Below are 55,215 nucleotides of genomic sequence, written 5' to 3' on the forward strand. Positions count from 1 at the left end.
TCCGTTATACGGTGGCGGCGGTGTGTCTGATGAGTCCGGGATTCGTATCCTCGGTGTTGGCGGTATTGCTGCTGCTGCCGTTTAAGGGAGGGGCAGTGTTGCAGGCAGGAGGTGCGGAAAATTTTTTCAACATGAACCAATCGGGCAGAAAAGAGGGATTTTTCCACGATGACGATATTATCGAGGGAGAATATACGGTTGAAGAGCCTTACGGCGGCAATCGTTCCCGAAACGCCATCGAACACAAAAAAGACGAATAAATATGAATGGAATGCCGTCTGAAGGTTCAGACGGCATTTTTCCGGTTTGAAAATATAGTGGATTAACAAAAACCAGTACGGCAAGGCGAGGCAACGCCGTACTGGTTTTTGTTAATCCACTATAAATTTAATCCACTATAAAATAGGGCTGTAACCTTCAATCGGAATTTGTTGCCTGCGGGATATACGGTATGAGTGTTTGGGATATATGGGACAGGATGGTGGAAATCTATCATAAGTATAAGAAGCCGTGCCTGGTTTTAGCAGTGGATTTTGTGATGGGTATGGTATTCATAGAGCCGAATGAGGAGCCGTGCATCGGCAGATGCTATGCGCCTATGCCGGAGTCCCCTGATTTTGCCAACGCTGTTGCGATGGCTGTTGCTATGATCTGTATCGTATTTATCTATGATTGATTGAAGCGTTGGGCGGAGGCTGTGTGAAACGGTATTGGGCGTTGGGTCGTCTGATTCCAATCAGGCTTGAGGAATGCGAAACGGTGTGCGCTTATGTTGCGGACGATTTGTTTCGCGGTTTTTCGCCCGAAACGGATGGAAAGGTGTGGGAAGCGGTCTGTCGGAGTAGAATACGCTTTTTGCGTTTGAATGCAGTAATAAGAAAAGAGAGAAACTTATGCCGTCTGAACATCAACACACATCATCATTACTTAATTTCGACCGTACCCATCTGCTCCATCCCTATACTTCCATGACCGATCCGCTTCCCGTTTATCCTGTCAAACGTGCAGAAGGGGTGTTTATCGAATTGGCGGACGGCACGCGGCTGATTGACGGGATGTCGTCTTGGTGGTGTGCGATACACGGTTACAATCATCCCGTTTTGAATCAGGCGGTTGAGAATCAGATGAAACAAATGGCGCACGTGATGTTCGGCGGCCTGACGCACGAGCCGGCGGTGGAGCTGGGCAAGTTGTTGGTCGGGATTTTGCCGCAGGGGCTGGACCGTATTTTTTATGCGGATTCGGGTTCGGTTTCGGTAGAAGTCGCGTTGAAAATGGCGGTGCAATACCAGCAGGCGCGGGGTCTGACGGCGAAGCAGAATATTGCGACGGTACGGCGCGGGTATCACGGCGATACTTGGAACGCGATGTCCGTTTGTGATCCGGAAACGGGGATGCACCATATTTTCGGCAGCGCGTTGCCGCAGCGTTATTTTGTCGATAATCCGAAAAACCGTTTCGACGATGAATGGGACGGGGCGGATTTGCAGCCTGTCCGCGCCTTGTTTGAAGCGCATCATGTGGATATTGCCGCCTTTATTTTAGAACCGGTCGTGCAAGGCGCGGGCGGCATGTATTTTTATCATCCGCAGTATCTTCGCGGCTTGCGCGATTTGTGCGACGAATTTGATATCGTGTTGATTTTTGACGAAATCGCCACCGGATTCGGGCGCACGGGCAAGATGTTTGCCTGCGAACACGCGGAGGTCGTGCCGGATATTATGTGTATCGGCAAGGGTTTGAGCGGCGGCTATATGACGCTGGCGGCGGCAATCACTTCGCAAAAAGTTACCGAAACGATTTCACGCGGCGAAGCGGGCGTGTTTATGCACGGCCCGACATTTATGGCGAACCCGCTGGCGTGTGCCGTTGCCTGTGCTTCGGTCAAGCTGCTTTTATCCCAAGACTGGCAGGCAAATATCCGCCGTATCGAAAGCATCTTAAAAGGCCGTCTGAAAGCCGCGTGGGACATTCGCGGCGTGAAAGACGTGCGCGTTTTGGGTGCTATCGGCGTGATAGAGTTGGAAAAAGGCGTGGATATGGCGCGTTTTCAAGCGGATTGTGTGGCGCAGGGCATTTGGGTACGCCCGTTCGGCAGGCTGGTGTATCTGATGCCGCCCTATATCATTTCAGACGGCATTTTGACCAAACTTGCCGATAAAACCGTGCAAATCTTGAAGGAACACAGCAAATGAAAGGCGTTTACTTCGTCAGCGGTATAGACACGGACATCGGCAAAACCGTCGCCACCGGTATGTTGGCAAAACAATTGTTGCAGCAGGGCAAAAGCGTGATTACGCAAAAGCCCGTGCAAACCGGTTGCCAAGACATCGCCGAAGACATCGCCGTCCACCGTAAAATCATGGGCATACCCATGCAGGAAGCTGATGAACAGCGTCTGACTATGCCTGAAATCTTCAGCCATCCCGCCTCGCCCCACCTTGCCGCCCGACTGGACGGCAGGGGTTTGGACTTGGACAAAATCCGCACCGCCACACAAGAATTGGCGGCGCAGTACGAAGTCGTTTTGGTCGAAGGCGCGGGCGGGTTGATGGTACCACTGACGGAAAAGCTGTTAACCATTGATCATATTCAGCAACAGGCTTATCCCGTCATCCTTGTTACCAGCGGACGGCTGGGAAGCATTAATCACACCCTGCTCAGTTTCGTCGTGCTCAAACAATACGGCATTCGCCTGCACAGCCTCGTGTTTAACCACATCCACGACAGCCGCGACGCACACGTCGCCCAAGACAGCCTGAACTATCTGCAATGCCGTCTGAAAGCCGATTTTCCCGAAGCGGAATGGATGGAGTTGGCAAAAACAGGCGCGGTATAAAGATTGGGAAAGATATGGAACACCTATTTGGGAAATGGCTGCCCGACTTGCCCGCCCCCGTTTCAGACGGCATCGACCTGCCGATGAGCCGGTTATTGAAAGCCCGGTCGCTGACCGCCGCATTGTGCGCCTTGCCGCATACATTTTCGGTGGAACTGCTGAAACTGGGCGAAGCGGAAACGGAATACGGACGGCGGAGGGTGCGCGATGTGCTTCTGAAACTGGACGGCACTGCTGTTGTGCAGGCACGAAGCGCGTGCAGCGTCGGTTCGGCGTTTTGGCAAAACATTTTGGACTGCGGCACACGCCCTTTGGGCGAGCGTCTGTTTCAAGCCGATTTGGAAGGGGCGCGTTCGGCGTTTGAGTTTGCCGTTTCCAGTGAAGGATGCGGACGGTACTTTGCCGCGCGGCGTTCTCGGTTTTCCCATCAAGGCGAGGAAATGCTGCTGACCGAGTATTTTCTGCCCGAACTGAAACGCTTTATCGGATAAAATACCGTTTTTTCAAGCTGTGCGGCAACCTGCATCTAAACCACATTTTAATATAAGAGACTCCAATTTAGATACAGGACATGTCGATGGTACTCACGGACACTATAATTTTTAGTAAGAAATATGAATATAATAGAAATAATAAGTAGGAATCGTTTTCTAAAACAAATATATCCTAGTGGCATAATGGATATTTCACTAGTCTCTTTTTCAACTGACTTGTCTAATTGTATTTTAACTATCCGAACAAGTACAAAGCCTTCTGTAGAAATCGAAAAATGGGGGCTGTGGCTAAAAGATTATGATACAGTTGAAATTGAATTAAGAAATAGCTTTATTAAAGGAATGAAATGTCAAAATTGGTCGCATAACAATAGAAATATATGCCAAGTAGAAATAAAGAACCAAGAAGATGGTCTAAAAATAATAAGATTTTACGACAATAATTCAAATTGGTTATTGGAACTAGAAGTTTATGGATTAGTTTTCCAAGGGTGTAAGACTTATATGAAAGAGGGTTATGAATCTTAAATCCCCTTTATTTTTACGACTGTCCGATCGTTTGGACGTTTATATCAGACTGATGAGGGCGGACAAGCCCATTGGGACGCTGCTTTTACTGTGGCCGACCTACTGGGCATTGTGGCTGGCTTCAGACGGCATTCCCGATTTGGCGGTATTGGCGGCGTTTACAATCGGCACGTTTTTAATGCGCAGTGCCGGCTGCGTCATCAACGACTTTGCCGACCGCGATTTTGACGGTGCTGTCGAGCGCACCAAAAACCGTCCGTTCGCACAGGGCAGGGTCAAGAAAAAAGAAGCCCTGCTGCTGACGGCATTTTTGTGTCTGCTTGCCGCATTGTGCCTGATTCCGCTGAATCATCTGACATGGCTGATGAGCCTGCCCGCGCTGTTCCTTGCGCTGACTTACCCGTTTACCAAACGCTTTTTTCCGATTCCCCAATTTTATCTGGGACTTGCCTTTTCCTTCGGCATCCCGATGGCGTTTGCCGCAGTGGGCAACAGCGTTCCCGTTGAAGCGTGGATACTCTTTGCCGCCAATGTTTTATGGACACTGGCTTACGATACCGTCTATGCAATGGCGGACAAAGAGGACGATTTGAAAATCGGCATCAAAACCTCCGCCGTCACGTTCGGGCGTTACGACATCGCCGCCGTTATGCTGTGTCATGGCGGCTTTACCCTGCTGATGGCAGTATTGGGTGCGGTTATCGGTGCGGCATGGGCATATTGGACGGCAATCCCCATCGTCCTGCTGCTGCAATACCGCCAATATGCCGCCATCAAAAGCCGCGTCCGGCAAATCTGTTTTGAAACGTTTTTGGCAAACAACAGAATCGGTTGGGTGTGGTTTGCCGCTATTTTTGCCCATACGTTTTTCGCGAAATAAGGCAGGGCAATGCCGTCTGAAGAACCGTAAACTGCTTTGGACGGCATTTCTATCTGTGCCGAAAAGCGTTAAAATATGTTTTTGAAACGCTGTGTTATGTCAGCCCGTGCCGTATGCGGGATTGAGGTTTGCCCCGGCAGTCGGTACAATCCTTCTGTTTTGCGATGTCTGAAAAGAGAAGCTTATGAGCCTTATCGGCGAAATTTTGCCTTTGTCCCATATTGTTTTGGATATGGAGGTGGGCAGTAAAAAAAGGCTGTTTGAGGAAGCGGGCCTGCTTTTGGAACGCGAATCCTCATTGTCCCATGCTGATGTTTTCGAATGTCTTTTTGCCCGTGAAAAACTCGGTTCGACCGGTTTGGGGCAGGGTGTCGCCATCCCCCACGGCCGCCACGCGAGCGTGAAGCAGGCGACGGGCGCGTTCATCCGTACGCGCGAACCCGTCGGATTCGACGCGCCTGACGGCAAACCGGTTTCACTGGTTTTTATCTTGCTGGTGCCGGAAAACGCAACGGGCGAGCATTTGGAAGTCTTATCCAAACTGGCCGGCAAGTTTTCCCAAAAAAGCATCAGAGAATCGCTGATGACGGTTGCTTCTGCGGAAGAAGCCCGCGCCATCCTGACCGAAGAATAAAATATGCCCAGTATCTCCGTCCGCCGCCTGTTTGACGACAACCAATACAAGTTGCAACTTGCCTGGGCCGCCGGCAATTCGGGTGCGGACAACCGTATCGGCGTAGAGGCGGACAAGCCCGTCCTCGCCCTGGTCGGACACCTGAATTTCATCCATCCCAACCAAATCCAAGTGGTCGGTTTGGCGGAGTCGGAATATCTGAACCGCCTCGAATCGGGGGAGACGGGTTATCAGTTCGGAGACCTGTTCGATATTTCCATGTCTTTGGTCATTGTGGCAAACGATTTGCCGGTTTCCCCGGGGCTGCGCGACTACTGCCACAAAAACGACATCCCCCTGTTGACTTCCAAACTCGAAAGCCCTTATCTGATGGATGTGTTGCGGATTTACCTGCAACGCACCTTGGCAGCATCGTCCGTCAAACACGGCGTATTTCTCGATGTGTTTGAAATCGGCGTGCTGATTACCGGACATTCTGGTTTGGGTAAGAGCGAATTGGCATTGGAACTGATTTCGCGCGGCCATAGCCTGATTGCCGACGATGCGGTCGAGCTGTTCCGCATCGGTCCGGAAACATTGGAAGGGCGTTGTTCGCCTATGCTGCGCGATTTTTTGGAAGTGCGCGGCTTGGGGATACTCAATATCCGCCATATTTTCGGCGAAACTTCCATCCGCCCCAAAAAAATCCTGCAACTCATTATCAATTTGGTCGAGGCGGACGACGAGTATATGAAGCAGCTCGACCGGTTGAGCATCCGCACCGAAACCGAATCCATCCTCAACGTCAACGTCCGTTCGGTTACGCTGCCCGTCGCCGTCGGACGCAACCTTGCCGTTTTGGTTGAGGCGGCGGTACGCAATTACATTTTGCAGTTGCGCGGCAAAGACAGTACGCGCGAATTTTTGGAACGCCATCAGACGCAACTTAAAGAAAACGAACAGAATCATGAAAATCGTCCTGATTAGCGGGCTTTCCGGCTCGGGCAAATCCGTTGCACTGCGCCAAATGGAAGATTTGGGCTATTTTTGCGTGGACAACCTGCCCTTGGAAATGCTGCCGTCGCTGGTGTCGTACCATATCGAACGTGCGGACGAAACCGAATTGGCGGTCAGCGTCGATGTGCGTTCCGGCATAGACATTGCCCAAGCGCGCGAGCAGATTGCCTATCTGCGCGGACTCGGACACAGGGTGGAAGTTTTGTTTGTCGAGGCGGAAGAGGCCGTGCTGGTCCGCCGCTTTTCCGAAACCCGGCGCGGACATCCTTTGAGCAATCAGGATATGACGCTGTTGGAAAGCCTGAAAAAAGAGCGCGAATGGCTGTTCCCGCTTAAGGAAATCGCCTACTGTATCGACACTTCCAAGATGAATGCCCAACAGCTCCGCCATGCAGTCCGGCAGTGGCTGAAGGTTGAGCGTACCGGACTGCTGGTGGTTTTGGAGTCCTTCGGGTTCAAATACGGTGTGCCGAACAACGCCGATTTTATGTTCGATATGCGCAGTCTGCCCAACCCGTATTACGATCCCGAGTTGAGGCCTTACACCGGTATGGACAAGCCCGTTTGGGATTATTTGGACGGACAGCCGTTGGCGCAGGAAATGGTTGACGGCATCGAAAGGTTTGTTACGCGTTGGTTGCCGCGTTTGGAGGATGAAAGCAGGAGCTACGTTACCGTCGCCATCGGCTGTACCGGCGGGCAGCATCGTTCGGTCTATATTGTCGAAAAACTCGCCCGAAGGTTGAAAGGGCGTTATGAATTGCTGATACGGCACAGGCAGGCGCAAAACCTGTCGGGCCGCTAATCCCGTCAAACCATTATGCCGTCTGAAACCCCGTCCGCCGTTTCAGACGGCATTTCAAATATTGAGAAGAAAGAACAGACATGGCAATCCAATGGTTTCCCGGCCATATGAACAAGGCAAGAAAAGCCATCGCCGAGCGTGCCAAAAGCGTTGATATGGTGATTGAAATGCTGGACGCGCGTATGCCCGCCTCCAGCGAAAATCCACTGTTGGCGCAGCTTTCCAAAGGTAAGCCCAAACTCAAAATTTTAAACAAGCAAGACCTTGCCGACCCTGAACGCACAAAGGTCTGGCTTGACCACTACAACAGCCGCCCCGACACCCGGGCCATCGCCCTCGATTCCTCCGAAACCGGCGCACACGGCAAAATCACCCAAGCCTGCCGCGCGATGATTCCCCACCGGCAAGGCATAGACAAACCCCTGCGCGTTTTGATTTGCGGCATTCCCAACGTCGGCAAATCCACCCTCATCAATGGAATGATAGGCAAAAAATCCGCCAAAACCGGCAACGAACCCGGCATTACCAAAGCCGAACAACGCCTTTTCCTTGCCGACGACTTCTGGCTGTACGACACCCCGGGAATGCTGTGGCCGAAAATCATCGTCGAAGAAAGCGGCTACAACCTCGCCGCCGGCGGCGCAGTCGGACGCAACGCATTGGACGAAGAAGAAGTCGCCCTCGAACTTTTAGACTACCTCCGCCGCCACTACCTCCCTATGCTGCAAGAACGCTACCAAGCCGACAAAGACCCCAGCAGCCACTGGGACGACAACTCGTGGCTCGAATGGATAGCCAAAAAACGCGGCGCAGTCCTCAGCGGCGGACGGGTCAACTACCAAAAAGCCGCCGAAAACATCCTCACGGACTTCCGCGAAGGCAAAATCGGCAGAATCACCCTTGAAACACCGAACCAATGGGAAACTTGGCTTAAAAAAGCACGTCAGAAAGAAGCCGAACTCAAAGCCATTCGCGAAGCCAGAAAAGCAGAGCGCAAAGGGCAGAAGCCTTCGGAAGCATAAAGAATGCCGTCTGAAAAATATTTTTCAGGCAGCTTCTCTCTACTCCAACCGATTTCAGACGGCATATCCAAACCCATGCCGTTTCAGCACGGATACCCGTATGACCGACAAAATTTCTCCCGACGCGCTGATTGAAGCCGCACTGCTGACCCAAACCGAACCGCTGACCGAAAAATCTATGCGCGAACTGTGTGTGCCGCCGTTGTCGCAAGACAAACTGATTGATGTGTTGGCGCAGTTGAAAACGCGTTGGCAGGATAGGGCGTTGCAACTGGTGCATACGCAGGAGGGCTGGCGTTTTCAGATTGTTCAGACGGCATTCGAGCGGCTGGGCAGCCTGCAAGAACAGCGTGCGCCGCGCTACTCCCGCGCCGTGATGGAAACACTGGCGATTATCGCCTACCAGCAGCCCGTAACGCGCGGCGACATCGAAGGTATACGCGGCGTGGCGGTGTCGCAGAACGTGATGCAGACCTTGCAGGATCGGGGGTGGATTGAAGTCATCGGACATCGGGACACATTGGGAAAACCCGCATTGTGGGCAACAACGGCAACTTTTCTCAGCGATTTGCGCTTGGACGGTTTGGAAGAACTGCCGCCGCTGACCGAACTGGGCGAACTGGTTTTGCCCGATTTGATAGAAATGCCGCCTACGGATGAAGAAGAGCCGGAAACCGTACCGTCCGATACCCTGCCCAACTGAAATTCCAAATGCCGTCTGAAACGCACATTGCTTCAGACGGCATTGCAACAAATAAGCAGATAAAAACAAACACTAAGCAAAATTAAGGAAAAACTTATTTTTAATTTAAAAAATCTTAGATATAATTCGTATATCTAAAGTTGATATTGCTTTTGTCGGTAGAATTGCTAAGGAATCCTCACAATGCTTCTAACACTTTCTTTGCGTGATTTTGTCATTGTCGAAAATCTGAATCTGGATTTTCAAAGCGGTTTTACCGTTTTGACCGGCGAGACCGGCGCGGGCAAGTCCATTACTTTGGATGCGATTGGTCTGCTGTTGGGCGATAAGGCCGATTACAGCCAAGTCCGCAGCGGCGCAAAAGAAGCGCAGTTGTCGGCATTGTTCGATATTTCCCATTTGCCTGCTTTAAAAGCAGAATTGCGTGAACAAGGGCTGTTGGATGAGGGCGGGGAAGAACTCAGTATCCGCCGCATTATCGATGCCAAAGGCAAAAGCCGCAGTTTTATCAACAATCAGGCGGCTACCTTGGCGCAACTCAAAGCCGTCGGCGGGCAGCTTATCGACATCCACGGGCAAAACGACCATCATTCGCTTAATCAGGAAGCTGCCCAGCGCGAATTGTTGGACGCATTTGTGGGCGGCAGGGTGCAGGCGGAAACCGTCAGGCAGCTTTATCAAAACTGGGCCAATGCGAAAAAAGCCCTCCAAGAGGCGCAGGAACACGCCGATGCCGTCATTATCGAGCGGGAGCGTCTGGAATGGCAGTTTAACGAACTGAATCAGTTGGACATTAAACAAGGCGAATGGGAAGCTCTCAGCCAAAGCCACGACAGCCTTGCCCATTCTGCCGAATTGTTGCAGGCCGCCGAAGAAGTCGGAAGCAAGATTGACGGCGACAACGGCATCCAACGCCATATCTATCAATGTCAAAAACTATTGGCCAATCTGCAAAACATCGAGCCGCGCTTTGCCGAGAGCCTGAATATGTTGGCAAGCATCGAGGCCGAATTGGGCGAAATCAGTGCCAATATGCGCGATGTGGCAGGACACAGTGACATCAACCCCAATGAATTGGCGGCACAGGAACAGCGTATGGGTGAACTGATGGGGATGGCGCGGAAATACCGGATTGAACCCGAAGAGTTGCCTGCCAAGTTGGCAGAAATCGAAGAACGCCTGCAAAGTCTTCAAGCTGCCGCTGATTTGGACGCGCTCGAGCATAATGTTGCCCACAATTTTGCCGAATATCAGGAAGCTGCCCACATCCTTTCTGCCATGCGCCATCAGGCGGCAGGGCGTTTGAGTAGCGAAACGACCGAGCATATGCAACACCTTGCCATGAAAGGCGCGCGTTTCGACATCGTCCTGTTGCCTTCGTCGCCGACGGCACACGGTTTGGAGCAGGTTCAATTTCAAGTTGCCGCTAACAAAGGCAATCCGCCCCGCCCGCTGAACAAAGTCGCCTCCGGCGGCGAATTGGCGCGTATCAGCCTTGCCTTACAGGTTGTTGCCAGCCAATATACCCAAGTTCCCACCCTGATTTTTGATGAGGTCGATACCGGTATTGGAGGGGGAGTGGCTGAAATGGTCGGCAAGGCATTACGTGCGTTGGGCAGAAAACATCAGGTGCTTGCCGTTACCCATCTTCCGCAAGTCGCATCCTGCGGAGAAAACCACTGGCGGGTGCGCAAGCACAGCGAGGGAGAGCAAACCGTCAGCGAAATCAGTATATTGGATGAAATACAACGGATCGAAGAGGTTGCCCGTATGTTGGGCGGAGAAGTTATTACCGATACGACGCGGCAACATGCGGCAGAATTGCTGCAACTTGCGTCGAAAAATAGTTTATTTTAAAATCAATCAGTTATAAAAATAACTGAAAATAGAAGTCTAAAATAATAGACAGGACTCAGATAAATCCGTATTATCACGCTTTCTTAATCACTTGAACAAGTGATTGTGCCGCACCCGTAGCTCAGTTGGATAGAGTATCTGGCTACGAACCAGAGGGTCGGGCGTTCGAATCGCTCCGGGTGCGCCAGTAAGAAAATACAATATGCGCCCATCGTCTAGCGGTTAGGACATCGCCCTTTCACGGCGGTAACCGGGGTTCGATTCCCCGTGGGCGTGCCAATTCAAAATGCCTCCGATTATATCGGAGGCATTTCTCATTTCTCATTTCTCATTTCTCATTTCTCATTTCTCATTTCTCATTTCTCATACTATTGAGTCCTCGAGAAGGGAAATAAAAATTAACATCCTTATATATTGAGTTCCTGAGAAGGGAAGATTAACAAAAATTAACGCCCTTTGCTTCATACAAGTAACAGGGCTTTTTCATCCCTTCCTTATCTAACAGGGGGTACAGAAACCGAAGCGGCTGGCAGGGTTAAGGAAGTCTTCGAATGTTACGGAAAATTCATCTTGGACAGCAAAGGCAATTTGTTAGGCATTCCTTACTCCTTATTTTGGGAAGAAAACGTTATGGGTGTTTTCGATATTTTACCGTGAGGATTGGTATGTTTATTTGAATATGATTTTTTGTGGTCGGGACGGCATGCGGCAAAGGCTTAAGGAATCAGGTTCTGCCTTCTGACGATGGCGCGGATGACGGTGCGGTTGGGGTGTAGGGCGTGGCGCAGGCGTTGTGAAAAGAGATGGGGCAAGCCTAGGATTTCGGCGGCAACGGCGGCGGCGCAGATGGGGGCGGTGGCAAGCCCGCGTGTGCCGTGGGCGGTATTGGTGTAGGCATTGGGCAGATATGGGCATGTGGTGTCGATGCGGTAGTTTTTGTCCAGTGCAAGTTTGGCGTAAGTCTGCCGCATGGCGGCAATGTCGCCGAGTGCGCCGACGACGGGGAGGTGGTCGGGGCTGTCGCAGCGTATGGCGGCGTGCCCTTGGTGTTTTTGGGGGTTTGGGTTGGCGGCAAACAATGATTCGGCAAGGGCGGGGTTAAGGTGTGCCAATGCTTGGCGGTTTGAGGCTTCTTCGGCTTCGTTCCATCCGGTATTGCTGCTGTTGGGAATAAAACTCGCGCCGTAGCAGTGCAGTCCGTGCCACGACGGGCTGATGTAGCTTTCGCCTGAAACGGCGCAACGCAGTTGTTCGGAAAACGGGGTGGACGGTGTGAGGCCGGTTTGTCCGCGTATTTGCCTGAGGGGTAGGGCGGCGAGGTTGGTTTCGGGCAGGCAGGGGCTGTGCGCGCCGGTGCAGTAGATGATGTGTGTGGCGGTAAATGTGCCGTTTGGCGTGCTTGCAATCCACTTTTCTCCGTCGTGGGAAATGCCGGTTAACGTTGTGTTTTCATATAGTTCGATCAGCGGATGGCTGAGGAGGGTGCGGACGAATGCGGGCGGATTGAGCCATACGCCGTGTTGCCAGTAGAGTCCGCATAATGGTTCGGCGTAGGGCGTGTTCAGCGGGATGCCGGCGATTTTTTCGGCTTCTGCAGACGTGATGCTGCGGTAGAGGTGGTTATGGTGTTTTTGCAAACCCAATTCGTGATTGCGTTGTTGTTCGGTGCGGCTGTAATTGAGGTGGATGATGCCGTTGCCGCCCCAAGTGTCGGAGTCGGGCAGGATGTGTCCGAGCAGGCGTTTGGTGTAGCCGTAGCCGGCAAGCAGCAGTTCGGTCTGTCCGGTGTCGTGCGGCGAGATTTTGGCGTAAAGCAGCCCTTGCCGGTTGCCGCTGGCGGCTTGAGCGGCTTTTCGGGCTTCCAATACGGTAACGGAAATGCCGTGTGATGCTAAGGCGTGGGCGGTCGATGCGCCGGCAATGCCTGCACCGATGACGAGGACGTGTTCCGGTTTTTTCCGTTCGGATGTTTGTGGAAGTGCAAACCAGGGTTTGTCGGACTTGCTTTCGGTTTGCGGGATGGCTTCGGTCTGCCAGGAAATGTGGTGGAAGTGTTCGTGCAGGCGGCGGGTGCGTGAAGGGGGAACCAGCCAGAAGCGGACATCGGGCAGGATGTGTTCGATGAGGTTGATGCTGTCGAACTGGAGGCACTGGGTTGCCTGATCCAAACGGTGCTTCAGACGGCATTCCGAGTCCGAAGCATCTTGTGCGGTTTGAAAATCGGGAATCTGATTATCGGGGAGGCAGACAATCAGGTTGAGCGGGTGTGCGTGTTTGCGGATGGTTTGGTCGAGTGTGCGGATGTCGGGAATGCCGTCCCATACGAGATTGTCCATATCAATGCCGTCTGAAGTGTGGGTTTGAATATCGGTATCGGGATAAAGCTGTTAAAATACGCGCCGTTTAAAGGCACGCGTACGCCTGCCGGATATTGTATGCCGAACCGAGGTGTTTTTTGAATAATATTCCTGTTGAAATCCGTTTGTTGAAAAACCGTGCCGTGTTGGTTTTGACTTATGGGGACGAACCTAAAAATCTGCCTGCCGAATTTTTACGCGTCTATTCGCCGAGTGCGGAAGTGCGCGGACACGGCGTGGGACAGGATGTTTTGCAGACCGGTAAGGCGGATGTGCAGATTACGGATTTGCAGCCTGTCGGACAGTATGCGCTGAAAATCAGTTTTTCGGACGGGCACGACAGCGGTCTTTACGATTGGGCGTATCTGCACAGACTGGCATACGGATACGATGCGATGTGGCAGGAATATTTGGACAAATTGGCGGCGGCGGGCGCGTCGCGTTTTGAAAAGCAATCAGATTGTTAAGTTTGGGATGCCGTAGGGCGGTATCAGGGAGGTGGTTAGAATATGGGCGGACAAAAAACGCATTTCGGGTTCAGCACGGTCAACGAAGATGAGAAAGCCGGAAAAGTGGCGGAAGTGTTTCACTCCGTCGCCAAAAACTACGACATTATGAATGATGTGATGTCGGCAGGGCTGCACCGCGTATGGAAGCATTTTACCATCCATACGGCGCACCTGAAAAAAGGAGATAAAGTGTTGGACATTGCGGGCGGTACGGGCGATTTGTCGCGCGGTTGGGCGAAACGGGTCGGCAAGGAAGGCGAGGTTTGGCTGACCGATATTAATTCTTCTATGCTGACCGTCGGGCGCGACCGTCTGTTGAACGAAGGCATGATTTTACCCGTGTCGCTTGCCGATGCGGAAAAACTGCCTTTCCCCGACAATTATTTCAACTTGGTCTCCGTGGCGTTCGGCTTGCGGAACATGACGTATAAAGATGCCGCGCTTAAGGAAATGTACCGTGTTTTGAAACCGGGCGGTACGTTGCTGGTGTTGGAGTTTTCCAAAATCTACAAGCCGCTCGAAGGCGCATACGATTTTTATTCTTTCAAGCTGTTGCCGGTGATGGGCAGGCTGATTGCCAAAGATGCGGACAGCTACCAGTATCTCGCCGAATCCATCCGTATGCACCCCGATCAGGAAACTTTGAAACAGATGATGCTGGATGCAGGCTTCGACAGCGTGGATTATCACAATATGAGTGCGGGCATCGTCGCGCTGCATAAGGGCGTGAAATTTTAAACGGACTGCCTGTGAAGCCAATGCCGTCTGAACACGTTTCAGACGGCATTTTTGTATTTTTTGAGACAAAGGTTTTAAATCTTAAAAATTAATTCATATATTTATCAATAATTTATAAACTTTTTAAAAAATAGGAACAATTATCATTTGTAAAATTGGGAGATGTCTGTATAATGCAGCCAATCCAGTAAACAACGCAGCAGACGAAAGGAGGGAAAAATGCCGGAAAGTATTTTCAAACAGATTTCCTCCGATATTTTGAGGCTGCACCGTGATTCTGTTTATTCCCTGCTCGCAACCTCGGGTTGCAACTGTCAGGTGCATGAAGCGGCATATGTCAATATTGACGGCAAATATTATATTGCGCTTTCGTGCGAACCCGAGGTGGGGGAAGTTGAAACAGGTATTTTGCTGATTGAAGATGAAAGCCGCAACCTTCGTTTGAGCTGGGTCGGTAGTGCGAGGGAGCTCGACCGCAAGGATAATGCCTACAAACGCGCCCTGTCCGCGTTGTCCAGAAAGCTGGGGCGGTGTAAGGACAAGCTGCATACGGCGGTTCAGCCGTTTTTGTTGGAGCTGGTGCCGGAGAAAGGCAGATTTTCTGTCGGTGATGAAGAAGTTTGGATTTCTCGAAACGATTTAGTGAGGGCCTTATATCCTGTCGGGTACAGTATGCGGCAGGCAGTGTTGCAGATTTAAAGTTTTGGTAGTGGTTTGTGTTCCTTTTGCGCCCCTTTCTCAAGGGGCGATTTTTTTTGCACGCGTGTTGGCGGCAAAGGAAAAATGCCGTCTGAAACCGGTGTTCGGACGGCATCCGCGTGCGGAATTACCTGTCCGGTAAAAGACGGATGCCTTGATTGCCCAGCCGTTTTGACAATTCGACAACCTTTCCGTATTTTCCCAAAATAAAATCAGGGAGGATTTCTGCCAAAGGGCGTATGACGAAACTGCGTTCGTGCGCGCGCGGATGCGGCAGGGTAAGGCGGGGGTCGTCGCTGGAGATGCCGTCAAAGTCGATAATGTCCAAATCCAATGTGCGCGGTGCATTGCGGAAACTGCGTTCGCGTCCGAAATCGGCTTCGATACGGTTGAGTTCGGCAAGCAGGGCAATGCCGTCCAAGGTGGTGGAAACGGTGCAGACGGCATTGATGAAATCGGGCTGATTGTCGTAACCGACGGGTGCGGTCATATACAGTGAGGAAGCCTGTTCAAGCCGGATGTCAGGATGGGACGAGAGCGCGTCTAATGCGCCGCGTATTTGTTGTGCGGGGTTGTCAAGGTTGCTGCCCAAGGCGATGACGGCAAAATGTCTGTTGTTCATGGCAGTGTTTCAGAATGGCAGGACTTTGGTTTTGGCAAGGTAAACGATGCAGGCGATGCAACACATAGCGAGCAGGTAAACGGTGTAGAACTTGGTCGAACGCGGACGGGCGCGCATCATTACCATGCCCAGTGCGATGTAGGCGAACAGGAGCAGGATTTTTGTGCCGAGCCAAGGCGCGTTGAACGGGGAGAAATGGGTAATCTTCATCAGCCACAATCCCGTAAACAGCAGCATCGTGTCGTTGAGGTGGGGCAGTGCTTTCCAAAAGCCGACCAAGGGCTTTTCTGGATTTTTCCAAAGTAGGAAAAAACGGATGTTGAATACCAAAATGGTGATGGTAACGAAGATTTGATGGCTGTATTTGACAATCAGATACTGCATGGTCGGCTCGTATCAAAATAAGGGTTAGAATCGGCTTATTTTACCGCAAACAGTTATTTTTGACGCAGTTTTTCAAATGCCAAAAGATAGGGTGGGCTATTCTTCCGGTTGGTAAAGCCGTAACGTAAAACGGCAAACTGTTCTTGAGGCAGGTTTTTTGCCCATTGTCCGACGGCTTCTGCCTCCTGTTTGCCGTTTTCGTGTCCCGGATAGAGGACGGCAATAAGCATACCGTCTTCTTTCAGCAGGGAGAGGGTTGCTCAAAGGGCGGGAATGCTGGTTTCCTTGTCGGTGGTCAGATTCTTGTCGCCTCCGGGCAACCAGCCGAAATTGAAAACGGCTGCATCCAGCGGCTCCGGAATATATTGCTTCAGGTTTTCATGTCCGTCCAAGATGAGCCGTACATTGCTGTAACCTGCTTCCTGCAGACGGCATCGGGTGTTGTTCAGGGCTTGCGGCTGGATGTCGAATGCCCACACTTTCCCCCTGTTGCCTGCGGTTTGTGCGAGGAAAAGGGTGTCGTGTCCGTTGCCGGCGGTGCCGTCCAGCGCATTGCCGCCTTCGGGAAGTGCCTCCCGCAAAAGGCAATGGGCGAATGGAAGGATGTTTTTCAATAATATTTTTAAATGCCGCCTGAAAATAAAAATACCTTACCGTTGTCCGGTAAGGTATTGAAAGATATGACACGTCATGCTTCGTGCGGATTATTCGGCAGGCTGCTGGACGGTTTCCACTTGGACAAGGGTCGAAGCCGGTGCGGCTTGGGGTTTGTTTTCATGTTGGAGGTTGACGGAGCGAGCCGGTACGATGGTGGAAATGGCGTGTTTGTAAACCATTTGGGTTACGGAAGTGTTTCTCAGAAGAACGACGTATTGGTCGAAAGATTCGACCTGACCTTGCAATTTGATACCGTTAACTAAGTAAATCGAAACCGGAACATGCTCTTTACGCAATGCGTTCAGGAAGGGATCTTGCAACATTTGTCCTTTAGCTGTCATATTTTTTAACTCCGCTATTATGATTGTGAAATCGGGCAGATGCCCTGTGCGTGTCGAATTGTAGCCTGGAATAGGAAAAATTACCAATTTTTTTGTGTTTGGGCGGTTTTCCGCCGGGCATTTGTATGTCAGGAGCGTTGCTGCAGCATCCACGATTCGATTTTGCGGGCGTCGTTGACGCGTGTGGCGGATGTGGGCGAGTTCAGCAATACGATGGTAACGGGTTGGTTTTGAATGTTGGCTTTGACAACCATAGACCTGCCTGCCTCGCGGATGTAGCCGGTTTTCTGCAATTCGATGTTCCACATGCCTTCCCTGACCAGGGCATTGGAGTTTTTATAGTTTTGCTGCCCGTTTTTGGTTTGTACCGAGGCGTAGTTGGAAGTCGAGTTGGTGCGGATTTGCGGATATTGGGCGGCGGCGTTGACCATGAGGCTCAGGTCTTTGGCGGTGGAAACGTTTTGGAAGTTGAGTCCGGTCGGTTCGTAAAAGCGGCTGCCGTACATGCCCAGGCTTTGGGCTTTGCGGTTCATGGCGGCGACAAATGCGCCCATGCCGCCGGGGTAGGTTCTGCCCAATGCATGGGTGGCGCGGTTTTCGCTGCTCATCAGGCTAAGGTGCAGCAGTTCTTTACGTGTAAGTGCCGTACCTATGGCAAGACGGCTGCCGGTCCCTTTGAGGCGGTCGATTTCGTCGGGTGTGATGGTAACGGTTTCGTTCATGTCCAAGTTTGCATCCAAAACGACCATCGCGCTCATGAGCTTGGAAATGGAGGCAATGGGCATAATCCTGTCGGCGTTTTTCTGATACAGTATTTGCCCTGTTTTGTTGTTGACGACCAGTGCGGATTGGGAGGACAGAATCAGCCCGCCCGTAATGGCCTGGGTATCGGCGGGATATATCGTGCTTTCGGCGAATATTTCTATCGGATCGGAGGAGGTAAGCATGTTCTGTTCTAAAAATTGCCCTAAAATGTCGTTGTCGGCAAAAAGGTGGGCTGACGGCAGGGAAAGGCAGAGGCCGAGCAGCAGCGATGAGGGCAGGCGTTTCAGGGTGCGGATGGACATTTTTGGTTCCGTATTTTTGAGTATTGGCGTTATTTTGTTGAAAAAACAGCCATCTGTAAAGTATGTCGTCTGACAGGAGACTGCCCGTAGGCGGGCGGTCTTGTTGTGTTTTTGGAGTTGGGTTTTATAACATTCTGTTTTTAAATCGGAACATATTTTGTGGTTTGACATGGATATTTTTCATGCCGTCGTGTGTCGGTTTGGATGTTTCCGGCGGTTGAATCCTTGTCCTTTGGGGCGGTAGAATCGGGGTTGGTTTGGCAATTGCGGCGGTGCGTCTGCGTGCCGTTTTGAATAATGGGAATATCGGGAGTAGGACTATGGATATGAAATATGAATTTACCCTGCCTTCGAGCAGCGGTGCGGATTTTCATTCGGCAGAACATCTGCCTTTGGTCGTGTATTTTTATCCGAAAGACAGTACGCCGGGCTGTACGACGGAAGGCTTGGATTTTAATGCGCGTTTGGAACAGTTTGAGGCATTGGGTTATACCGTGGTCGGTATTTCCCGCGACGGCGTAAAGGCGCATCAGAATTTTTGCGCCAAGCAGGGTTTCCGGTTCGAGCTGTTGAGCGACAAGGATGAAACGGTGTGCCGCCTGTTTGATGTCATCAAATTGAAAAAACTGTATGGGAAAGAGTCGTTAGGCATCGAGCGCAGTACGTTCGTTCTGAACAAGGACGGCGAAATTGTCCGGGAGTGGCGGAAAGTCAAAGTGGCGGGTCATGCACAGGAAGTGTTGGAAACGCTTTCCCGATGATGTGAACCATGCCGTCTGAAGAAGATTCAGACGGCATTGGTTTGGAACGCTATGGAAAACGGTTTGATTGACAGGCTGCTGGAAACTTTGTGGTTGGATCGGCGGCTCAGTCGGAATACTTTGGACAGCTACCGGCGGGATTTGGAAAAGATCGCCCGCCGGCTGTCTTTGTGCGGCAGAACGCTGAAGGATGCGGACGAAGCAGATTTGGCGGCGGCGGTTTATGTTGACGGGGAGCAACGGGGTTCGCAGGCACGCGCACTGTCGGCGTGCAAACGCCTGTATGTGTGGATGGAACGGGAAGGGATGAGGGCGGACAATCCCACCCGCCTGCTGAAACCGCCAAAAATCGACAGAAACATCCCGACACTGATTACAGAACAGCAGATTTCCCGACTGCTTGCCGCACCGGATACCGACACGCCGCACGGTTTGCGGGATAAGGCCCTGCTCGAATTGATGTACGCGACCGGCTTGCGCGTCAGCGAGGCGGTCGGGCTGAATTTCGGCAATGTGGATTTGGACAGGGGTTGTATTACCACGCTGGGCAAGGGCGACAAGCAGAGGATGGTCCCGATGGGACAGGAGTCAGCGTATTGGGTGGAACGCTATTATACGGAGGCACGCCCGCTTCTGCTGAAAGGCAGGAGTTGCGACGCATTGTTTGTCAGTCAGAAAAAAACGGGCATTTCCCGGCAGTTGGCGTGGATGATTGTCAAAGAATATGCCGGCAGGGCAGGCATCGGGCACATCAGCCCGCACAGCCTGCGCCACGCCTTTGCCACGCATCTGGTGCGGCACGGATTGGATTTGCGCGTAGTTCAGGATATGTTGGGACACGCCGATTTGAACACGACTCAGATTTATACCCATGTTGCCAATGTGCGGCTGCATAGCGTGGTTAAGGAACACCATTCCCGAAACTGAGGCTTCTGCTTCGGTTTAATAAGAAATCAATCGAAAATGCAAACTTGATAAAAAATTACCAAGACAAACCGTGTATGCCGACCTTGCAATGCGAACCGTTTTTATTTATATTTGCGTACGATAATAAAAGTCGCTATCGGTACGATAGTTTGAGAACACACGGAGCACAAAATGTTTGTCTGCATCTGCAATGCCGTTACCGACCATCAAATCAAGGAAACCATCGCTGCCGGCGCGACCACAATGGGCGATTTGCAGTCGCAATTGGGCGTGGCGAGCTGCTGCGGCTGCTGCGGGGAGTTTGCCGCTTCGTTTCTGACGGCGCACAACGCGCAACCGACGGTTACGGCGGGTATCAACGTTCAAGCGTAAAACGGTTTTGGAAATGCCGTCTGAACTGTTCAGACGGCATTTTTGCTGTTTTTGGCAGGACTTGAGTATCATCTTCCTCGAAGACATTGTTTTTTCCCAAATAGACCATGATTCTGCTGCGTCTAAGGCTTTGGCGTGTGCAAATTGACAGATAAGGAAACGCGGATGAAATTGACCTTGATGTTTCGTGAATATTGCAGCTTGTGCCACAAAATGCGCGATGCACTCAAACCTTTTCAGGATGAATACGGGTTCGGGCTGGAAGTGGTCGATGTGGATGAAAATCCTGTTTTGGAAGAAAAATACAATGAGCTGATTCCCGTTTTGTTGGCGGGAGATGAGGAAATTTGCCACTGGTTTTTGGATGAGGACAGGTTGAAACAGTTTCTCGAACGGTAAAAAATGCCGTCTGAAGCAGGACTTCAGACGGCATTTTTTTCAAATCAACGTTCTTTACGTTTTTGTGGGGCTGATGACCTGCCGGTAAAGGAAGCACGTTTGGATGCCTGGTAAATTGCCAATCTTCTACGGTGTTGCATATTGACCCTTTCTTTATTTTATTTGTCGGTTGGGAGAATTCTTAATTTATTGATTTTTTCAATAAAAATTAGAAAATTTATTGTGAGATGTCATTGTTGGCAATCATATCATGTTTTGCTGTTGATGGAAGCATGATTGTGTAAAGATGATATGTGTTTGTGTAATCAGTAGATTTTATAAGAAAACCGCCAAGGCGGTGCTTGGCGGAGGAAACGGAGGGGCGGGCGGCATCAGAGCAGCTTGGAAACGACCTGTGCAAGGGCTTTTTGCCAGTCTGACGGTTTGATGCCGAAGTCGTTTTCGATTTTGCGGCAGTCCAAAATGCTGTATGCGGGCCTGGGGGCGGCAGCCGCAGAGCCTTCATCCGAAACGGCTTTCAGTTCGGGAACGGGAAAAGAGGCATCCTGTTGCAATGCCGTCTGAAAGATGTGCCGGGCAAATTCGTACCAGGATACGGATTTGCCGCCGGCGTAGTGGTAAATGCCGCGAACGGGATTGGACTGCTGCAACAGGCGGATGATGGCGGCGGACAAGTCGCCGGCATAGGTCGGGCAGCCGATTTGGTTGTGGACGGCGGACAGCGGGGAACGTTCCCGCGCAAGGTTCAGCATCGTGCGGACAAAGTTGTCCCCGTATTCGCTAAACAGCCAAGAAGTCCGCAGGATAAGGCTGTCGGGATTGGCAGACAGTGCGAGCAGTTCGCCGGCGGTTTTGGATTGTCCGTATACATTGGAAGGGTTGGTAAAGTCGCTTTCCTGATAGGGTATTTTCCCTTTTCCGTCAAAGACATAGTCGGTTGAGATGTGGATGAATCGGGCATGGGCGCGATGTGCTGCCAAGGCAAGGTTGTAAACGGCGGAAGCATTGACGGCAAATGCCGCTGCCGCATCGCCTTCCGCTTTGTCGACGGCAGTATAGGCAGCCGTGTTGACAATAGCGTCGGGTTGGAAACTTTTGACCATGTTGCAGACGGCATCGGCATCGGTAATGTCTAGGGATGCGGAATCCGTCGCAATGGTTTCCCAGTCTTCAGGAAGACGGTCGCGCAGGCAGTGTGCCAGTTGGCTTTTCGAGCCTGTCAATAGGATTCTCATGAGGTATTTCCTTTGGTGAAAGTGTATTGTAGGACTTGCTGTCGGTATTATAGTGCCAAAACTTTGCCGACGGTTGACGGGTTGGCTTTTTGTGCCATGGGTATTGTTTTGCGCCGACTTCGGCTAGAATATCGGTTTGCGATTCAAACCTGTCGGGTCGGTATTTTCAAGATATTTTCAGGGGGGTGCGAAATGAGTGAGATTGGTTTGGTAAAGATTTATTCCGGAAAAGTGCGCGATTTATATGAAATCGACGATAAACGTATGCTGATGGTCGCTTCCGACCGCCTGTCCGCGTTTGATGTGATTTTGGACGCCCCGATTCCGGGTAAGGGCGAAATCCTGACGCAGATTTCCAATTTTTGGTTTAAAAAACTGGCGCATATTATGCCCAACCATTTCACCGGCGATACCGTGTACGATGTTTTGCCTGAAAACGAAGCCAAAGCTTTGGAAAAACGCGCCGTTGTAGCTAAAAAACTCACTCCGGTGAAAGTGGAGGCCATTGTGCGCGGTTATCTGGCAGGCAGCGGTTGGAAAGATTATCAAAAAACCGGCTCGGTTTGCGGTATTCGGCTGCCCGAAGGTATGCGGGAAGCGCAACAACTACCCGAAGTGATTTTTACGCCCTCAACTAAAGCCGCAGTCGGCGATCACGATGAAAACATCAGCTTTGAAGAATGCGGACGCATTATCGGTAAAGAATTGGCGGAAGAAGTGCGCGACAAAGCGGTTCGGCTTTACACCGAAGCGGCGGAATATGCCAAATCGCGCGGCATCATCATTTGCGATACCAAATTTGAATTCGGTTTGGATGAAGAAGGTACGCTGACGCTGATGGATGAGGTATTGACTCCCGATTCGAGCCGCTTCTGGCCGGCGGATCAATATGAAGTCGGCACCAATCCGCCGTCTTTTGACAAACAATTCGTCCGCGACTGGCTGGAACAAAGCGGTTGGAACAAAAAAGCCCCTGCGCCTAAAGTGCCTGCCGATGTAATTCGGAAAACGGTCGAGAAATATCAGGAAGCATTGACTTTACTGACACAAGATTGATTTTGAAGACTGAAGGCCGTCTGAAAAGGATATGTTTCAGACGGCCTTTTTATTGTATCAATACTGGATTTTAAGGATGGTTGCCTTTATAATCCGCAATTGCTTTCAGCGTCCGAAATGCCGTCTGAAAGCTTGTTTACAACCTGCCGCACGGTCTGAAACCCTAACTATGCACATTCGGATTTTAGTGTGCATTATTAGTGTTTTAGCAGTGCGGTATTTTGAAAGGAACAATGATGTTCAATAAATACGTTAAGACCTTCCAATACGGTAATCAAACCGTTACTTTGGAAACCGGCGAAATTGCCCGCCAAGCTGCCGCTGCCGTTAAAGTATCGATGGGCGACACTGTTGTTTTTGTTGCCGTTACCACCAACAAAGAGGTCAAAGAAGGTCAGGACTTCTTCCCGTTGGCCGTCGATTATTTGGAACGCACTTATGCCGCAGGCAAAATCCCCGGCGGCTTCTTCAAACGCGAAGGCAAACAAAGCGAAAAAGAAATCCTGACCAGCCGTCTGATCGACCGCCCGATTCGTCCGCTGTTCCCCGAAGGTTTCTACCACGACATCCAAATCGTAGCGATGGTTGTGTCCGTCGATCCCGAAATCGATTCCGACATTCCTGCAATGTTGGGCGCGTCCGCCGCGCTGGTGTTGAGCGGCGTACCGTTCGCCGGCCCGATTGGCGCGGCGCGCGTGGGTTATATAAACGGCGTGTACGTTTTGAACCCGACTAAAGCCGAGTTGGCGAAATCACAATTGGACTTGGTGGTCGCCGGTACTTCCAAAGCCGTGTTGATGGTGGAATCCGAAGCCAAAATCCTGCCCGAAGACGTGATGTTGGGCGCGGTGGTTTACGGCCACGATCAAATGCAGGTTGCCATCAATGCAATCAATGAATTTGCCGACGAAGTGAATCCGGAAGTTTGGGATTGGAAAGCACCTGAAACCAATGAAGAACTGGTTGCCAAAGTACGCGGGATTGCCGGCGAAACCATTAAAGAAGCGTTCAAAATCCGTCAAAAACAAGCGCGTTCCGCCAAATTGGACGAGGCTTGGAATGCGGTAAAAGAAGCCTTGATTACCGAAGAAACCGACACGCTGGCAGCCAACGAAATCAAAGGTATTTTCAAACGCTTGGAAGCCGATGTCGTCCGCAGCCAAATTTTGGACGGACAACCGCGCATCGACGGCCGCGACACCCGCACCGTCCGTCCGCTGAACATCCAAACCGGCGTATTGCCGCGCACGCACGGTTCCGCACTGTTTACCCGTGGCGAAACCCAAGCCCTTGCCGTAGCGACTTTGGGTACTTCGCGCGACGAACAAATCATCGACGCGTTGTCCGGCGAATATACCGACCGCTTTATGCTGCACTACAACTTTCCGCCGTACTCTACCGGCGAAGTGGGCCGCATGGGCGCGCCGAAACGCCGTGAAATCGGTCACGGCCGTTTAGCTAAACGTGCGTTGTTGGCCGTATTGCCGAAACCTGAAGATTTCAGCTACACCATGCGCGTGGTCTCCGAAATTACCGAATCCAACGGCTCTTCCTCTATGGCTTCTGTCTGCGGCGGCTGTTTGAGCCTGCTGTCTGCCGGCGTGCCTTTGAAAGCACACGTTGCCGGTATCGCGATGGGTCTGATTTTGGAAGGCAATAAGTTTGCCGTCCTGACCGACATTTTGGGCGACGAAGACCACTTGGGCGATATGGACTTTAAAGTGGCCGGTACGACCGAAGGCGTTACCGCGCTGCAAATGGACATCAAAATCCAAGGCATTACCAAAGAGATTATGCAAATTGCTTTGGCACAGGCCAAAGAAGCGCGTTTGCACATCTTGGATCAGATGAAAGCTGCCGTTGCGGGTCCGCAAGAGCTGTCCGCACACGCGCCGCGTTTGTTCACCATGAAAATCAGCCAAGACAAAATCCGTGATGTGATTGGTAAAGGCGGCGAAACCATTCGTTCGATTACCGCTGAAACCGGTACTGAAATCAATATCGCTGAAGACGGTACCATCACTATCGCTGCGACTACTCAAGAAGCGGGCGATGCAGCGAAAAAACGCATCGAAGAAATCACTGCCGAAGTGGAAGTGGGCAAAGTGTACGAAGGTACTGTGGTTAAAATCCTCGACAACAACGTCGGCGCGATTGTCAGCGTGATGCCGGGCAAAGACGGTTTGGTACACATCAGCCAAATCGCACACGAGCGCGTACGCAATGTCGGCGATTACCTGCAAGTCGGTCAGGTAGTGAACGTGAAAGCATTGGAAGTGGATGACAGAGGCCGTGTCCGTCTGTCCATCAAAGCCCTGCTGGATGCGCCTGTCCGTGAAGAAAATGCCGCCGAGTAACGCTTAGGGTGAAAATACCGTCTGAACAGGTTTCAGACGGTATTTTTTACGGGTATCGGGAATGAATGGGGCTTACAGCCACAGGACGGCAAGCTTCCATAATGCCCATAATGATACGGATAATCCTGTACACAGGCGGATATATCGGTTTTGCATGATTTTTTTCAGTTGCAGGGAAAAAATGCCGATTGCCAAAAGATTGGGCAGCGTACCCAGTGCAAAGGCAAGCATATACAGTCCGCCGGTTGTCGCACTACCGCTTCCCAGCGCGTAAAGTGATGCGCTGTAAACCAGTCCGCACGGCAGCCAGCCCCATAATATTCCGACAGCAAGGCAGGCGGGTATGGATTTTATGGGCAGCAGCCGGTTGAGTATCGGGTTCAGGTTGCGCCATATCGGTTTGCCGATTTTCTCGATTTTTGCCGCCAAGGAAGAAATACCGCTCAAGTATAAGCCTAAAAAGAGCAGCAGGAGGTTGGAGGCTGTGTATAAAATATTTTGCAGGACGCGGGTTTGGTCGAGTGAAATGCCGAGTTGTCCGATTAATCCGAGCATCAGGCCGATTGCCGTATAGCTGCTTATCCGTCCTGTGTTAAGCAGCAGAATCAGCCAAAAGCGGTTGATATGCGGGGGGAGTTGGAGCGCAAACGCGCTGCTTAATCCGCCGCACATACCGATGCAGTGAGTTCCGCCGAAGAAACCGAGCAGGAACAGGGTGAGGAAAGTGATGTCGTGGTTCATGGATGGCTCATGGTCAGATGTTTGTCGGGGAAAACGGACAATTTCCGGCAGTCCGACCAATAGGGTTTGACGAGGGCATTCCCCGTGCTGTTAAAGTCTTGAATAAGGATGCGGTTTGTGTCATGAATTTCGACGGTCCTGTAAAATCCGCCCTTTGCTGTGCTGTCGGCGGGTTTGCCGTGTGCGTCAAAATACAGGACGGTGCGGTTGTGAAGATGCGCGCAATTTGAAACGGCGGGGCTTGCCGGTATGTTTCGGGTGCAGGCGGCAAGGGTTGCCCAAGGGAAAAGCAGCAGGAACAGGCGGGACATTGTGTTTCTTGTAAGGGGTAACAAACAGTATAATGGCTCATTTTAATCCTCAGGCGGCGGGAGATGGAAGCATTTCCCTTCGGGCTCGGGGATTTCGGATTCGGAAGCAACAGACAATACGGGATTTCGGAACAATATGAAAACTTTGAAATTTACCAAAATGCACGGTTTGGGCAACGATTTTATGGTGATTGACGCGGTCAGTCAGGATTTTACCCCCGAGGACGTGCCGATTGCGGCATGGGCGGACCGCTTCCGGGGCGTGGGCTTCGACCAGCTTTTGGTGGTCGGGTGTTCGGAAACCGAAGGCGTGGATTTCCGTTACCGTATTTTCAATGCCGACGGTAGCGAGGTCGGGCAATGCGGCAACGGAGCGCGTTGTTTTGCCCGTTTTGTTGCAGACAAGGGTTTGACCGATAAGAAAGAAATTTGTGTTGAAACGGCCAAGGGCATTATTTTTCCGAAATTGTCCGATAACGGTATGGTTACGGTCAATATGGGCAAACCGAAGTTTATGCCGTCTGAAATACCGTTTGTCCCCGAATCGGGCGAGGGGGATGATGCCTGTATTTACGGGGTGCATCTCGAATCCGGCATTCAGCCTGTCAGCTGCGTCAATATGGGCAATCCTCATGCTGTGATTGTAGTCGATGACGTGGAATGCGCGCCGGTGCGCGAAACCGGTTCGCGTATCGAACCGCACAGGCAGTTTCCCGAACGCGTCAACGTCGGCTTTATGCAGGTTGTCGGACGGACGGCAATCCGTTTGCGCGTGTTCGAGCGCGGCGTGGGCGAAACCCAAGCGTGCGGTACGGGCGCGTGTGCGGCTGTGGTGGCGGGTATCCGTCTGGGGCTGTTGGATGAAGGGAAAACGGTAGAGGTGGTTTTGCCGGGCGGGACTTTATATATCGAATGGGCCTGCGGCGGCGATGTGATGATGACCGGCCCTGCGGAAACCGTGTTTGAAGGCGAGTTGGCGTATTCATGATTTTGCTGCATTTGGATTTTTTGTCTGCCTTACTGTATGCGGCGGTTTTTCTGTTTCTGATATTCCGCGCAGGAATGTTGCAATGGTTTTGGGCGAGTATTGCGTTGTGGCTCGGCATCTCGGTTTTAGGGGTAAAGCTGATGCCGGGGATGTGGGGAATGACCCGCGCCGCGCCTTTGTTCATCCCCCATTTTTACCTGACTTTGGGCAGCATATTTTTTTTCATCGGGTATTGGAACCGGAAAACAGATGGAAACGGATGGCAGGCAGACCCCGAACATCCGCTGCTCGGGCTTTTTGCCGTCAGTAATGTATCGATGACGCTTGCTTTTGTCGGAATATGTGCGTTGGTGCATTATTGCTTTTCGGGAACGGTTCAAGTGTTTGTGTTTGCGGCATTGCTCAAACTTTATGCGCTGAAGCCGGTTTATTGGTTCGTGTTGCAGTTTGTATTGATGGCGGTTGCCTATGTCCACCGCTGCGGTATAGACCGGCAGCCGCCGTCAACGTTCGGCGGTTCGCAGCTGCGACTCGGCGTGTTGGCGGCGATGTTGATGCAGGTTGCGGTAACGGCGATGCTGCTTGCCGAAATCGGCAGATGATTGTGATGCCGTCTGTATCGGAACAAAAAGTTATAAAGAAATAAATTTTGGGTATTGGTTTTTTAGGCGGCATAGGTTTAGGATAAAGCTATATCCGAAATTTGTTTATGGTTCGGCGCAAATCCCCTGCAATCGGACAGGATACCGATGGGGATTGCGCCTTACTGTCGAAACCTTATTATTCAGGAGCAGAAGATGAAAATTGCAAACAGCATCACCGAATTGATCGGCAACACGCCTTTGGTCAAACTGAACCGTTTGACCAAAGGTTTGAAGGCAGAGGTTGCCGTGAAACTGGAATTTTTTAATCCGGGCAGCAGCGTCAAAGACCGCATTGCCGAAGCAATGATCGAGGCCGCCGAAAAAGCGGGAAAAATCAACAAAAACACCGTCATTGTCGAAGCAACCAGCGGCAATACGGGTATCGGTTTGGCAATGGTATGTGCCGCACGCGGCTACAAACTGGCGATTACCATGCCGGAAAGCATGAGCAAAGAGCGCAAAATGCTGTTGCGCACGTTTGGCGCGGAACTGATTCTAACCCCCGCCGCCGAAGGTATGGCGGGCGCGATTGCCAAAGCGCAATCCTTGGTGGACGCTCATCCAGACACTTATTTTATGCCGCGCCAGTTCGACAATGAGGCAAATCCCGAAGTCCACCGCAAAACAACCGCCGAGGAAATTTGGAACGATACCGACGGTAAAGTCGATGTCTTCGTTGCCGGCGTCGGCACGGGCGGTACGATTACCGGCGTGGGCGAAGTATTGAAAAAATACAAACCCGAAGTTAAAGTGGTTGCCGTCGAGCCTGAGGCTTCCCCCGTATTGAGCGGCGGCGAAAAAGGCCCGCACCCGATTCAAGGTATCGGCGCAGGTTTTATTCCGACCGTTTTGAATACCGAAATCTACGACAGCATTACCAAAGTGCCGAACGAAGCGGCTTTTGAAACCGCCCGTGCAATGGCGGAAAAAGAAGGCATTTTGGCGGGCATTTCTTCCGGTGCGGCGGTTTGGAGCGCGTTGCAGCTTGCCAAACAGCCTGAAAACGAAGGCAAGCTGATAGTCGTGCTGCTGCCTTCTTATGGCGAACGCTATCTCTCTACGCCACTTTTTGCAGATTTGGCATAATGCTTTAATCGGATTGTCGAAACATTCAGACGCATTTTTCGGTATCGGTGTAACGCCGTGCCGGAAAATGCGTTTTTGCATATATACCGAAAACGCCGGTTGTGTTTTAATCAGGTGTTGGCGCCGCCGCATTGCTTGAGGGAAATATTTTTTATTCGGGTTTTATCCGGCAGGACGGATTTTGCCCCAACGGAAAATAGCCGGCCTGCCCGTAAAGTCAGCCGTTTGTCCGGGCGCAGCCGGGGCTTTGGGCTTCAGACGGCATATTTTCGGAATGGCGGCACTTTTGCCGGCGGCGCGGCAGCCATATGGGGAAGGGAGGGGATATTGTGGTCGGTAACGGAAAAAAAATATGCCGCACCATTGCTGGTGCTGGGTTGCGCGGTGTTCGGATTGGGCAGCCTGATTGTCAGATCCGTCCCCGTCGGCCCGTATGCAATCGCATTTTGGCGGTTGCTGATTTCGGTATTGGTATTTTGGTTTTTGGCACGGTTTTTCGGACAAAAATTCCCAAAAAACAGAAAAACCGTCCGATATGCCCTGACGGCGGGCGTGTTTCTCGCTTTCGATTTGGCACTTTGGCACGAAAGCATACACGCGGTCGGGCCGGGTATTTCCACCCTGCTCAACAGCCTGCAAATCTTTTTCTTGTCGGCAATCGGTGTTTTCTTTTTCGGCGAGCGTTTGGGCAGGCTGCAGGCGGCAAGCTTGATGTCGGCGGTTGTGGGCGTGGCGATGATTGCCGGTGCGGAATTCGGCTACAACGGTAATGCGGTTTGGGGATTCGCCAGCGGTTTGGTGTCCGGGCTGATGCTTGCCCTATCTATGGTGTTCGTCCGCAAGACTCATGAAGTCGAACAGGTGGCGCTTTTCCCTTCAATGATGATTTTGAGTTTGGGCGGCGCGGCATCGCCGATTGTTCCGGCATTGCTGATGGACGGCGGCGCACTTTATCCGACCACTTGGAAAGATTCGGGTTTGGTGCTTGTGTACGGGGCGTGGTGATGCAGTGTTTTGCGTGGGCGATGGTTGCCTATGCGATTCCGCTGCTTTCCCTGTCGCTGACGGGGCTGTTGCTTTTGTCCGAACCGGTCGCCGCCCTGTTCATCGATTATTTCGGATTGGGCAAAACGATTGAAGGCGTGCAGTGGGCAGGGGTGGTGCTGACGCTTTCGGCGATTTACCTCGGTTCGCTGAAACAGCCGTCCGAGCTTTGACTCCGGTCGGCATCAGATTTTCTGCCGTGGCAAACCTGCGTACGATTGGACTGGCAGGCAGTCAAAACCGGCAAGACCAAACATGCCGACAACGGCGCGGAGCGGAAAATGCCGTCTGAAGCCCTTTCAGACGGTATCGGGGCGGGCAGAATCAAAAAAGCCGCCTCCGCAGGAATGGCAATGCAACTAAAATAATGTCCGTATTTCCATATGCCGCCCACACCGTCAGTCGGACGAAATGCCCTTTATTCAATGGGATGGGTTTCCACACAAACGGAAATAACCGGCTTTTCACTTGCCGACGGATAAAATCAACCGATGATTTAAACACAGGCAAATCATACGCCGCCCGAACGCATCATTTTTCCAGGCAATCCATATGTGCCGCCCATATCGATAATGCCGGCAAGGCGGTGCATATAGTGGATTAAATTCAAATCAGGACAAGGCGACGAAGCCGCGGACAGTACAAATAGTACGGCAAGGCGAGGCCAGGCTGTACTGGTTTAGATTTAATCCACTATATTATCCCCGAGGCTGCCGGTAGGGAAACAAGGCGTTTGATGATAAAAATGCCGTCTGAAACAGGGTTCGGACGGCATTTTTGATGTTCCGGCGTAATTTTCCGGCTTAACGGATTGCCGTGCCGGCCCTGCCGAAATCGCCGAAGTTCATCAAAATGAACATTGCCTTGCCGACAACCAGCTTGTCATCCACAAAGCCCCAGTAGCGCGAATCGGCACTGTTGTCGCGGTTGTCGCCCATAGCGAAATAGCGTCCTTCGGGAACTTTGCACACGAAACCGCTGCCGTCGTCGGCATATTGGCAATGGTTCAGACCGCTTTGATCTATGGAATATCCGTTTTCAGACATAATATCGGAGGTATATTTGCCCAATACGGGCAGGGAAACGGCAGGCTGTCCTTCTTTTTTCAGAATATTGAAGGATTTGCCGTCCAGACCGCTGCGGAACATATCCGTGTTGTGGATTTCGGATGGGTCGGTATCGTCAGGATAACGGTATGTGCCGTCAGGAATGTCGGAAGCCGGTTTTCCGTTTACCGTCAAAACTTTATCTCGATATTCGACAATGTCGCCCGGGATGCCGACAATACGCTTGATGTAGGTCATCTCCGGCTGCAAAGGATAGTTAAAAACAACGACATCGCCCCGTTCGATTTTGCCCGTGGGGATGAATACATTGTTTAAAACGGGTGCGCGCAGGCCGTAGGAAAATTTGCCGACCAAAATGAAATCGCCCTTGATTAATCCCGGGCGCATCGAGCTGGACGGGATTTGGAACGGTTCGGCAATAAACGACCGGATGAGGAACAATACCAAAACGGTAGGGAAGAAACTGCCGAAATAATCGCCGAAGTGGCTGCTTTCCGAGATTTCGGGATGAGTCTTCAGGCGGTATTTATATACCCCCCAAGCCGTACCGCACAATACAACGAAAATCAGGAAAACGGCGGTAAAGCTCATAAACAGGGACAAAGCGGCAAACACACCGACCGCCGTCAGGATATAGGCGTATTCGAGGCCGGAACTCCATTCACCGTTTTCCTGCCGTTTCTTGTCGCTTTTGAAATAAAGGATGATGCCGGCAAGCAGCGCGGCAGCCGCGCCCGACATTAGCATTGTGTTCATTGTTGTTCCTTAACGGTTAAAAACCCGCCCGGCCGTGCAACCGTTTTAAGGCGGCAAATTGCAAAATTTGTTTGCGGGCGCGTGCCGCTGAAATCAGGGCGGTTTGAGAGGTGTTCCCGACGCGCCCGCCCTATGTGCCGAAATATTATTTGTCGCTCACCTGCAAAATCGCCAAGAACGCGCTTTGCGGAATTTCCACGTTGCCCACTTGTTTCATACGGCGTTTGCCTGCTTTTTGTTTTTCAAGCAGTTTTTTCTTACGCGTAATATCGCCGCCGTAACATTTCGCCAAAACGTTTTTACGCAGGGCTTTAACGTTTTCTCGGGCGATAATCTGGCTGCCGATGGCGGCTTGGACGGCGATGTCGAACATTTGGCGCGGAATCAGTTCGCGCATTTTCGATGCCAGCTCGCGGCCTTTGTGAACCGCGCTTTGACGGTGTACAATCAGGCTTAAGGCATCGACTTTTTCGCCGTTAACCATAATGTCGAGCTTAATCAAATCAGACGGTTGGAATTCTTTGAAATGGTAGTCCAACGAAGCATAACCGCGCGAAGTGGATTTGAGTTTGTCGAAAAAGTCCATTACGACTTCGTTCATCGGCAAGTCGTAAGTCAGCATCACTTGGCGGCCCATATACTGCATATTGACCTGCACGCCGCGCTTTTGGTTACACAAAGTCATGACGTTGCCGACGTATTCCTGCGGCACAAGGATGGTCGCGGTAATAATCGGCTCGAGAATGGTTTCGATGCTGCCGATGTCGGGCAGTTTGGACGGGTTTTCAACTTCGATTTTTTCGCCGCTTTTCAACACGACTTCGTAAACCACCGTCGGCGCGGTGGTAATCAAATCCATGTCGAACTCGCGTTCCAAGCGTTCCTGCACGATTTCTAAATGCAGCAGGCCTAAGAAGCCGCAGCGGAAGCCGAAGCCCAATGCTTGAGAAACTTCAGGCTCGAATTTCAACGAAGCATCGTTCAGCTGCAATTTTTCCAAAGCGTCGCGCAAGGCTTCGTAATCGTGGCTTTCCACAGGATAGAGACCCGCAAATACTTGGCTTTGTACTTCTTGGAAACCGGGCAGCGGCTCAGTGGCAGGGTTGGCAACCAAAGTAACCGTATCGCCGACTTTCGCCTGTCCCAATTCTTTCACGCCGGTAATCAAAAAACCCACTTCGCCGGCTTTTAGTTCTTGTTTTTGAACCGATTTCGGTGTGAATACGCCCAGCTGCTCGACCTGCGTTTCCGCCTTGGTGCTCATAAAGCGCACTTTGTCTTTCAGTTTGATGGTGCCGTTTTTCACTCGAATCAGCATGACCACGCCGACGTAATTGTCAAACCACGAATCGACGATAACGGCTTGCAGCGGCGCGTTTTCGTCGCCGGTCGGCGCAGGAATTTTGGCAACGATTTCTTCCAAAACGTCTTCCACGCCGATGCCGCTTTTGGCTGAACACTGCACCGCGCCGACGGCATCGATGCCGATGATGTCTTCGATTTCCTGTTCCACACGCTCGGGGTCGGCGGCGGGCAGGTCGATTTTGTTCAAAACGGGCACGACTTCCACGCCCAAATCAATCGCGGTATAGCAGTTCGCCACGGTTTGCGCTTCCACGCCCTGCGACGCGTCAACGACCAAAAGCGCGCCTTCGCAAGCCGACAGCGAACGGGAAACTTCGTAAGAGAAGTCGACGTGTCCCGGCGTGTCAATCAAATTAAGCTGATACACCTGCCCGTCGCGTGCTTTGTAGTTGAGTGCGGCGGTTTGCGCTTTGATGGTGATGCCGCGCTCTTTTTCGATGTCCATGGAATCGAGCACCTGCGTACTCATTTCGCGCAAATCCAAACCGCCGCAATATTGGATGAAGCGGTCGGCAAGCGTCGATTTGCCGTGGTCGATGTGGGCGATGATGGAGAAATTTCGGATATTTTTCATTGAGTTGTTTTTAATGCTGAACGGTAGGTTTTAGAAATGCCGTCTGAACAAACAGCGGTACGTCCGAATATCGGGCGCAACGTGGAAATAGCCCGATATTCTAACGGAAAACCGCTGTTTTGGCATGATTTGATAAAGGTTTTATAAAGATTTGACGATTTCTGCCACCATTTTTGCAGAACTTGCCGCCGCCGTTTTCAAAAACTCTTCAAAGCTGATGTCTGCCTTTTCGTCCGCCGAATCGGAAACAGCGCGGATGATGACGAACGGCGTTTCCAACTGATGACAGGTTTGGGCAATCGCCGCCGCTTCCATTTCCACTGCTTTGACTTCGGGGAAGTGCTTGCGGATTTCCGCCACGCCTTCGCTGCTGTGGACGAAGCGGTCGCCGCTGACAATCAGGCCTTGTTCTACCTCCGCGCCTTCAAACGTCCGCGCCGCCCGTTTTGCCGTTTCAATCAATATGCCGTCTGAAGCGAACCTTGCCGGCAGTTGCGGCACTTGCCCCCGGGCATAGCCGAATGCGGTTACATCGACATCGTGGTGCTCGGTTTCCGTGCCGATCACCACGTCGCCGACTTTCAAACCCTTGCCCAAACCGCCTGCGCTGCCGGTGTTGATGACGCAGTCCGGTGCGAATTGACGGATAAGCCAAGCCGTTGCAACCGCCGCGTTGACCTTGCCGATGCCGCTCAATGCAAGCACTATGCGTTTTCCCGCCAATTCGCCTTCATAGGCGGAAAATCTGCCGAAAGAGACGGCTTTGACATTTTCCATCATCTCGCGCAAAAGCTCGATTTCCTGTTCCATCGCGCCGATAACGGCTACTGTTTTCAAAGACATATTGCTAACCTGCTGTGAATTTCGGATAGAACGCCGAATTATACACGCTAACACGGCAGGATTGAGTGGAGGCGGTTTGTCCGTGCCGTCTGAAACGGTTTCAGACAGCACGGCGGATTTTTGGTAGAATGGGAAGGTACAGATTGTTTGAAGATTGGGGGACGAGGATGTTTACCGATGAAAATATGACTGCAAAGGAAGAACTGTTCGCATGGCTGCGCCATATGAACAAAAACAAAGGTTCCGACCTGTTTGTGACGACCCATTTCCCGCCCGCTATGAAGCTGGACGGCAAAATCACCCGCATCACGGACGAACCGCTGACGGCGGAAAAATGTATGGAAATCGCCTTTTCGATTATGAGTGCGAAGCAGGCGGAAGAATTTTCATCGACCAACGAGTGCAACTTCGCCATCAGCCTGCCGGACACCAGCCGCTTCCGCGTCAATGCGATGATACAGCGCGGTGCGACGGCGTTGGTATTCCGCGCGATTACCAGCAAGATTCCCAAGTTTGAAAGCCTGAACCTGCCGCCGGCCTTGAAGGATGTTGCGCTGAAAAAACGCGGGCTGGTTATTTTTGTCGGCGGCACCGGCTCGGGCAAATCGACTTCGCTCGCCTCGCTTATCGACTACCGCAATGAAAATTCGTTCGGACACATCATCACCATCGAAGATCCGATCGAGTTTGTCCACGAACACAAAAACTGCATCATTACCCAGCGCGAGGTCGGCGTGGACACGGAAAACTGGATGGCGGCGTTGAAAAATACGCTGCGTCAGGCGCCGGATGTGATCCTTATCGGCGAAATCCGCGACCGTGAAACAATGGACTACGCCATCGCCTTTGCCGAAACGGGGCATTTGTGTATGGCGACGCTGCACGCCAACAGCACCAATCAGGCGCTCGACCGCATCATCAACTTCTTCCCCGAGGAGCGGCGCGAACAATTGCTGACGGATTTGTCGCTCAACCTTCAGGCGTTTATTTCGCAACGCCTCGTTCCGCGAGACGGCGGCAAGGGCAGGGTGGCGGCAGTCGAGGTACTGCTCAATTCGCCCCTGATTTCGGAGTTGATTCACAACGGCAACATCCATGAAATCAAAGAAGTGATGAAAAAATCCACTACCCTGGGTATGCAGACCTTCGACCAACACCTTTACCAATTGTATGAAAAAGGCGAGATTTCCTTGCAGGATGCCTTGAAAAATGCCGATTCCGCACATGATTTGCGTTTGGCGGTACAGTTGCGCAGCCGCAGGGCACAAAGTTCCGACCCCGATTTGGAACTGCTCTGATGGCGGTATGGATTTCCGGACGGGCAGTTTGACATGATTTATCCGTGGCATCAGGAACAATGGCGGCAGATTGCCGAGCATTGGACGAGCCGTCCTAATGCGTGGCTGTTTGTTGGCAAAAAGGGGACGGGGAAGACTGCGTTTGCCCGCTTTGCGGCGAAGGCGCTGTTGTGCGAAACCCCTGCACCGGGCTGCAAACCCTGTGGCGAATGTATGTCCTGCCATCTGTTTGGACGGGGAAGCCATCCCGATTTTTACGAAATCACGCCTCTGGCGGACGAACCCGAAAACGGACGCAAACTGTTGCGGATCAAAATCGATGCCGTCAGGGAAATCATCGATAATGTGTACCTGACTTCGGTACGGGGCGGTTTGCGCGTGATCCTGATTCATCCTGCGGAAAGTATGAATGTCCAAGCCGCCAACAGTTTGTTGAAAGTGTTGGAAGAGCCGCCGCCACAAGTGGTCTTTTTGCTGGTAAGCCACGCGGCGGACAAGGTTTTACCGACCATTAAAAGCCGCTGCCGGAAGAAGGTTTTGCCCGCTCCTTCGCATGGGGAAGCATTGGCGTATCTGCGCGACAGGGGTGTGGCGGAGCCTGAGGAACGTCTGGCTTTCCATTCGGGCGCGCCGCTGTTTCAGGAGGAAGGCGAGCTTCGGGAATTGAGGGCAAAGCTGCTGGAGATATTGGCAGAGCCGAGATTGTTGAAGATTTTGGATTACGCCGCGCTTTTCGATAAGGAAAAACTTCCGCTCGCCGTATTTGTCGGGTGGATGCAGAAATGGCTGGTCGATTTAGGCTTGTGCCTGCAACACATGAAACCCGTCTATTATCCCGCTTATGAAGACAGGCTGCTTCAGACGGCATCGGGTTTCCGTCCGCGCAATGTATTTGCGGCGGAGGATATGCTCAAACAGCTTGCCCCTTACGGGTTTCATACTTTAAATGTCAAAATGCAGATCGAGCATCTGCTCATCAACTATTTGGAATTGAAGAAAGAGAACAGGTGAATTATGTCAGACGGACAAAATATTCCGGCAAAAATGATGTCGTTGCAGCTGAAAGACATGAATCTGCTGTACAGCTCCTATATGCCGTTTTTGGAACACGGCGGTCTGTTTGTGCAGACCGACGACGTATTTTCCATCGGGGACGATATTCTGCTTGCCGTAGAAATCCTCAACTTCCCCAAACTGTTCCTGCCGACCAAGGTCGCCTGGATTAATCCTGCGAGTACTTCCTCCAAACCCAAAGGGGTGGGGCTGGCATTCACAAAACACGAAAACTGCCTGAAAGTCAAAGACCAGATCGAAGTCGAACTGGGCAGCACAATCAGCGGCAGCAGACCTACGTTTACCATGTAACGCTATGCATATCATCGATTCGCACTGCCACCTCAATTTTGAAGGTTTGAAAGAACGCCTGCCCGAAGTTTTGTCCAACATGGAAGCAAACGGCGTGGGGCAGGCACTCGCCATCAGCGTCAGTAGGGAAAGCTTCTCCGAAGTCTTTGCCGTCGCCGAAGCGCACGAACACATCTATTGCACCATAGGCGTACATCCCGACAGCAAGGAAGCCGAAGAATTTTCCATTGCGGAAATGGCCGAAGCCGCCGCCCATCCGAAAGTGGTCGGCATCGGCGAGACGGGTTTGGATTATTACTGGTGCAAAGGCGATTTGTCTTGGCAGCACAAACGCTTTGCAGACCACATCGAAGCAGCCAATCAAACCGGACTGCCCGTTATCGTCCATACGCGCGATGCGGCGGCGGACACCTTGGCGATTTTAAAAGAATGTAAAACCAATTCGGGTGTGATTCACTGTTTTTCCGAGGATGTCGGTTTTGCCCGGGCTGCCATGGATTTGGGGCTTTATATTTCTTTCTCGGGAATCGTTACCTTTAAAAACGCCCCCTTGGTTCAGGAGGCGGCGAAATACGTTCCGGACGACCGCATTTTAGTGGAAACCGATGCGCCGTTCCTTGCCCCCGTTCCCAAACGAGGCAGGCAGAACGAACCGGCTTTTGTGCGTCATACTGCCGAACATATTGCCAAATTGCGGAATCAAACATTGGAACAGGTTGCGGCATATACGACGGAAAACTTTTACCGGCTGTTTAAAAAAGTACCCGATATGCGGGTCGTCTGACCCTGTGCCGACGATAAGGAAAACCATGAAGGCAATTCATCCGTATGCATGTCCGCGCTGCTGCCGGCTGCCTGCCAACACGTTTCGGACAGGCATGGCAAATTCCGCTTCCAAATTCTGCATTGCCAAAGGCGGCAGACGGGAAGTAAAAAAAGACGAAAGCGGCGGCGGATATGCCCTGTGCCATTTGCCGGACAGCAGGATTGTCGAGGAGTGGGAATATTGCCGTTCGCAACATTGATACTGCGCGATATACGGCAAATATTGTGGGAAGTTTCCGCTTTTGCGTATAATGCGCCCTACCTGACAAATTTTGTCAACTTTATCAAAAGGAATAAGCGATGGCTTCCATCCACGACCAAATTAAAGAAGTAGTAACGACACACCGCGTCGTATTGTTTATGAAAGGTACGAAGCAGTTTCCGCAATGCGGTTTCTCTTCCCGCGCCGTGCAAATCCTGAACGCGGCAGGCTGCACCGATTACGTTGCTGTCAACGTATTGGAAAATCCCGAAGTACGCCAAGGCATTAAGGAATACAGCGACTGGCCGACCATCCCCCAACTTTATGTGAACGGCGAGTTTGTCGGCGGTTCGGACATCCTGATGGAAATGTATGAGGCAGGCGAGCTGCAAGAGCTGCTGAAAGCCTGATGGATTCGGCAATGCCGTCTGAACGTGTTTCAGACGGCATTTTCTTTTCCGGCAAATTAAAAAAAAGTATAATGACGCGTCTCAAAATCACACTGGAACACCGCGATGAACGTTAACGTTATCAACCATCCGCTCGTCCGCCACAAACTGACCCTGATGAGGGAGGCGGATTGCAGCACCTACAAATTCCGTACGCTGACCACCGAGTTGGCGCGCCTGATGGCATACGAGGCAAGCCGTGATTTTGAAATTGAAAAATACCTTATCGACGGATGGTGCGGACAGATTGAAGGCGACCGCATCAAAGGCAAAACCCTGACCGTCGTCCCCATCCTGCGCGCCGGTTTGGGTATGCTCGACGGCGTGCTCGACCTGATTCCGACTGCCAAAATCAGCGTGGTCGGTTTGCAGCGCGACGAGGAAACGCTGAAGCCTATTTCCTATTTTGAGAAATTTGTGGACAGTATGGACGAGCGTCCGGCTTTGATTATCGATCCTATGCTGGCGACAGGCGGTTCGATGGTGGCCACCATCGACCTGTTGAAAGAAAAAGGTTGCCGCAACATCAAAGCCTTAGTCTTGGTTGCCGCCCCTGAGGGCGTGAAGGCTGTTAATGATGCGCATCCCGATGTTACGATTTATACCGCCGTGCTGGATAGCCGTTTGAACGAAAACGGCTATATTATTCCCGGTCTGGGCGATGCGGGCGACAAGATTTTCGGCACGCGCTAACTGACTGATTTTCGGATTTGATATGAATTTCCAAGACTATCTCGCCACATTTCCTTCAATCGACCATCTGGGCGGTTTGGATGTTCAGGATGCCGAAGGCAAAACGGTTCACCACATTCCCGCCGTTCAGGGCAAGCTCGGTTCGCTCAAGCTGTACAATGCCTTGGCGGAACGTTTTGATGGAAAATTGGGTAAAGAAGCGGCAGAACAGGGTTTGATATGGTTTGCCGAACATGTTGCCGACGCGCGCGCCCATCCGGGGAAGCATCCGAACATCGATTTGCTGGAAAATGTCGTGCAAAGCGGCGAAACCCTCCTGCTCAAACCGCTTGCCGCGCAATAATTTTCGACCATGCCGTCTGAAATTCGTTTCAGACGGCATTTTGTCGGAAAGAAGACCGTAAAACGGGCATTTTCTTTTCTATTTGGCTGTGTTTTAACAATCCGTTGATTTTTGCACTAATTTTTGATAAAATCCCTTATAACAAATTGAACTATAAGGGATTTTATAATGTCGGGCGTAACAAAAGAATTAGACATTTTAAAACAACTTTTTGAAAATTTGTCCGATACGGATAAACAGGCTTTTTTGACTTCTGTCAGCTCAAAAGAACAGGTTAAAAAAGTCATTGAACCAAGAAAAGTTACGAAGTGCCCACATTGCCAATCTACACATTTCGTCAAAAATGGCAAAGATTGTGGCAACCAACGTTTTTTGTGTCGTGATTGTAAAAAGTCTTTTGTTGAGCAGACAGGCACTATTCTCTACAACACGCAAAAAGACATTGAAGTTTGGGAAAAATACATTCATTGTATGATTGAAAAATACCCACTTCGCAAATGTGCTGAAATTTGCAAAATCAATCTTGCTACTGCGTTTACTTGGCGGCACAAAATTTTGGACGCACTTCAAAACATGATGAATGAAGTTGAGTTAGACGGCATTGTGCAAGCTGATGAAACTTATTCGACGATTTCTTACAAAGGGCACCACAAAAATTTTAATCTGCCACGTCCTGCTCACAAACGAGGAACGAGAGCAACGAAACGTGGCATTTCCAAAGAACAAGTTTGTGTTCCTTGTGGTATCAATTTAGACGGTAAATCTGTTGCTAGAATTAGCAATTTGGGTAAGCCATCTCTAAAAAATATCAACTGATTGGCATTGAAAACAACCCAAAAATGTTTGCTCTTGCCGCCAGTAATATGATTTTACGCGGAGACGGTAAAGCCAATTTACACCAAAGCAGTTGTTTCATGACTGATTTTCAGGATTTAATCAAAAATCCCAAACCTGAAACAGGCTTAAAACGCCCAAATGTTGGCTTTCTCAATCCACCTTACGCCCAATCCAAAAGCGATGCCGAATTGCATGAACTTTATTTTGTCAAAGAAATGTTGGATATGTTGGCAGAAGGTGGCACAGGCATTGCCATTATTCCAGTCAGTTGCGTGATTGCACCAAGCAAAGCCAAAAGCGAAATTGTGAAATATCATCGCTTAAAAGCCGTGATGTCTATGCCGAGCGAACTGTTTTACCCAGTTGGCACGGTAACGTGCATTGTCGTATTTGAAGCCCATAAACCGCATTTTCAGACAGTCGTGATTGACCCGGACACACAAGAAGAAATCAGCACGAAAAAAGCCTGTCGCAAAACGTGGTTTGGCTACTGGCGTGATGACGGTTTTGAAAAAACCAAACACTTGGGACGCATTGATTTATACGACCGCTGGCAGGGCATTAAAGCGCGCTGGTTGGAACATTATTTAAACAACGAAGTTCACACAGGAGAATCGGTAACAGCATTTGTAACTGATAACGATGAATGGGTTGCCGAAGCCTATTTGGAAACTGATTATTCCAAAATTACCCGAGCAGATTTTGAGCAAGTCGTGCGTGAATTTGCTTTATTTCAACTACTGGGAGCGGAAGTAGGGCCGACTGAAAATTTGGATAATGAAAGCTATGAAGACGATGACAATAACGACTTCGGAGACGATGAATAATGGTTGAATTGCAAGAGATTTTTGATGTGAGTTACGGTTCAAAATTAGATTTGAATAAAATGAGCAGCTTCAATCCAACAATCAACTTTGTAGGCAGGTCAGGCAAAAATAATGGTGTAACAGCATCTGTGGATTTATTGAAAAATACAAAACCTTATCCAGCAGGATTATTAACTGTTGCATTAGGTGGTTCTGTTTTATCTACTTTTTTACAAAACAAACCATTTTATACAGCTCAAAATGTTGCTGTTTTAAATCCCAAAACAGAAATGACAGAACAACAAAAACTCTTTTATTGTGCTGCTATTTTTGCCAATGCCTACCGTTTTTCTGCTTGCGGTAGGGAAGCTAACCGCACGTTACGACAACTGTTTGTGCCATCTTTGGATGAGATCCCAAGCTGGGTTGAAAGCGTGAATTTAAATCCATCTGCGGGTGTAAACGAACCGAAATTAAAAGAATCGCTTGATTTGCCTGTGGTTCGACAATCAAAACGACTTGATGAAATTTTTACTATTCAAAACGGCATTGCCGCAACCAAATTAAAAGAATTTGAACAACGGCAAAAAGACACGGTTGTCTATATCCGTCCTGCCAGTACGCAAGCAAGAACGCTACGAAGTTATATCGCTCGTGATAGCGTTGATGAAAAACATATTTTTCCATGCCATACGCTTTTCACTTCTACCAATGGCGAAGGTAGCCATACTTATAGCTATGTTTCAACTTGTGAATTTGTAGCAAATAGTGATGTCGCCGTATTAACACCCATACAGTCCGATATGCCAATAGAAGTAAAACTGTATTACGCTAAATGTATTACAGCAAACCGCTATCTGTTTTCTTATGGACGTAAACCCAAAGGCGAAAAATTAAAAAGCATTATGTTACCGTATTTTGACCAACAAGAAGATTTTGATTATATCTGCCGTTTCATTCACACCTTGCTATTTAGTAACAATTTGTAGATTACCACCCTTATAAACAAAACAACCCGCCGTAATAGATGAAATAGAGAACTGTTTTTTTAGTGTGAATTCATCTTAAGCAATCAACGGATTGTTAAAACACAGCCTTCTATTTCAGGATACGGGCAATGATGTTTCAACACACAGGACGACACATAAAGCGCCGCCCTATGTGTTGCCCTAATTTGAAAGGGGTTACACCCCTTTCAAATAAAATCTGATGCTGCTGCCACGAAGGACGGATGTCCGAATGGCGGGGTTTCAACCATTAAGGAAATTATGATGAAAAAAATGTTCCTTCCTGCCGCATTGCTTCTGTCGGCTGCCGCCCAAACCGTGTGGGCGGATACGGTATTTTCCTGTAAAACGGACAACAACAAATACATAGAAGTTCAAAAAATCAACCGCAATCTTTACGAATATTCGTTCGGCAGTGCGGCAAAAAAAGAAATTGCCATACGCAACAGCAAAGCTGACCTGTTGGGGCGTTCCGACAGGTGGCAAGGCATGGGCAGCGGACGCCGGGCAACGATGAAATTCCAAAACGGCGAATTTATGTACACCGTATGGACAGGCTTCGATTCCGTGACTCATACGGAAAGCAGCGGTGTCGTTGTGGAGCGTAGGGGCAAGGAAGTCGCACGGTTAGGCTGTACGCCGAAAACCGCGCAGGCGAATTTCAACGATGACGATTTTTCCCGGTAATCGGGGCGGATAAGGCGATGGAAACAGCGAAGCCCGTCATGCTGATTGTCCGCCCGTCGGGCAGGGCGAAGGACGATGTGGAAGTCTGCCGTCGTGCCGGATGGCAGGCGGAAGTGTTGAGTCCGATTGAAATCGAAACCGACGAAGCAAGCCTGAAACGGCTGCCGGAAATGTATGCCCGTGCGGATGCCGTGTTTTGGGTCAGTCCGACCGCCGTTGAAACCGCCGTCCCGTACCTTAACCTTTCAGACGGCATAAAGGCGCACATTGCCGTAGGGCAAGGCAGCCGCCGTGCCTTGGCGCGTTATGCGGGCGCGGGCGTGTTTGCACCTGAAGACGGCAACGACAGCGAGGCGGTTTTGCGCCTGCCGGTTTGGAACAGTCTGCCCGAAGGTGCGCGCGTATTGTCTGTGCGCGGACACGGCGGGCGGGATTTTCTGATGAATGCCTTGCAGGAGAAAGGTTTTCGGACGGAGGTGGCAGAAGTCTATTTCAGACGGCATAAACCTTTGAACTTTCAAAATTTCCAAACCGAAAATATTGCCGCCGCCTATATTACGTCCACAGAACTTGTGCAGTCGCTGTTTGCACAGCTTCCGCCGCAATTTTCCCGATTCTTCAAATCCTTGCTATACTTTACCCATCATCCGCGCATTGCGGAGGCATTGAAGCGCGAAGGCGTGTGTTCGGTCGAAACCGTCCCTACGCTGGAAGCCGCGCTTTCCTATTCTTCCATTTCCGTTTCAGACGGCATGGTCTTTCCCGGAACCTCAAACCAATAAGGAGCAAAACGGTGGGCGAACCTGAAAACAAATCATCCGAACCCGTACGCGAGATACAGGCATCAAAAGAAATGCCGTCTGAAACCTCTTCCCCACGCAAAGAAAACGAAACAGAAGTACACATTCCCGCCGCTCCTTTTATCGTCAAACAGTCCGGCAGCAACGCTTTGGCGGCCTGCGCCTTGGTATTGGCGGCATTGGGTTTGGGTGCAAGTGGTTTTTTGTTTGTCCAAGGACAGAATGTCTTGAAAAACCAAGAGCTGGCATTCAACCAGAAAATCGACAAAGCCGCCTTGGGCGAGTCGGAAAACGCCGCCCTGCTCAAAGACAACCTCAACCGCCAAAGTGCCATACAGTCCGAACTCGACCGTTTGGACAGCGGTGTCAAAGCCAACGGCGAACAAATCCTGATGACGCAAAAAGCCTATCGCGAGCTGACCAAAGGGCGTGCCGATTGGCTGGTGGACGAAACCGAGACCATACTCAATCTGGCGGCGCAACAGCTGGTGTTGACCGGCAATATCCAAACGGCAGTCGGCGTGTTGGAGCATATCGACAGCCGCCTGTCCCGTTTCGATCAGGCAGAGCTTCTGCCGATCAAACAGGCGGTCAGCAGCGATTTGGCGGAACTGAAAAACCGTCCCTATGTCGATATTTCCGGCACGGCATTGCGCCTCGACCGGTTGGAAACCGCCGTATCCGGACTGCCGCTGATTTTGGACGGCGTATTGAAACCGGGCGTACAGGCCCGCAACGAAGCCGTTTCCGCTTCATGGTGGCAGAACGTATGGGAAAAATCCCTCGGCACATTGAAGGGGCTGGTCGAAATCCGCCGTTTGGAAAACAACGATGCCATGCTGATTTCTCCCGAACAGGCATATTTTGTGCGTGAAAACCTGCGTCTGCGCCTGTTGGATGCGCGCACCGCATTGATGCAGCGCAACGGCGAAGTCTATCAGGGCGATTTGAACAATGCCGAAGCCGCCGTCAGACAGTATTTCGATGCCAAGTCGCCCGCCACGCAGTCGTGGCTGAAAGAACTGGCGGAATTGAAAACACTGGATGTACGCATGACGGCGGATGACGGCTTGAAGACCAGTTTAAATGCCGTCCGCGCCTATCGCGACGGTACGCGCATGACGGCGGCGGAAAATCAAGAAGCGGAACAGGCGGCTTCCGAACCGGCAAACGAAAACACAGCTTCCGAACCGGCTGCCGCATCGGATGTGAAGGCCATAGAAGCACCGTCCCTGCCTTCGGAACGCAAACCGGAACAGCCTGCAAAAAAACAGCCCGCACCGGAAAAGGCAGGGCGTTCGCCGTCCGCTAAAGGAGAACGCGCATGAAAACGGTAGTCTGGATTGTCGTCCTGTTTGCCGCCGCCGTCGGACTGGCGCTGGCTTCGGGCATTTACACCGGCGACGTGTATATCGTACTCGGACAGACCATGCTCAGAATCAACCTGCACGCTTTTGTGTTAGGTTCGCTGATTGCCGTCGTGGTGTGGTATTTCCTGTTTAAATTCATCATCGGCGTACTTAATATCCCCGAAAAGATGCAGCGTTCCGGTTCGGCGCGGAAAGGCCGCAAGGCCGCGCTTGCCTTGAATAAGGCAGGTTTGGCGTATTTCGAAGGGCGTTTTGAAAAGGCGGAACTCGAAGCCTCTCGAGTGTTGGGCAACAAAGAGGCCGGAGACAACCGGACTTTGGCATTGATGCTGGGCGCGCACGCGGCAGGACAGATGGAAAATATCGAGCTGCGCGACCGTTATCTTGCGGAAATCGCCAAACTGCCGGAAAAACAGCAGCTTTCCCGCTATCTTCTGCTGGCGGAATCGGCGTTAAACCGGCGCGATTACGAAGCGGCGGAAGCCAATCTTCATGCGGCGGCGAAGATGAATGCCAACCTTACGCGCCTCGTGCGTCTGCAACTTCGTTACGCCTTCGATCGGGGCGATGCGTTGCAGGTTCTGGCAAAAACCGAAAAACTTTCCAAGGCGGGCGCGTTGGGCAAATCGGAAATGGAACGGTATCAAAATTGGGCATACCGCCGCCAGATGGCGGATGCTGCCGATGCCGCCGCTTTGAAAACCTGCCTGAAGCGGATTCCCGACAGCCTCAAAAACGGGGAATTGAGCGTATCGGTTGCGGAAAAGTACGAACGTTTGGGACTGTATGCCGATGCGGTCAAATGGGTCAAACAGCATTATCCGCACAACCGCCGCCCCGAGCTTTTGGAAGCCTTTGTCGAAAGCGTGCGCTTTTTGGGCGAGCGCGAACAGCAGAAAGCCATCGATTTTGCCGATTCTTGGCTGAAAGAACAGCCCGATAACGCGCTTCTGCTGATGTATCTCGGCCGGCTCGCCTACGGCCGCAAACTTTGGGGTAAGGCAAAAGGCTACCTTGAAGCGAGTATTGCACTGAAGCCGAGTATTCCGGCGCGTTTGGTGTTGGCAAAGGTTTTTGACGAAACCGCACAGTCGCAAAAAGCCGAAGCACAGCGCAACTTGGTTTTGGCAAGCGTTGCCGGGGAAAACCGCCCTTCCGCCGAAACCCGTTGAAACCTTCAGACGGCATCGTTGAAATGCCGTCTGAAAACCATTTCACTTGACAAACAGACTGACAGAAAACCCGTATGACTCTTTTAAAAAACGATACCTTCCTCCGCGCCCTGCTCAAACAGCCCGTCGAATACACACCGATTTGGATGATGCGCCAGGCGGGGCGTTATCTGCCCGAATACAAAGCCACACGCGCGAAAGCGGGCAGCTTCCTCGATTTGTGCAAAAACACCGGATTGGCGACCGAAGTCACCATCCAGCCTTTGGAACGCTTCGATTTGGACGCGGCGATTTTGTTTTCCGACATCTTGACCGTTCCCGATGCAATGGGCTTGGGGCTGTATTTTGCCGAAGGCGAAGGCCCGAAATTCGCACACGCCTTGCAACACGAATCCGACATCGCCAAGCTGCACGTTCCCGACATGGAAAAACTGCAATACGTTTTCGACGCGGTAACTTCCATCCGTAAAGCATTGGACGGCCGCGTACCGCTTATCGGCTTCTCCGGCAGCCCGTTCACGCTCGCCTGTTATATGGTCGAAGGCGGCGGCAGCAAAGAATTCCGCACCATCAAAACCATGATGTACTCGCGCCCCGATTTGCTGTACAAAATCCTCGATACCAACGCCCAAGCCGTTACCGCCTACCTCAACGCCCAAATCGACGCGGGCGCGCAGGCGGTGCAGATTTTCGACACTTGGGGCGGCGTGTTGAGCGACGCGGCGTTTAAAGAGTTCAGCCTCAAATACATCCGCCAAATCGTTGCCGGACTCAAACGTGAAAGCGAAGGTCGCCGCGTGCCTGTTATCGTGTTTGCCAAAGGCGGCGGGCTGTGGCTGGAAAGCATGGTCCAAATCGGCGCAGACGCATTGGGCTTGGACTGGACGTGCAACATCGGCGAAGCACGCCGCCGCGTCGGCAACCAAGTCGCCCTGCAAGGCAACTTCGACCCGTCCGCCCTCTTCGGTACGCCCGAATCCATCCGCACCGAGGTCGCACGTATCCTGACCGGCTACGGACACGGCAGCGGCCATGTCTTCAACCTCGGACACGGCATCAACCAACACGCCGACCCCGAACACGCCAAAATCTTAGTCGACACCGTACACGAGCTGTCGCGGCAGTATCACGGCGGGTAAGCCGGCAGGAAACCGCCCGATATGCCGTCTGAAGAATCGGAAGTTTTCAGACGGCATATGCTTCATTTTGCACTTTGGTACACCAAGCCATTGTGTGGTAGCTTGATATTGGGTAACCAAAAATCTTTTCCCTGCCAACCTTTGTCTTTATTTCCTACTACTTGATAAAGCGTAAGGAATAAATCATTGGGATATTTTTCTCCTAATTTACGGTCGTCTTCCGAAAGCATTGTGCCGGTTGCTCGAGAAAGTTTACGTCCGGTTTTGATCAAAACATAGGTTTTAAAACTTGGACGTTGTGCTTTTAATGCTTCTACACCAGCAATAAATTTTTCCTTATTCCAGTCATCTGGAACATAACGACCCAATTTATCTAGAACCAAGAATAAATCTTCTATATCTATTTGATATAAATCAGATTGAATTTCATCTTTCAAAATAGAAGGCAAAATTTTGTTAATCTCCGATAAATTATCTTCGTTTGGGTGGAGTGGAAAATAATTCACACCACCCACAATTTGATTGATACTATCGAATTTCAATACATTTTTTCGAGTTGGATTGATATTTTTCGGATAAATAACCTGAATATTGCCGCCTGAATTTTTTGCCTGCCCAATAATCAGATTATTTGCTTGATTGAGTTGTACAAAGAAGTAATAGACATCAAACGGAATATAAAGCCGTAATAATGATTTATCGCGGTCATATCCAAAAATACGCGAATGTTGCCAGAAAGTATCTGCATTCGGTTTTTTGGCAGTGCGACTATAATAAACCGTTTGTAGTTTCGGAATAGTCAAGCCACGACCAATCACATTACCACCAATAATGATGTTGAAACCTTTTTCTAAGTCAAAATCTGTTTCTGTCTGCGAGTTAACGACAAGAGTAGAGATTTGTTTATTCTCTAAAAGTGCTGTCAATTTTTCGTATATTTCATCAAAGTGATGAATATCGGGCTTGGTCTTTTGCAAATCCAAATAACTTTCTTTAAAGCTACCTGCAAGGTCTTCCCCATTATTGACTGCTTGCACTAAGTCATTTAAAAAGGCTTGGATCTTCTTTGAAAAGGCTTGATGATCTTGAATTTTATAGCTTGGATGTAGTGCAAAATTACAGTTAGCCTTATCACATAGCGCGAATTCTGCACAGGTTATTAGAAAACTAAGCAATGCCTGTTTTGCTCCTTCGGCAATTTCACCACTTTCGTCTTTCATATCATCCAATTCGCTATCAATAAAACGAACTATATAGCTTGGTGGATCAGAAAAGACAAAGTTGCCGCCGATGTATTTTTCGCCTGCTTCAAAGAAGTGGATAAATTCAGGTTGCCAATCAGATTCTTCATGTTGTAATAAAAGCGATTGAGGCGTGGCAGTCAACTGGATAAACAGGCTTTGACAACAGGAATTTTTGATGTCGTTTAGCAGTTTATTGATAGTACTGGCATCTTTAGCCGGCTTATCAGAATTAGTATTTAGGCTGGCAGCATCGGCTTCATCGTCCACAATAACCAAAGGATAGCCTTTCAGGCTACTTTGACTGGCAAACAAATTACGCCAACGTTTCAATACACGGGCATTCTTTTTAATCACGACCAAGATGGGGTTCTCTGCCTTCATTACTTCCATAAAACTTCGGTCGTCAGCTTCAGACAATACGATAAAGTTTTTCAGATTGGCTTTGGCTCGTTTGACTGTTTGATCCTGTAAATCTACGCTGTCAGTAGTAAGATACAAAAAAACTTTGTGGTCGCCATCATCAGCCAGCGCACTTAATACACCCAAAACCTGTGCCGTTTTGCCACTTTGAACATTGCCCAGCAATAAAACATTTTGGGCGATTTTCGGCTCGGTTTGTGACAATTTTTCCATAAAACCATCAACGGTATTTTTAACAGAATCAGCTAATTCGGGAGGGGTCAATTGGTTCAAGTAGGTTCGCAACATTTAGTTTTTCCCCTTAAATGAGAGCAGCCAAACATCAGGATTATCGGTTGAACGTAACTCAAAATGATCGTTACCGTATTCGCGTAGGGTTTCATGCGTAATCTTCTCGTTATTTTGCAGGCAGCCATGACTTTCCAAACGACCTTTAATCCATTTACCAAGTGTCTTTAAATCATTTTCTGAGCGGAAGTTTTTGGAGTAATCCCCCGATGTCTTGCATTGAAATTGCCAACCATCATCGGTAATAACTGTAAAAGACTTCAGAACCGGATACCCTTCTTGTGAAGTGATGTCTTTGGATACAATCAACTCTACTTCATACCAAGGTCGTGGTTTGACAAACCCTCGTTTATCTCGTCGACCTTCTCCAAAAAATACATTCAAATTACTTTTTTCTTCGGTTTTAGCTGGAATTGAGAAATGATATTCTGACGTTTGGGCAAATAATTGCCGAATCTGTTCTGGTGCAATTTTCTGAACACCCAAACAATTTTCTAAATGGCTATTATGTTCAATAAATTTACTTGGTCTTTCAACTTCTTGGATATTTTTGCCTAGCTTATGAATAGTACTTTGAATATCTGCCTGCAAAATCTGTGCAGGCTTACCGTTCAAATGCAACATAGTTTCATAAGTACGTTCCGTGCTATCCCAAAAACACGTTAAGTTAGCAGAACCAATTAATCCATTGATTTTTTGATAATTTTTAAAGGAATACATTTTGCCGTGAAATTTCACAAAGGGGGAAACATAGACGGCTCCTCTTTTCTCATGTCGCAAAAAATCATTTAGTTTACATAAGCTGTCATATTGTAAATGGCTAAAACCTTCCAAATAATGCATTCCGACCAATAAATCTATTTTTTGAATATGATCGTTTAGCTCCAAAATTTTATGTAACTCAACCACTGCGTCATTAGATACATAACCTGTCGCCATCAACACTTCATCCGCTGATTTAAATAAATCCATCCAAACCGCATTAAGAGATTTTTCAGTGATTTTGGCATTGGCGATATTGGAAAAAACTGTATTCATTGTTTTCCCCCTCGAATTTTGCTTAGTCGGTCATGGAATAAAATTTCTTTTTCTTCGACTAATTTCTCATGCAAATCTACTTTCTCATAGTTGTCTGAAAAAATCGGTAAAATGCTTTTTGCCAGTTCAACCACGCCCTGAGGAGGAACAGCATTACCAATCTGGCGACGTACTTCAGTTGTTGATCCGACAAACTCAAAATCATCAGGAAAACTTTGAAGCCTTGCTCGTTCTCTATTAGTAAAAGCACGCGGTTCAGGGAAGTGATAGCCCCAAGTACCACCGCCACCTGCTGCAATAATTGTTTTTGATGGCTCGTTCCGATGCATACGACGATAAACGTGGCTAATCATACCTTTCACATATAAAGGATGATCTTTAGGAATATCGGTAAAATTTCCACCTTCAGGAATTAATTCCAACATACGGCGTGTTTTATCGCTGATTTTCAGTAATTCATTATTACTGGCATTTTGTGGAATATTGGATATGGCCTGACCTGCTGTTACATATGGTTTTAAGCCGTTTTCGCCAGTTTCATTGTGCGTCGGTTCCGGATGGCGAAAATCAAATCCTGTATCCAAACGTACTCCGACAATCAGCACACGTTCACGAAATTGAGGTACGCCAAATTCTGCAAAGTTATACAGCTTCGCCTGAACGTAATAACCGCAATTTTCAAAGTCGGTAATAATTTGCTGGATGGCTTTTTTCTTGTTGGCAGTCAATAAACCTTTCACATTCTCAGCAACAAAAACTTTCGGTTTTTTTGCATTTACAAAACGTAAAAAGCTTTTATAAAGATTGCCGCGCTCACCCTCTAAGCCCGGCTGTTTCCAAATCATGGAAAAATCTTGACAAGGGAATCCGCCTAAAATGATGTCGCAATCGGGAATAGTTGGATCATTCGGATTAATTTGTTCAATATCACCTTCTACGATGACATCGCCGATATTTTTACGGAAACTTTCGCAAGCCCAATGGGAGAAATCGTTCGCCCAAACAGTTTCACAACCAGCTTGATGAAAGCCCAAATCCAAACCGCCACATCCTGAAAATAGAGATAGGATTTTTGGTTTGTTACTAGAAGAATTAAGATTTGAGATTTGTTTAGATAGCATAGGATTTCACTCCTATGCATAAATTTGATAAAAATCCTTGTATGGATTTTAAAGGTGAACTATGCTCTGAACGCAACGCAACGCAACGCAACGCAACGCAACGCAACGCAACGCAACGCAACGCAACGCAACGCAACGCAATTCTACCATTATATTTAATGGGAAAGTCATTGTTTGGGATTCCTGTTTTGTATTTTCCGTCATTATGCCGCAAAATAACAGAAAGCCACCCTTGTTTGTATCGTGATATGGTCTTGTAATCAAAATTAACAAACTAATAATAAAAAATTTTTTAGAAAAGAAGTTTCAGACGATTTTTTTACACTTCAAAAATCCCATAGGGAAAACATCATGGCAAAAACGCTTAAAACCCTTTACCAATGCACCGAATGCGGCGGCACTTCCCCGAAATGGCAGGGCAAATGTCCGCATTGCGGCGAGTGGAACACGCTTCAGGAAAGCTTTGCCGCGCCCGAGCCGAAAAACGCCCGATTCCAATCTTGGGCGGCGGACACTTCGACCGTCCAATCCCTCTCCGCCGTTACCGCTGCCGAAGTGCCGCGCAATCCGACCGGTATGGGCGAACTCGACCGCGTATTGGGCGGCGGTTTGGTCGATGGCGCGGTCATCCTGCTCGGCGGCGATCCCGGCATCGGCAAATCCACGCTGTTGTTGCAAACCATCGCCAAAATGGCGCAAAGCCGCAAAGTGCTGTACGTTTCCGGCGAAGAATCCGCCCAACAGGTCGCCCTGCGCTCGCAACGTTTGGAACTGCACGCCGAAGGCGTAAACCTGCTTGCCGAAATCCGCATGGAAGCGATTCAGGCGGCCTTGAAACAGCATCAGCCCGAAGTCGTCGTTATCGATTCCATCCAAACCATGTATTCCGACCAAATCACGTCCGCCCCCGGTTCCGTGTCGCAGGTGCGCGAATGTGCCGCCCAACTGACGCGTATGGCGAAACAAATGGGTATCGCCATGATACTGGTCGGACACGTTACCAAAGACGGAGCGATTGCCGGCCCGCGCGTGCTGGAACATATGGTCGATACCGTGCTGTATTTCGAGGGCGACCAACATTCCAACTACCGCATGATACGCGCCATCAAAAACCGTTTCGGCGCGGCAAACGAATTGGGCGTGTTCGCGATGACCGAAAACGGTTTGAAAGGCGTATCCAACCCGTCCGCCATCTTCCTCGCCAGCTACCGCGACGACACGCCCGGTTCGTGCGTTTTGGTTACACAGGAAGGCAGCCGCCCGCTTTTGGTCGAAATTCAGGCATTGGTCGATGACGCGCACGGCTTCACACCCAAACGCCTCAGCGTCGGATTGGAACAAAACCGCCTTGCGATGCTGCTTGCCGTGTTAAACCGGCACGGCGGCATCGCCTGTTTCGATCAGGATGTTTTTTTAAACGCCGTCGGCGGCGTGAAAATCGGCGAACCGGCGGCGGATTTGGCGGTCATCCTCGCGATGCTTTCCAGCTTCCGCAACCGCCCTATGCCTGAAAAAACCGTGGTCTTCGGTGAAATCGGCCTAAGCGGCGAAGTCCGCCCCGTCGCACGCGGACAAGAGCGGCTCAAAGAAGCGGAAAAGCTCGGCTTCAAACGCGCCATCGTCCCCAAAGCCAATATGCCGCGCAATGCCAAAGAGTTTCCGAACCTGAAAATCCACGGCGTTTCAAGTTTGCAGGAAGCCATCGATATTTGCCGCGACAGCAGGGAATAAACGGAAATGCCGTCTGAAATCAGGTTTCAGACGGCATTTGGTTTGTGGCGGATTGAAACAAGAAGGCATACCGGCGACAGATAAGATTTGCGGCAAAGTTGCCTGTGATATGGCAAAACGCATACGCCCGTCATCCCTGCGAAGGCGGGAATCCGGAATCGTCCGTTTCGGCAATGATTGGAAATCACGGTAACCCAACCGCTTGGATTCCCGACTTCGGGGGAATGAGGGGCGTGTGCATTTGATTTCCATCCGCCATATGTCGGCGACGGGCTTATTCGCCTACGGTTTTTTGTATCAGTTTTTCGGCGTTTGCCAAAGTGTTTGCCACTTCGTCGAAACTGATGCGGCTGCCGACGATGAGGGCGCGCGTATCGGTATAGGCGGTGCGTACTTTGCCGTCCGTTTCGGTAACGAGGACGCGCAGGGGCAGTTGCAGGGCGAAGGCGGGGTCTTTGACCATCAGCGGCGTACCGGCCTTGGGCGTGCCGAAGACGATGACTTTTGCCGGCTGCATGGTCAGGCCGTTTCGGCGTGCCGCTTCCTGATGGTCGATGACGGCAAAAATGTCCATCCCTTTGCTTTTTATGGCGGTTTCAAGGCGGCTGACGGTTTCGTCAAAACTGTATTTCGAGGTGAGGGTGTGCGTGGTCATAGCGGTTTCGTTTTGGGTGGGCGGTTTGCCGGCAGGGTGTGCCGAAGCGGTTGAAATGCAGAGTGCGGATGCGGCGATCAGGGGGAGTATGTGTTTCATCGTATTTCCTTATCGGTTTGTTTATCGGGCTTCGGACGGGGCGGCACGCGCCGCGCCTGATGCCGTGCCGCGTGCCGGAACGCCGTATGCCGTCTGAAAGCCTGTCCTTTCAGACGGCATTGCGTCATTTCATCCCTTTTTTGAGCAGGTCTTCATAACCGCCGTGATTGGCAACATTTGTATAACCTGCTTTTTTCAGCTCTTGAAGGGCGGCTTCGGCACGCCGTCCGCTGCGGCAGTAGAGGTTGACCGGCGTGTCTTTGTCGGGCGCGGCTTCGTATATGCGGCGGACGATTTGGTCGACGGGGATGTTGACCGCGTTGTGCAAATGACCTTCGCTAAATTCCTGTTCGGAACGGACATCGATCCAAACGGCTGAATGTTGCGCGGTTTGGGCGGCGGATACGGGTTTTTGCGGGGCTGCCTGCGTGGCAAAGGCGGCTGAGGCAATGAGTGCGGCGGTAATCAATTGTTTGATATTCATAGGGTTCTCCTGCGGTTGTCGTCTTAAGGGACGGGAAGTTATTTTATCTGTTCCAAAGCGGCGGCATCTATGTCCCAACGCCAAACGCCGCCGCCTTTGCCATCCAATCCGCGCAAAAACAGGTAGCGGACGGAAACGGCGGCGGGCGGTTGTCCGCGCAGTTTGAAGTAGCGCGCGGCGGCAACGGCGTAAATCAGTGCCTGAAGGTAATAGTGCTGGTGCGCGACGGCTTCGTCCATCGCCTGCCGCGTGTAGGCGGATAGGTGGTTGGATTTGTAGTCGATGATGCAGATATTGCCGTCGGGGTCTTGGCAGACCATATCGATAAAGCCGTTTAAAAAGCCGTTGACGGTGTGGAAGTCGATCGTCTCGGCGGCGGCACGGCAGACTTCGGGCAGCCTGATGTCGTCGCGGGCAAGCCAGTCGCGCAGCCGTTTGAGGCCGAAGTCTTCGGTGTGGAGGGTAAAGCCCATTTCGGGACGGC

Annotated in this window: 61 protein-coding genes, 2 tRNA genes and 4 pseudogenes (2 of these 67 running past the window's edge); 49 read left to right on the forward strand and 18 right to left on the reverse strand. The window is 50.6% G+C overall.

Features of this window, described 5'->3' with window-relative positions:
- The 16 genes from DFR77_RS00300 to DFR77_RS00375 all read left to right on the forward strand — a co-directional run.
- Nucleotides 1-260: the 3' portion of an FxsA family protein gene (locus tag DFR77_RS00300; protein WP_003687689.1), read on the forward strand. 226 nt of this gene lie to the left of the window's left edge; only the last 260 of its 486 coding nucleotides appear in the window; its start codon lies off the left edge, out of view; it ends in the stop codon at nt 258-260.
- Between the two features lie 191 nt (nt 261-451).
- Nucleotides 452-676, forward strand: coding sequence for a hypothetical protein (locus DFR77_RS13915; protein WP_003687691.1), 225 nt, complete (start codon nt 452-454; stop codon nt 674-676).
- Between the two features lie 217 nt (nt 677-893).
- Nucleotides 894-2,195 carry an adenosylmethionine--8-amino-7-oxononanoate transaminase gene (gene bioA / locus DFR77_RS00310; RefSeq protein ID WP_003687694.1) on the forward strand — a complete coding sequence of 434 codons (1,302 nt, stop codon included), beginning with the start codon at nt 894-896 and terminating at the stop codon, nt 2,193-2,195.
- Complete coding sequence (gene bioD / locus DFR77_RS00315) at nt 2,192-2,839, forward strand: dethiobiotin synthase (protein ID WP_003690778.1); 648 nt, start codon at nt 2,192-2,194, stop codon at nt 2,837-2,839. Before bioA ends, bioD begins: the two co-directional genes overlap by 4 nt.
- 14 nt (nt 2,840-2,853) lie before the next feature.
- Nucleotides 2,854-3,330: a chorismate--pyruvate lyase family protein gene (locus tag DFR77_RS00320; protein WP_010357240.1), complete on the forward strand. Its 477-nt coding sequence runs from the start codon at nt 2,854-2,856 to the stop codon at nt 3,328-3,330.
- Nucleotides 3,331-3,349: 19 nt separating this feature from the next.
- The gene (locus DFR77_RS14605) at nt 3,350-3,445 is read left to right on the forward strand and encodes an HNH/endonuclease VII fold putative polymorphic toxin (protein ID WP_157147422.1); all 96 of its coding nucleotides are present in this window, start codon (nt 3,350-3,352) and stop codon (nt 3,443-3,445) included.
- A gap of 8 nt (nt 3,446-3,453) precedes the next feature.
- The gene (locus DFR77_RS00330; RefSeq protein WP_003687699.1) at nt 3,454-3,861 is read left to right on the forward strand and encodes a hypothetical protein; all 408 of its coding nucleotides are present in this window, start codon (nt 3,454-3,456) and stop codon (nt 3,859-3,861) included.
- The gene (ubiA, locus tag DFR77_RS00335) at nt 3,851-4,741 is read left to right on the forward strand and encodes a 4-hydroxybenzoate octaprenyltransferase (RefSeq protein WP_003687700.1); all 891 of its coding nucleotides are present in this window, start codon (nt 3,851-3,853) and stop codon (nt 4,739-4,741) included. The genes DFR77_RS00330 and ubiA overlap by 11 nt, the downstream gene beginning before the upstream one ends.
- 184 nt (nt 4,742-4,925) lie before the next feature.
- Entirely contained in the window at nt 4,926-5,375 is a 450-nt protein-coding gene (gene ptsN / locus DFR77_RS00340) for a PTS IIA-like nitrogen regulatory protein PtsN (RefSeq protein ID WP_003687701.1), read from the forward strand.
- 3 nt (nt 5,376-5,378) lie between these two features.
- Nucleotides 5,379-6,341: an HPr(Ser) kinase/phosphatase gene (gene hprK, locus DFR77_RS00345; RefSeq protein ID WP_003687702.1), complete on the forward strand. Its 963-nt coding sequence runs from the start codon at nt 5,379-5,381 to the stop codon at nt 6,339-6,341.
- Nucleotides 6,322-7,176: an RNase adapter RapZ gene (gene rapZ, locus DFR77_RS00350; RefSeq protein ID WP_003687703.1), complete on the forward strand. Its 855-nt coding sequence runs from the start codon at nt 6,322-6,324 to the stop codon at nt 7,174-7,176. The genes hprK and rapZ overlap by 20 nt, the downstream gene beginning before the upstream one ends.
- An 80-nt stretch (nt 7,177-7,256) precedes the next feature.
- On the forward strand, nt 7,257-8,198 hold the full coding sequence (gene ylqF / locus DFR77_RS00355; protein WP_003687704.1) for a ribosome biogenesis GTPase YlqF: 942 nt from the start codon (nt 7,257-7,259) through the stop codon (nt 8,196-8,198).
- 100 nt (nt 8,199-8,298) lie between these two features.
- Nucleotides 8,299-8,901 (forward strand): SMC-Scp complex subunit ScpB, encoded by a 603-nt coding sequence (gene scpB / locus DFR77_RS00360; RefSeq protein ID WP_002235622.1) that lies wholly within the window; start codon nt 8,299-8,301, stop codon nt 8,899-8,901.
- A gap of 183 nt (nt 8,902-9,084) precedes the next feature.
- Nucleotides 9,085-10,758, forward strand: coding sequence for a DNA repair protein RecN (gene recN, locus DFR77_RS00365; protein ID WP_003687706.1), 1,674 nt, complete (start codon nt 9,085-9,087; stop codon nt 10,756-10,758).
- A 110-nt stretch (nt 10,759-10,868) separates the two neighbouring features.
- Nucleotides 10,869-10,945, forward strand: a tRNA-Arg gene (locus tag DFR77_RS00370).
- 17 nt (nt 10,946-10,962) lie between these two features.
- Nucleotides 10,963-11,037: transfer RNA gene (locus DFR77_RS00375), tRNA-Glu, on the forward strand.
- A 437-nt stretch (nt 11,038-11,474) separates the two neighbouring features.
- Here DFR77_RS00375 and mnmC1 read toward each other — a convergent pair.
- Nucleotides 11,475-13,094 carry an FAD-dependent 5-carboxymethylaminomethyl-2-thiouridine(34) oxidoreductase MnmC1 gene (gene mnmC1, locus DFR77_RS00385; RefSeq protein WP_003687708.1) on the reverse strand — a complete coding sequence of 540 codons (1,620 nt, stop codon included), beginning with the start codon at nt 13,092-13,094 and terminating at the stop codon, nt 11,475-11,477.
- 119 nt (nt 13,095-13,213) lie between these two features.
- On the opposite strand from mnmC1, the gene DFR77_RS00390 reads away from it, so the two are divergent.
- The 3 genes from DFR77_RS00390 (at nt 13,214) to DFR77_RS00400 (ending at nt 15,061) form a co-directional block, all read left to right on the forward strand.
- Nucleotides 13,214-13,582 carry a gamma-butyrobetaine hydroxylase family protein gene (locus DFR77_RS00390; protein WP_003687709.1) on the forward strand — a complete coding sequence of 123 codons (369 nt, stop codon included), beginning with the start codon at nt 13,214-13,216 and terminating at the stop codon, nt 13,580-13,582.
- Nucleotides 13,583-13,624: 42 nt separating this feature from the next.
- Complete coding sequence (gene ubiE, locus DFR77_RS00395; RefSeq protein WP_003687710.1) at nt 13,625-14,362, forward strand: bifunctional demethylmenaquinone methyltransferase/2-methoxy-6-polyprenyl-1,4-benzoquinol methylase UbiE; 738 nt, start codon at nt 13,625-13,627, stop codon at nt 14,360-14,362.
- Nucleotides 14,363-14,581: 219 nt separating this feature from the next.
- Nucleotides 14,582-15,061 (forward strand): NGO0322 family iron-responsive protein, encoded by a 480-nt coding sequence (locus DFR77_RS00400; protein WP_003687711.1) that lies wholly within the window; start codon nt 14,582-14,584, stop codon nt 15,059-15,061.
- A gap of 127 nt (nt 15,062-15,188) precedes the next feature.
- Here DFR77_RS00400 and folK read toward each other — a convergent pair whose 3' ends face one another.
- The 5 genes and pseudogenes from folK to DFR77_RS00425 form a co-directional block, all read right to left on the reverse strand.
- Nucleotides 15,189-15,683 carry a 2-amino-4-hydroxy-6-hydroxymethyldihydropteridine diphosphokinase gene (gene folK, locus DFR77_RS00405; protein ID WP_003687713.1) on the reverse strand — a complete coding sequence of 165 codons (495 nt, stop codon included), beginning with the start codon at nt 15,681-15,683 and terminating at the stop codon, nt 15,189-15,191.
- A gap of 9 nt (nt 15,684-15,692) precedes the next feature.
- Nucleotides 15,693-16,067 (reverse strand): SirB2 family protein, encoded by a 375-nt coding sequence (locus tag DFR77_RS00410; protein WP_003687714.1) that lies wholly within the window; start codon nt 16,065-16,067, stop codon nt 15,693-15,695.
- A gap of 53 nt (nt 16,068-16,120) precedes the next feature.
- Nucleotides 16,121-16,687, reverse strand: a pseudogene (gene mnmM / locus DFR77_RS00415) (tRNA 5-(aminomethyl)-2-thiouridylate-methyltransferase MnmM).
- An 84-nt stretch (nt 16,688-16,771) separates the two neighbouring features.
- Nucleotides 16,772-17,065, reverse strand: a complete 294-nt coding sequence (hfq, locus tag DFR77_RS00420; RefSeq protein ID WP_003687717.1) for an RNA chaperone Hfq — start codon at nt 17,063-17,065, stop codon at nt 16,772-16,774.
- Between the two features lie 128 nt (nt 17,066-17,193).
- Nucleotides 17,194-18,132 (reverse strand): serine hydrolase, encoded by a 939-nt coding sequence (locus tag DFR77_RS00425; RefSeq protein ID WP_003687718.1) that lies wholly within the window; start codon nt 18,130-18,132, stop codon nt 17,194-17,196.
- 320 nt (nt 18,133-18,452) lie between these two features.
- Here DFR77_RS00425 and DFR77_RS00435 point away from each other — a divergent pair, with 320 nt between their 5' ends.
- The 5 genes from DFR77_RS00435 to DFR77_RS00450 all read left to right on the forward strand — a co-directional run bounded on the left by DFR77_RS00435 (nt 18,453) and on the right by DFR77_RS00450 (nt 20,591).
- Nucleotides 18,453-18,893, forward strand: a complete 441-nt coding sequence (locus DFR77_RS00435) for a peroxiredoxin (protein ID WP_010357251.1) — start codon at nt 18,453-18,455, stop codon at nt 18,891-18,893.
- Nucleotides 18,894-18,944: 51 nt separating this feature from the next.
- Nucleotides 18,945-19,820, forward strand: a complete 876-nt coding sequence (xerD, locus tag DFR77_RS00440; protein WP_003687721.1) for a site-specific tyrosine recombinase XerD — start codon at nt 18,945-18,947, stop codon at nt 19,818-19,820.
- Between the two features lie 171 nt (nt 19,821-19,991).
- Nucleotides 19,992-20,192: a (2Fe-2S)-binding protein gene (locus DFR77_RS00445; RefSeq protein WP_003687722.1), complete on the forward strand. Its 201-nt coding sequence runs from the start codon at nt 19,992-19,994 to the stop codon at nt 20,190-20,192.
- A gap of 13 nt (nt 20,193-20,205) precedes the next feature.
- Nucleotides 20,206-20,340 carry a hypothetical protein gene (locus tag DFR77_RS14335; RefSeq protein ID WP_255294322.1) on the forward strand — a complete coding sequence of 45 codons (135 nt, stop codon included), beginning with the start codon at nt 20,206-20,208 and terminating at the stop codon, nt 20,338-20,340.
- Between the two features lie 17 nt (nt 20,341-20,357).
- The gene (locus DFR77_RS00450) at nt 20,358-20,591 is read left to right on the forward strand and encodes a glutaredoxin family protein (protein ID WP_003687723.1); all 234 of its coding nucleotides are present in this window, start codon (nt 20,358-20,360) and stop codon (nt 20,589-20,591) included.
- A gap of 371 nt (nt 20,592-20,962) precedes the next feature.
- Here DFR77_RS00450 and rfbD read toward each other — a convergent pair whose 3' ends face one another.
- Entirely contained in the window at nt 20,963-21,826 is an 864-nt protein-coding gene (gene rfbD / locus DFR77_RS00460; protein ID WP_003692740.1) for a dTDP-4-dehydrorhamnose reductase, read from the reverse strand.
- Between the two features lie 192 nt (nt 21,827-22,018).
- Here rfbD and DFR77_RS00465 point away from each other — a divergent pair, with 192 nt between their 5' ends.
- Nucleotides 22,019-22,882 carry a phosphoribosylaminoimidazolesuccinocarboxamide synthase gene (locus DFR77_RS00465; protein ID WP_020996787.1) on the forward strand — a complete coding sequence of 288 codons (864 nt, stop codon included), beginning with the start codon at nt 22,019-22,021 and terminating at the stop codon, nt 22,880-22,882.
- Nucleotides 22,883-23,115: 233 nt separating this feature from the next.
- Complete coding sequence (gene pnp / locus DFR77_RS00475) at nt 23,116-25,239, forward strand: polyribonucleotide nucleotidyltransferase (RefSeq protein ID WP_003690787.1); 2,124 nt, start codon at nt 23,116-23,118, stop codon at nt 25,237-25,239.
- Nucleotides 25,240-25,311: 72 nt separating this feature from the next.
- Here the strand turns inward: pnp and DFR77_RS00480 are convergent, their stop codons facing one another.
- Together DFR77_RS00480 and DFR77_RS00485 are read right to left on the reverse strand one after the other, a co-directional pair.
- Nucleotides 25,312-25,980, reverse strand: coding sequence for a sulfite exporter TauE/SafE family protein (locus DFR77_RS00480; RefSeq protein ID WP_003687733.1), 669 nt, complete (start codon nt 25,978-25,980; stop codon nt 25,312-25,314).
- Complete coding sequence (locus DFR77_RS00485; RefSeq protein WP_003687735.1) at nt 25,977-26,291, reverse strand: hypothetical protein; 315 nt, start codon at nt 26,289-26,291, stop codon at nt 25,977-25,979. Before DFR77_RS00485 ends, DFR77_RS00480 begins: the two co-directional genes overlap by 4 nt.
- 136 nt (nt 26,292-26,427) lie before the next feature.
- Between DFR77_RS00485 and dapF the strand changes: the two genes are divergently transcribed.
- The 6 genes and pseudogenes from dapF to DFR77_RS13575 all read left to right on the forward strand — a co-directional run.
- Entirely contained in the window at nt 26,428-27,279 is an 852-nt protein-coding gene (gene dapF, locus DFR77_RS00490; protein ID WP_003687738.1) for a diaminopimelate epimerase, read from the forward strand.
- Nucleotides 27,276-27,881, forward strand: a complete 606-nt coding sequence (locus DFR77_RS00495) for a hypothetical protein (RefSeq protein ID WP_003687740.1) — start codon at nt 27,276-27,278, stop codon at nt 27,879-27,881. The genes dapF and DFR77_RS00495 overlap by 4 nt, the downstream gene beginning before the upstream one ends.
- A 195-nt stretch (nt 27,882-28,076) precedes the next feature.
- Entirely contained in the window at nt 28,077-29,009 is a 933-nt protein-coding gene (cysK, locus tag DFR77_RS00500; RefSeq protein WP_010357288.1) for a cysteine synthase A, read from the forward strand.
- A gap of 308 nt (nt 29,010-29,317) precedes the next feature.
- A pseudogene (locus DFR77_RS00505) lies at nt 29,318-30,226 on the forward strand (DMT family transporter).
- A gap of 45 nt (nt 30,227-30,271) precedes the next feature.
- Entirely contained in the window at nt 30,272-30,421 is a 150-nt protein-coding gene (locus tag DFR77_RS13215; RefSeq protein WP_003687747.1) for a hypothetical protein, read from the forward strand.
- Between the two features lie 223 nt (nt 30,422-30,644).
- A pseudogene (locus tag DFR77_RS13575) lies at nt 30,645-30,752 on the forward strand (IS5/IS1182 family transposase); the annotation flags it as partial.
- Between the two features lie 104 nt (nt 30,753-30,856).
- On the opposite strand, the gene lepB reads toward DFR77_RS13575, so the two are convergent.
- The 3 genes from lepB to DFR77_RS00525 all read right to left on the reverse strand — a co-directional run bounded on the left by lepB (nt 30,857) and on the right by DFR77_RS00525 (nt 34,658).
- Nucleotides 30,857-31,876, reverse strand: a complete 1,020-nt coding sequence (gene lepB / locus DFR77_RS00515; protein ID WP_003687750.1) for a signal peptidase I — start codon at nt 31,874-31,876, stop codon at nt 30,857-30,859.
- A gap of 145 nt (nt 31,877-32,021) precedes the next feature.
- Nucleotides 32,022-33,815, reverse strand: coding sequence for a translation elongation factor 4 (gene lepA / locus DFR77_RS00520; RefSeq protein ID WP_003694904.1), 1,794 nt, complete (start codon nt 33,813-33,815; stop codon nt 32,022-32,024).
- A 141-nt stretch (nt 33,816-33,956) separates the two neighbouring features.
- Nucleotides 33,957-34,658 (reverse strand): 5'-methylthioadenosine/adenosylhomocysteine nucleosidase, encoded by a 702-nt coding sequence (locus tag DFR77_RS00525; RefSeq protein WP_003687752.1) that lies wholly within the window; start codon nt 34,656-34,658, stop codon nt 33,957-33,959.
- A 167-nt stretch (nt 34,659-34,825) separates the two neighbouring features.
- Between DFR77_RS00525 and DFR77_RS00530 the strand changes: the two genes are divergently transcribed.
- The 16 genes and pseudogenes from DFR77_RS00530 (at nt 34,826) to hemE (ending at nt 47,651) form a co-directional block, all read left to right on the forward strand.
- On the forward strand, nt 34,826-35,956 hold the full coding sequence (locus DFR77_RS00530; protein WP_003704392.1) for a PilT/PilU family type 4a pilus ATPase: 1,131 nt from the start codon (nt 34,826-34,828) through the stop codon (nt 35,954-35,956).
- A gap of 33 nt (nt 35,957-35,989) precedes the next feature.
- Nucleotides 35,990-36,967, forward strand: a complete 978-nt coding sequence (locus DFR77_RS00535) for a DNA polymerase III subunit delta' (RefSeq protein WP_003687755.1) — start codon at nt 35,990-35,992, stop codon at nt 36,965-36,967.
- A gap of 3 nt (nt 36,968-36,970) precedes the next feature.
- Nucleotides 36,971-37,321 carry a PilZ domain-containing protein gene (locus tag DFR77_RS00540; RefSeq protein WP_003687757.1) on the forward strand — a complete coding sequence of 117 codons (351 nt, stop codon included), beginning with the start codon at nt 36,971-36,973 and terminating at the stop codon, nt 37,319-37,321.
- 4 nt (nt 37,322-37,325) lie between these two features.
- A complete protein-coding gene (locus DFR77_RS00545) occupies nt 37,326-38,105 on the forward strand; it encodes a TatD family hydrolase (RefSeq protein WP_003690796.1) in 780 nt (259 codons plus the stop codon).
- A gap of 25 nt (nt 38,106-38,130) precedes the next feature.
- Entirely contained in the window at nt 38,131-38,346 is a 216-nt protein-coding gene (locus tag DFR77_RS00550; RefSeq protein ID WP_003690799.1) for a putative hemolysin, read from the forward strand.
- 100 nt (nt 38,347-38,446) lie between these two features.
- Nucleotides 38,447-38,758, forward strand: coding sequence for a Grx4 family monothiol glutaredoxin (grxD, locus tag DFR77_RS00555; RefSeq protein WP_003687762.1), 312 nt, complete (start codon nt 38,447-38,449; stop codon nt 38,756-38,758).
- 105 nt (nt 38,759-38,863) lie between these two features.
- Nucleotides 38,864-39,490, forward strand: a complete 627-nt coding sequence (gene upp, locus DFR77_RS00565) for a uracil phosphoribosyltransferase (protein ID WP_113852016.1) — start codon at nt 38,864-38,866, stop codon at nt 39,488-39,490.
- Nucleotides 39,491-39,512: 22 nt separating this feature from the next.
- Nucleotides 39,513-39,833 (forward strand): DUF2322 family protein, encoded by a 321-nt coding sequence (locus DFR77_RS00570; RefSeq protein ID WP_003690805.1) that lies wholly within the window; start codon nt 39,513-39,515, stop codon nt 39,831-39,833.
- Nucleotides 39,834-40,001: 168 nt separating this feature from the next.
- Nucleotides 40,002-40,643, forward strand: a pseudogene (locus DFR77_RS00575) (IS1595 family transposase); the annotation flags it as partial.
- A gap of 29 nt (nt 40,644-40,672) precedes the next feature.
- On the forward strand, nt 40,673-41,497 hold the full coding sequence (locus DFR77_RS00580; protein WP_003690807.1) for an N-6 DNA methylase: 825 nt from the start codon (nt 40,673-40,675) through the stop codon (nt 41,495-41,497).
- On the forward strand, nt 41,497-42,465 hold the full coding sequence (locus DFR77_RS00585; RefSeq protein WP_003692753.1) for a restriction endonuclease subunit S: 969 nt from the start codon (nt 41,497-41,499) through the stop codon (nt 42,463-42,465). Before DFR77_RS00580 ends, DFR77_RS00585 begins: the two co-directional genes overlap by 1 nt.
- 282 nt (nt 42,466-42,747) lie before the next feature.
- The gene (locus tag DFR77_RS00595; protein ID WP_003692754.1) at nt 42,748-43,170 is read left to right on the forward strand and encodes a protein Gly1ORF1; all 423 of its coding nucleotides are present in this window, start codon (nt 42,748-42,750) and stop codon (nt 43,168-43,170) included.
- Between the two features lie 17 nt (nt 43,171-43,187).
- On the forward strand, nt 43,188-43,952 hold the full coding sequence (locus tag DFR77_RS00600) for a uroporphyrinogen-III synthase (RefSeq protein WP_003699580.1): 765 nt from the start codon (nt 43,188-43,190) through the stop codon (nt 43,950-43,952).
- Nucleotides 43,953-43,963: 11 nt separating this feature from the next.
- Nucleotides 43,964-45,298 carry a uroporphyrinogen-III C-methyltransferase gene (locus tag DFR77_RS00605; protein ID WP_003687772.1) on the forward strand — a complete coding sequence of 445 codons (1,335 nt, stop codon included), beginning with the start codon at nt 43,964-43,966 and terminating at the stop codon, nt 45,296-45,298.
- The gene (locus DFR77_RS00610; protein WP_003690816.1) at nt 45,295-46,512 is read left to right on the forward strand and encodes a heme biosynthesis protein HemY; all 1,218 of its coding nucleotides are present in this window, start codon (nt 45,295-45,297) and stop codon (nt 46,510-46,512) included. The genes DFR77_RS00605 and DFR77_RS00610 overlap by 4 nt, the downstream gene beginning before the upstream one ends.
- Nucleotides 46,513-46,586: 74 nt before the next feature.
- Entirely contained in the window at nt 46,587-47,651 is a 1,065-nt protein-coding gene (gene hemE, locus DFR77_RS00615; protein ID WP_003692759.1) for a uroporphyrinogen decarboxylase, read from the forward strand.
- 62 nt (nt 47,652-47,713) lie between these two features.
- Here hemE and DFR77_RS00620 read toward each other — a convergent pair whose 3' ends face one another.
- The 3 genes from DFR77_RS00620 to DFR77_RS00630 are packed head-to-tail and all read right to left on the reverse strand — an operon-like array spanning nt 47,714 to nt 51,762.
- Nucleotides 47,714-49,603, reverse strand: coding sequence for a Z1 domain-containing protein (locus DFR77_RS00620; RefSeq protein ID WP_003687775.1), 1,890 nt, complete (start codon nt 49,601-49,603; stop codon nt 47,714-47,716).
- Nucleotides 49,604-50,641 carry a restriction endonuclease PLD domain-containing protein gene (locus tag DFR77_RS00625; protein WP_003687776.1) on the reverse strand — a complete coding sequence of 346 codons (1,038 nt, stop codon included), beginning with the start codon at nt 50,639-50,641 and terminating at the stop codon, nt 49,604-49,606.
- On the reverse strand, nt 50,638-51,762 hold the full coding sequence (locus DFR77_RS00630) for a DNA cytosine methyltransferase (protein ID WP_003687777.1): 1,125 nt from the start codon (nt 51,760-51,762) through the stop codon (nt 50,638-50,640). Before DFR77_RS00630 ends, DFR77_RS00625 begins: the two co-directional genes overlap by 4 nt.
- A 351-nt stretch (nt 51,763-52,113) precedes the next feature.
- Here DFR77_RS00630 and radA point away from each other — a divergent pair, with 351 nt between their 5' ends.
- Complete coding sequence (radA, locus tag DFR77_RS00640; RefSeq protein ID WP_003687778.1) at nt 52,114-53,493, forward strand: DNA repair protein RadA; 1,380 nt, start codon at nt 52,114-52,116, stop codon at nt 53,491-53,493.
- A gap of 274 nt (nt 53,494-53,767) precedes the next feature.
- On the opposite strand, the gene DFR77_RS00650 is transcribed toward radA, so the two are convergent.
- From DFR77_RS00650 to recB, 3 genes are all read right to left on the reverse strand, one after another.
- Nucleotides 53,768-54,247, reverse strand: coding sequence for a DUF302 domain-containing protein (locus DFR77_RS00650; protein WP_003692767.1), 480 nt, complete (start codon nt 54,245-54,247; stop codon nt 53,768-53,770).
- Nucleotides 54,248-54,371: 124 nt separating this feature from the next.
- The gene (locus DFR77_RS00660) at nt 54,372-54,731 is read right to left on the reverse strand and encodes a rhodanese-like domain-containing protein (RefSeq protein WP_003687781.1); all 360 of its coding nucleotides are present in this window, start codon (nt 54,729-54,731) and stop codon (nt 54,372-54,374) included.
- A 38-nt stretch (nt 54,732-54,769) separates the two neighbouring features.
- A protein-coding gene (recB, locus tag DFR77_RS00665; protein ID WP_003692769.1) for an exodeoxyribonuclease V subunit beta crosses the window boundary here: on the reverse strand, nt 54,770-55,215 show its 3' portion. The gene runs 3,157 nt beyond the window's last position; only the last 446 of its 3,603 coding nucleotides appear in the window; the start codon falls outside the window, past its right edge; it ends in the stop codon at nt 54,770-54,772.

This window comes from Neisseria gonorrhoeae (assembly GCF_003315235.1).
GTDB lineage: Bacteria > Pseudomonadota > Gammaproteobacteria > Burkholderiales > Neisseriaceae > Neisseria > Neisseria gonorrhoeae.

Excerpts from the sequence above, each read along its gene's own strand:
- DFR77_RS13915 (WP_003687691.1), top strand. The coding sequence starts at position 452 with ATGAGTGTTTGGGATATATGGGACAGGATGGTGGAAATCTATCATAAG.
- bioA (WP_003687694.1), top strand. The coding sequence starts at position 894 with ATGCCGTCTGAACATCAACACACATCATCATTACTTAATTTCGACCGT.
- bioD (WP_003690778.1), top strand. The coding sequence starts at position 2,192 with ATGAAAGGCGTTTACTTCGTCAGCGGTATAGACACGGACATCGGCAAA.
- DFR77_RS00320 (WP_010357240.1), top strand. The coding sequence starts at position 2,854 with ATGGAACACCTATTTGGGAAATGGCTGCCCGACTTGCCCGCCCCCGTT.
- DFR77_RS00330 (WP_003687699.1), top strand. The coding sequence starts at position 3,454 with ATGAATATAATAGAAATAATAAGTAGGAATCGTTTTCTAAAACAAATA.
- ubiA (WP_003687700.1), top strand. The coding sequence starts at position 3,851 with ATGAATCTTAAATCCCCTTTATTTTTACGACTGTCCGATCGTTTGGAC.
- ptsN (WP_003687701.1), top strand. The coding sequence starts at position 4,926 with ATGAGCCTTATCGGCGAAATTTTGCCTTTGTCCCATATTGTTTTGGAT.
- hprK (WP_003687702.1), top strand. The coding sequence starts at position 5,379 with ATGCCCAGTATCTCCGTCCGCCGCCTGTTTGACGACAACCAATACAAG.
- rapZ (WP_003687703.1), top strand. The coding sequence starts at position 6,322 with ATGAAAATCGTCCTGATTAGCGGGCTTTCCGGCTCGGGCAAATCCGTT.
- ylqF (WP_003687704.1), top strand. The coding sequence starts at position 7,257 with ATGGCAATCCAATGGTTTCCCGGCCATATGAACAAGGCAAGAAAAGCC.
- scpB (WP_002235622.1), top strand. The coding sequence starts at position 8,299 with ATGACCGACAAAATTTCTCCCGACGCGCTGATTGAAGCCGCACTGCTG.
- recN (WP_003687706.1), top strand. The coding sequence starts at position 9,085 with ATGCTTCTAACACTTTCTTTGCGTGATTTTGTCATTGTCGAAAATCTG.
- mnmC1 (WP_003687708.1), bottom strand. The coding sequence starts at position 13,094 with ATGGACAATCTCGTATGGGACGGCATTCCCGACATCCGCACACTCGAC.
- ubiE (WP_003687710.1), top strand. The coding sequence starts at position 13,625 with ATGGGCGGACAAAAAACGCATTTCGGGTTCAGCACGGTCAACGAAGAT.
- DFR77_RS00400 (WP_003687711.1), top strand. The coding sequence starts at position 14,582 with ATGCCGGAAAGTATTTTCAAACAGATTTCCTCCGATATTTTGAGGCTG.
- folK (WP_003687713.1), bottom strand. The coding sequence starts at position 15,683 with ATGAACAACAGACATTTTGCCGTCATCGCCTTGGGCAGCAACCTTGAC.
- DFR77_RS00410 (WP_003687714.1), bottom strand. The coding sequence starts at position 16,067 with ATGCAGTATCTGATTGTCAAATACAGCCATCAAATCTTCGTTACCATC.
- hfq (WP_003687717.1), bottom strand. The coding sequence starts at position 17,065 with ATGACAGCTAAAGGACAAATGTTGCAAGATCCCTTCCTGAACGCATTG.
- DFR77_RS00425 (WP_003687718.1), bottom strand. The coding sequence starts at position 18,132 with ATGTCCATCCGCACCCTGAAACGCCTGCCCTCATCGCTGCTGCTCGGC.
- DFR77_RS00435 (WP_010357251.1), top strand. The coding sequence starts at position 18,453 with ATGGATATGAAATATGAATTTACCCTGCCTTCGAGCAGCGGTGCGGAT.
- xerD (WP_003687721.1), top strand. The coding sequence starts at position 18,945 with ATGGAAAACGGTTTGATTGACAGGCTGCTGGAAACTTTGTGGTTGGAT.
- DFR77_RS00445 (WP_003687722.1), top strand. The coding sequence starts at position 19,992 with ATGTTTGTCTGCATCTGCAATGCCGTTACCGACCATCAAATCAAGGAA.
- DFR77_RS14335 (WP_255294322.1), top strand. The coding sequence starts at position 20,206 with ATGCCGTCTGAACTGTTCAGACGGCATTTTTGCTGTTTTTGGCAGGAC.
- DFR77_RS00450 (WP_003687723.1), top strand. The coding sequence starts at position 20,358 with ATGAAATTGACCTTGATGTTTCGTGAATATTGCAGCTTGTGCCACAAA.
- rfbD (WP_003692740.1), bottom strand. The coding sequence starts at position 21,826 with ATGAGAATCCTATTGACAGGCTCGAAAAGCCAACTGGCACACTGCCTG.
- DFR77_RS00465 (WP_020996787.1), top strand. The coding sequence starts at position 22,019 with ATGAGTGAGATTGGTTTGGTAAAGATTTATTCCGGAAAAGTGCGCGAT.
- pnp (WP_003690787.1), top strand. The coding sequence starts at position 23,116 with ATGATGTTCAATAAATACGTTAAGACCTTCCAATACGGTAATCAAACC.
- DFR77_RS00480 (WP_003687733.1), bottom strand. The coding sequence starts at position 25,980 with ATGAACCACGACATCACTTTCCTCACCCTGTTCCTGCTCGGTTTCTTC.
- DFR77_RS00485 (WP_003687735.1), bottom strand. The coding sequence starts at position 26,291 with ATGTCCCGCCTGTTCCTGCTGCTTTTCCCTTGGGCAACCCTTGCCGCC.
- dapF (WP_003687738.1), top strand. The coding sequence starts at position 26,428 with ATGAAAACTTTGAAATTTACCAAAATGCACGGTTTGGGCAACGATTTT.
- DFR77_RS00495 (WP_003687740.1), top strand. The coding sequence starts at position 27,276 with ATGATTTTGCTGCATTTGGATTTTTTGTCTGCCTTACTGTATGCGGCG.
- cysK (WP_010357288.1), top strand. The coding sequence starts at position 28,077 with ATGAAAATTGCAAACAGCATCACCGAATTGATCGGCAACACGCCTTTG.
- lepB (WP_003687750.1), bottom strand. The coding sequence starts at position 31,876 with ATGAACACAATGCTAATGTCGGGCGCGGCTGCCGCGCTGCTTGCCGGC.
- lepA (WP_003694904.1), bottom strand. The coding sequence starts at position 33,815 with ATGAAAAATATCCGAAATTTCTCCATCATCGCCCACATCGACCACGGC.
- DFR77_RS00525 (WP_003687752.1), bottom strand. The coding sequence starts at position 34,658 with ATGTCTTTGAAAACAGTAGCCGTTATCGGCGCGATGGAACAGGAAATC.
- DFR77_RS00530 (WP_003704392.1), top strand. The coding sequence starts at position 34,826 with ATGTTTACCGATGAAAATATGACTGCAAAGGAAGAACTGTTCGCATGG.
- DFR77_RS00535 (WP_003687755.1), top strand. The coding sequence starts at position 35,990 with ATGATTTATCCGTGGCATCAGGAACAATGGCGGCAGATTGCCGAGCAT.
- DFR77_RS00540 (WP_003687757.1), top strand. The coding sequence starts at position 36,971 with ATGTCAGACGGACAAAATATTCCGGCAAAAATGATGTCGTTGCAGCTG.
- DFR77_RS00545 (WP_003690796.1), top strand. The coding sequence starts at position 37,326 with ATGCATATCATCGATTCGCACTGCCACCTCAATTTTGAAGGTTTGAAA.
- DFR77_RS00550 (WP_003690799.1), top strand. The coding sequence starts at position 38,131 with ATGAAGGCAATTCATCCGTATGCATGTCCGCGCTGCTGCCGGCTGCCT.
- grxD (WP_003687762.1), top strand. The coding sequence starts at position 38,447 with ATGGCTTCCATCCACGACCAAATTAAAGAAGTAGTAACGACACACCGC.
- upp (WP_113852016.1), top strand. The coding sequence starts at position 38,864 with ATGAACGTTAACGTTATCAACCATCCGCTCGTCCGCCACAAACTGACC.
- DFR77_RS00570 (WP_003690805.1), top strand. The coding sequence starts at position 39,513 with ATGAATTTCCAAGACTATCTCGCCACATTTCCTTCAATCGACCATCTG.
- DFR77_RS00580 (WP_003690807.1), top strand. The coding sequence starts at position 40,673 with ATGTTTGCTCTTGCCGCCAGTAATATGATTTTACGCGGAGACGGTAAA.
- DFR77_RS00585 (WP_003692753.1), top strand. The coding sequence starts at position 41,497 with ATGGTTGAATTGCAAGAGATTTTTGATGTGAGTTACGGTTCAAAATTA.
- DFR77_RS00595 (WP_003692754.1), top strand. The coding sequence starts at position 42,748 with ATGAAAAAAATGTTCCTTCCTGCCGCATTGCTTCTGTCGGCTGCCGCC.
- DFR77_RS00600 (WP_003699580.1), top strand. The coding sequence starts at position 43,188 with ATGGAAACAGCGAAGCCCGTCATGCTGATTGTCCGCCCGTCGGGCAGG.
- DFR77_RS00610 (WP_003690816.1), top strand. The coding sequence starts at position 45,295 with ATGAAAACGGTAGTCTGGATTGTCGTCCTGTTTGCCGCCGCCGTCGGA.
- hemE (WP_003692759.1), top strand. The coding sequence starts at position 46,587 with ATGACTCTTTTAAAAAACGATACCTTCCTCCGCGCCCTGCTCAAACAG.
- DFR77_RS00620 (WP_003687775.1), bottom strand. The coding sequence starts at position 49,603 with ATGTTGCGAACCTACTTGAACCAATTGACCCCTCCCGAATTAGCTGAT.
- DFR77_RS00625 (WP_003687776.1), bottom strand. The coding sequence starts at position 50,641 with ATGAATACAGTTTTTTCCAATATCGCCAATGCCAAAATCACTGAAAAA.
- DFR77_RS00630 (WP_003687777.1), bottom strand. The coding sequence starts at position 51,762 with ATGCTATCTAAACAAATCTCAAATCTTAATTCTTCTAGTAACAAACCA.
- radA (WP_003687778.1), top strand. The coding sequence starts at position 52,114 with ATGGCAAAAACGCTTAAAACCCTTTACCAATGCACCGAATGCGGCGGC.
- DFR77_RS00650 (WP_003692767.1), bottom strand. The coding sequence starts at position 54,247 with ATGAAACACATACTCCCCCTGATCGCCGCATCCGCACTCTGCATTTCA.
- DFR77_RS00660 (WP_003687781.1), bottom strand. The coding sequence starts at position 54,731 with ATGAATATCAAACAATTGATTACCGCCGCACTCATTGCCTCAGCCGCC.